Origin of the sequence: Bradyrhizobium sp. (assembly GCF_030697065.1) — a bacterium.
Classification (GTDB): Bacteria; Pseudomonadota; Alphaproteobacteria; order Rhizobiales; family Xanthobacteraceae; genus Bradyrhizobium.
In genome coordinates this window covers 1-49,503 of sequence record NZ_JAUYQU010000171.1, presented here as the reverse complement: position 1 = coordinate 49,503, position 49,503 = coordinate 1, and the positions used below count along the sequence as shown (strand labels likewise).

At 64.4% G+C, this 49,503-nt stretch carries 43 protein-coding genes and 2 pseudogenes; 34 read left to right on the top strand and 11 right to left on the bottom strand.

The window, feature by feature from the left end; genetic code table 11:
• Nucleotides 1-5 precede the first annotated feature (5 nt).
• The 9 genes and pseudogenes from Q8R73_RS13510 to yghU all read left to right on the top strand — a co-directional run bounded on the left by Q8R73_RS13510 (nt 6) and on the right by yghU (nt 8,580).
• Nucleotides 6-848, top strand: a complete 843-nt coding sequence (locus Q8R73_RS13510; protein ID WP_305720048.1) for a VOC family protein — start codon at nt 6-8, stop codon at nt 846-848.
• Nucleotides 849-1,035: 187 nt separating this feature from the next.
• Nucleotides 1,036-1,695, top strand: a complete 660-nt coding sequence (locus Q8R73_RS13505; protein ID WP_371126095.1) for a TetR family transcriptional regulator — start codon at nt 1,036-1,038, stop codon at nt 1,693-1,695.
• Nucleotides 1,696-1,973: 278 nt separating this feature from the next.
• Complete coding sequence (locus tag Q8R73_RS13500) at nt 1,974-2,282, top strand: hypothetical protein (RefSeq protein WP_371126093.1); 309 nt, start codon at nt 1,974-1,976, stop codon at nt 2,280-2,282.
• A 358-nt stretch (nt 2,283-2,640) separates the two neighbouring features.
• Nucleotides 2,641-2,772: pseudogene (locus tag Q8R73_RS13495) on the top strand (ABC transporter ATP-binding protein); the annotation flags it as partial.
• Nucleotides 2,773-2,786: 14 nt separating this feature from the next.
• On the top strand, nt 2,787-4,190 hold the full coding sequence (locus tag Q8R73_RS13490; RefSeq protein WP_305720044.1) for a hypothetical protein: 1,404 nt from the start codon (nt 2,787-2,789) through the stop codon (nt 4,188-4,190).
• On the top strand, nt 4,187-5,338 hold the full coding sequence (locus Q8R73_RS13485) for a Gfo/Idh/MocA family protein (RefSeq protein WP_305720043.1): 1,152 nt from the start codon (nt 4,187-4,189) through the stop codon (nt 5,336-5,338). The genes Q8R73_RS13490 and Q8R73_RS13485 overlap by 4 nt, the downstream gene beginning before the upstream one ends.
• Before the next feature lie 10 nt (nt 5,339-5,348).
• Nucleotides 5,349-6,542, top strand: a complete 1,194-nt coding sequence (locus Q8R73_RS13480) for a dihydrodipicolinate synthase family protein (RefSeq protein ID WP_305720042.1) — start codon at nt 5,349-5,351, stop codon at nt 6,540-6,542.
• Nucleotides 6,542-7,405, top strand: a complete 864-nt coding sequence (locus Q8R73_RS13475; RefSeq protein WP_305720041.1) for a sugar phosphate isomerase/epimerase — start codon at nt 6,542-6,544, stop codon at nt 7,403-7,405. The genes Q8R73_RS13480 and Q8R73_RS13475 overlap by 1 nt, the downstream gene beginning before the upstream one ends.
• A gap of 287 nt (nt 7,406-7,692) precedes the next feature.
• Nucleotides 7,693-8,580 carry a glutathione-dependent disulfide-bond oxidoreductase gene (gene yghU, locus Q8R73_RS13470; RefSeq protein WP_305720040.1) on the top strand — a complete coding sequence of 296 codons (888 nt, stop codon included), beginning with the start codon at nt 7,693-7,695 and terminating at the stop codon, nt 8,578-8,580.
• A 19-nt stretch (nt 8,581-8,599) separates the two neighbouring features.
• Here the strand turns inward: yghU and Q8R73_RS13465 are convergent, their stop codons facing one another.
• Nucleotides 8,600-9,658, bottom strand: a complete 1,059-nt coding sequence (locus tag Q8R73_RS13465) for a GlxA family transcriptional regulator (RefSeq protein ID WP_305720039.1) — start codon at nt 9,656-9,658, stop codon at nt 8,600-8,602.
• Between the two features lie 219 nt (nt 9,659-9,877).
• On the opposite strand from Q8R73_RS13465, the gene Q8R73_RS13460 reads away from it, so the two are divergent.
• The gene (locus Q8R73_RS13460) at nt 9,878-10,477 is read left to right on the top strand and encodes a class I SAM-dependent methyltransferase (RefSeq protein WP_305720038.1); all 600 of its coding nucleotides are present in this window, start codon (nt 9,878-9,880) and stop codon (nt 10,475-10,477) included.
• Between the two features lie 204 nt (nt 10,478-10,681).
• On the opposite strand, the gene Q8R73_RS13455 is transcribed toward Q8R73_RS13460, so the two are convergent.
• Together Q8R73_RS13455 and Q8R73_RS13450 are read right to left on the bottom strand one after the other, a co-directional pair.
• Complete coding sequence (locus Q8R73_RS13455; protein ID WP_305720037.1) at nt 10,682-11,455, bottom strand: hypothetical protein; 774 nt, start codon at nt 11,453-11,455, stop codon at nt 10,682-10,684.
• Between the two features lie 58 nt (nt 11,456-11,513).
• Entirely contained in the window at nt 11,514-12,734 is a 1,221-nt protein-coding gene (locus Q8R73_RS13450; protein ID WP_305720036.1) for a cytochrome P450, read from the bottom strand.
• Between the two features lie 194 nt (nt 12,735-12,928).
• Here Q8R73_RS13450 and Q8R73_RS13445 point away from each other — a divergent pair, with 194 nt between their 5' ends.
• The 4 genes from Q8R73_RS13445 to Q8R73_RS13430 all read left to right on the top strand — a co-directional run bounded on the left by Q8R73_RS13445 (nt 12,929) and on the right by Q8R73_RS13430 (nt 18,836).
• Complete coding sequence (locus tag Q8R73_RS13445; protein ID WP_305720047.1) at nt 12,929-13,609, top strand: TetR/AcrR family transcriptional regulator; 681 nt, start codon at nt 12,929-12,931, stop codon at nt 13,607-13,609.
• A gap of 1 nt (nt 13,610) precedes the next feature.
• Complete coding sequence (locus Q8R73_RS13440; protein WP_305720035.1) at nt 13,611-14,804, top strand: efflux RND transporter periplasmic adaptor subunit; 1,194 nt, start codon at nt 13,611-13,613, stop codon at nt 14,802-14,804.
• Nucleotides 14,805-14,861: 57 nt separating this feature from the next.
• Nucleotides 14,862-17,957, top strand: a complete 3,096-nt coding sequence (locus Q8R73_RS13435; RefSeq protein WP_305720034.1) for a MexW/MexI family multidrug efflux RND transporter permease subunit — start codon at nt 14,862-14,864, stop codon at nt 17,955-17,957.
• Between the two features lie 135 nt (nt 17,958-18,092).
• On the top strand, nt 18,093-18,836 hold the full coding sequence (locus Q8R73_RS13430; RefSeq protein ID WP_305720033.1) for a hypothetical protein: 744 nt from the start codon (nt 18,093-18,095) through the stop codon (nt 18,834-18,836).
• Nucleotides 18,837-18,915: 79 nt separating this feature from the next.
• Here Q8R73_RS13430 and Q8R73_RS13425 read toward each other — a convergent pair whose 3' ends face one another.
• The 6 genes from Q8R73_RS13425 to Q8R73_RS13400 form a co-directional block, all read right to left on the bottom strand.
• A complete protein-coding gene (locus Q8R73_RS13425; protein WP_305720032.1) occupies nt 18,916-20,721 on the bottom strand; it encodes a gamma-glutamyltransferase family protein in 1,806 nt (601 codons plus the stop codon).
• Nucleotides 20,722-20,817: 96 nt separating this feature from the next.
• Nucleotides 20,818-21,819 (bottom strand): ABC transporter ATP-binding protein, encoded by a 1,002-nt coding sequence (locus Q8R73_RS13420; protein ID WP_305720031.1) that lies wholly within the window; start codon nt 21,817-21,819, stop codon nt 20,818-20,820.
• Nucleotides 21,816-22,802: an ABC transporter ATP-binding protein gene (locus Q8R73_RS13415; protein ID WP_305720030.1), complete on the bottom strand. Its 987-nt coding sequence runs from the start codon at nt 22,800-22,802 to the stop codon at nt 21,816-21,818. The genes Q8R73_RS13420 and Q8R73_RS13415 overlap by 4 nt, the downstream gene beginning before the upstream one ends.
• A 31-nt stretch (nt 22,803-22,833) precedes the next feature.
• Nucleotides 22,834-23,805, bottom strand: a complete 972-nt coding sequence (locus Q8R73_RS13410) for an ABC transporter permease (protein WP_305720029.1) — start codon at nt 23,803-23,805, stop codon at nt 22,834-22,836.
• Between the two features lie 13 nt (nt 23,806-23,818).
• A complete protein-coding gene (locus Q8R73_RS13405; protein WP_305720028.1) occupies nt 23,819-24,799 on the bottom strand; it encodes an ABC transporter permease in 981 nt (326 codons plus the stop codon).
• Nucleotides 24,800-24,894: 95 nt separating this feature from the next.
• Nucleotides 24,895-26,490, bottom strand: coding sequence for an ABC transporter substrate-binding protein (locus Q8R73_RS13400; RefSeq protein ID WP_305720027.1), 1,596 nt, complete (start codon nt 26,488-26,490; stop codon nt 24,895-24,897).
• 191 nt (nt 26,491-26,681) lie between these two features.
• Between Q8R73_RS13400 and Q8R73_RS13395 the strand changes: the two genes are divergently transcribed.
• The 8 genes from Q8R73_RS13395 (at nt 26,682) to Q8R73_RS13360 (ending at nt 36,939) form a co-directional block, all read left to right on the top strand.
• The gene (locus Q8R73_RS13395) at nt 26,682-27,938 is read left to right on the top strand and encodes an FAD-binding oxidoreductase (RefSeq protein ID WP_305720026.1); all 1,257 of its coding nucleotides are present in this window, start codon (nt 26,682-26,684) and stop codon (nt 27,936-27,938) included.
• A 115-nt stretch (nt 27,939-28,053) separates the two neighbouring features.
• Entirely contained in the window at nt 28,054-28,308 is a 255-nt protein-coding gene (locus Q8R73_RS13390; RefSeq protein ID WP_305720025.1) for a DUF6489 family protein, read from the top strand.
• A gap of 7 nt (nt 28,309-28,315) precedes the next feature.
• Nucleotides 28,316-29,107: an alpha/beta hydrolase gene (locus Q8R73_RS13385; protein ID WP_371126094.1), complete on the top strand. Its 792-nt coding sequence runs from the start codon at nt 28,316-28,318 to the stop codon at nt 29,105-29,107.
• An 82-nt stretch (nt 29,108-29,189) separates the two neighbouring features.
• Nucleotides 29,190-30,737, top strand: a complete 1,548-nt coding sequence (locus tag Q8R73_RS13380; protein ID WP_305720023.1) for a wax ester/triacylglycerol synthase family O-acyltransferase — start codon at nt 29,190-29,192, stop codon at nt 30,735-30,737.
• A 38-nt stretch (nt 30,738-30,775) separates the two neighbouring features.
• Nucleotides 30,776-31,771, top strand: a complete 996-nt coding sequence (locus tag Q8R73_RS13375) for an alpha/beta fold hydrolase (protein ID WP_305720022.1) — start codon at nt 30,776-30,778, stop codon at nt 31,769-31,771.
• A gap of 175 nt (nt 31,772-31,946) precedes the next feature.
• A complete protein-coding gene (locus tag Q8R73_RS13370; protein WP_305720021.1) occupies nt 31,947-35,186 on the top strand; it encodes a bifunctional cytochrome P450/NADPH--P450 reductase in 3,240 nt (1,079 codons plus the stop codon).
• An 89-nt stretch (nt 35,187-35,275) separates the two neighbouring features.
• The gene (locus Q8R73_RS13365; protein WP_305720020.1) at nt 35,276-36,310 is read left to right on the top strand and encodes a bifunctional glycosyltransferase family 2/GtrA family protein; all 1,035 of its coding nucleotides are present in this window, start codon (nt 35,276-35,278) and stop codon (nt 36,308-36,310) included.
• Complete coding sequence (locus tag Q8R73_RS13360) at nt 36,307-36,939, top strand: bifunctional 2-polyprenyl-6-hydroxyphenol methylase/3-demethylubiquinol 3-O-methyltransferase UbiG (RefSeq protein ID WP_305720019.1); 633 nt, start codon at nt 36,307-36,309, stop codon at nt 36,937-36,939. Before Q8R73_RS13365 ends, Q8R73_RS13360 begins: the two co-directional genes overlap by 4 nt.
• Nucleotides 36,940-36,941: 2 nt before the next feature.
• On the opposite strand, the gene Q8R73_RS13355 is transcribed toward Q8R73_RS13360, so the two are convergent.
• A complete protein-coding gene (locus Q8R73_RS13355) occupies nt 36,942-38,699 on the bottom strand; it encodes a hypothetical protein (protein WP_305720018.1) in 1,758 nt (585 codons plus the stop codon).
• Between the two features lie 75 nt (nt 38,700-38,774).
• A complete protein-coding gene (locus Q8R73_RS13350; protein WP_305720017.1) occupies nt 38,775-39,695 on the bottom strand; it encodes an alpha/beta fold hydrolase in 921 nt (306 codons plus the stop codon).
• A gap of 188 nt (nt 39,696-39,883) precedes the next feature.
• Between Q8R73_RS13350 and Q8R73_RS13345 the strand changes: the two genes are divergently transcribed.
• From Q8R73_RS13345 to Q8R73_RS13290, 12 genes and pseudogenes are all read left to right on the top strand, one after another.
• Nucleotides 39,884-40,264, top strand: coding sequence for a hypothetical protein (locus Q8R73_RS13345; RefSeq protein WP_305720016.1), 381 nt, complete (start codon nt 39,884-39,886; stop codon nt 40,262-40,264).
• The gene (locus tag Q8R73_RS13340; protein ID WP_305720015.1) at nt 40,261-41,343 is read left to right on the top strand and encodes an alpha/beta fold hydrolase; all 1,083 of its coding nucleotides are present in this window, start codon (nt 40,261-40,263) and stop codon (nt 41,341-41,343) included. Before Q8R73_RS13345 ends, Q8R73_RS13340 begins: the two co-directional genes overlap by 4 nt.
• The gene (locus tag Q8R73_RS13335) at nt 41,340-41,936 is read left to right on the top strand and encodes a GNAT family N-acetyltransferase (RefSeq protein WP_305720014.1); all 597 of its coding nucleotides are present in this window, start codon (nt 41,340-41,342) and stop codon (nt 41,934-41,936) included. Before Q8R73_RS13340 ends, Q8R73_RS13335 begins: the two co-directional genes overlap by 4 nt.
• Nucleotides 41,937-42,115: 179 nt before the next feature.
• The gene (locus Q8R73_RS13330) at nt 42,116-42,592 is read left to right on the top strand and encodes a phasin family protein (RefSeq protein WP_305720013.1); all 477 of its coding nucleotides are present in this window, start codon (nt 42,116-42,118) and stop codon (nt 42,590-42,592) included.
• Nucleotides 42,593-42,804: 212 nt separating this feature from the next.
• Nucleotides 42,805-44,091, top strand: a complete 1,287-nt coding sequence (locus Q8R73_RS13325) for a DUF445 domain-containing protein (protein WP_305720012.1) — start codon at nt 42,805-42,807, stop codon at nt 44,089-44,091.
• 192 nt (nt 44,092-44,283) lie between these two features.
• The gene (locus Q8R73_RS13320; protein WP_305720011.1) at nt 44,284-45,057 is read left to right on the top strand and encodes a triacylglycerol lipase; all 774 of its coding nucleotides are present in this window, start codon (nt 44,284-44,286) and stop codon (nt 45,055-45,057) included.
• 183 nt (nt 45,058-45,240) lie between these two features.
• A complete protein-coding gene (paaX, locus tag Q8R73_RS13315) occupies nt 45,241-46,110 on the top strand; it encodes a phenylacetic acid degradation operon negative regulatory protein PaaX (protein ID WP_305720010.1) in 870 nt (289 codons plus the stop codon).
• Nucleotides 46,111-46,180: 70 nt separating this feature from the next.
• Nucleotides 46,181-47,173 (top strand): annotated as a pseudogene (paaA, locus tag Q8R73_RS13310) (1,2-phenylacetyl-CoA epoxidase subunit PaaA).
• Between the two features lie 15 nt (nt 47,174-47,188).
• Entirely contained in the window at nt 47,189-47,476 is a 288-nt protein-coding gene (gene paaB / locus Q8R73_RS13305; protein WP_305720009.1) for a 1,2-phenylacetyl-CoA epoxidase subunit PaaB, read from the top strand.
• A gap of 155 nt (nt 47,477-47,631) precedes the next feature.
• Nucleotides 47,632-48,408 carry a 1,2-phenylacetyl-CoA epoxidase subunit PaaC gene (gene paaC, locus Q8R73_RS13300; protein WP_305720008.1) on the top strand — a complete coding sequence of 259 codons (777 nt, stop codon included), beginning with the start codon at nt 47,632-47,634 and terminating at the stop codon, nt 48,406-48,408.
• A complete protein-coding gene (gene paaD, locus Q8R73_RS13295; protein WP_305720007.1) occupies nt 48,402-48,905 on the top strand; it encodes a 1,2-phenylacetyl-CoA epoxidase subunit PaaD in 504 nt (167 codons plus the stop codon). Before paaC ends, paaD begins: the two co-directional genes overlap by 7 nt.
• Nucleotides 48,906-49,044: 139 nt before the next feature.
• Nucleotides 49,045-49,503 (top strand): FAD-binding oxidoreductase (locus Q8R73_RS13290; RefSeq protein ID WP_305720006.1); only part of this gene is annotated, 459 nt, incomplete at its 3' end.

The following is a 49,503-nucleotide window of genomic DNA, read 5'->3' as shown; positions in this document are numbered from 1 at the left end:
TTCCCATGATCACGGGGCTCGACCACATCGTCGTGCTGGTGCGCGATCTCGGAGCCGCGGAAGCGGCCTATCAAATCCTGTTTGCGCGCACGCCGGCGTGGCGTAACAGCGGCGACGGTGCCGACCGCGTGCTGTTCACGCTCGACAACATGACGCTGGAGCTGATGGCGCCGTCCGGCGAGGGCGCCACCGCGGACCGGATTCGCAACGTCATCGCACAACAGGGCGAAGGGCTGGCCAGCCTGTGCTTCCGCAGCAATGATATCGACAGGATGCATCGCCGGCTGGAGCGGCTGTCGCTCAAACCCGAGCCGGTCGCGGAAGCCGACAGCCAGGATACCGAGACCGGCGCCACCCTGTCGTGGAAGCGGACCCGGGCTGCGACCGATGCCACCCGCGGCGTCCGGCTGTTCTTCCTCGAATTGCCCAGGGAGCGCCCGCTGTCGGTGCGCACCGAGGTCGCCTCGATCACCGCGATGGACCATGTCGTGGTCGCGACCGGGGATCCCGAACGGGCGGCCGCGCTATACGGCGCGCGGCTCGGGCTCGACATGCGGTTCGACCGTTCGCATCCGGACTGGGGCCGGCTGATGTTCTTTCGCTGCGGCGACCTCGTTGTCGAGATCGTACACCGGCCCGGCAAGGACCTCGATGCCGCGCGTGACCGGCTGTGGGGCCTGAGCTGGCGCGTCGCCGATGCCGAGGCGACGCGCGCCCGGCTCGCCGCCGCGGGCGTCGAGGTCTTCGAGGTGCGCACCGGCCGCAAGCCGGGAACGCGGGTGCTCACCGTGCGCAGCGGCACCTGCGGCATCCCCACGCTGCTGGTGGAGCGAACGGCGGCGGTGTGAACGTCACCGTCATGGCAAGGAGTCGCAGGGGACGAAGCGATTCAGCTTGCTGACTGTTGCGAGAAAGCTGGATTGCTTTGCTTCGCTCGCAATGACGGTTGTGCTACATCCGCAATCAACTCTCACCGAGACACCTGACTTGGCCAAGACAACGCAATCTCCGAAATGGCAGCGCGATCCCGCGGGTATGCGGCTTCGCATTCTCGAGGCCGCCAAGCAGGAATTTGCCGCCCATGGCCTGGCCGGCGCGCGGGTCGACCGCATCGCGGCCAATGCCGGCGCCAACAAGCGCATGCTGTATTACCACGTCGGCAAGAAGGACGATCTCTACCTCGCGGTGCTCGAAGGCGCCTATGAGCAGATCCGTGCCGAAGAGCGCGGGCTCGATCTCGAACATCTCGACCCGCCCGACGCGATCGAGCGGCTGATCGGCTTCACCTGGAATTATTTCATCCGCAATCCGGAATTCCTCGCGCTCCTGAACACCGAGAACCTCGCCAAGGCGCGGCACCTGAAGCGATCGACCAAGGTCAAATCGATGCACTCGCCATTCGTCGAGATGATCCGAACCGTGGTGAGGCGCGGCGTCGAAAGCGGCGACTTCAAGGTGGCGGTGGACCCGGTGCAGCTCTACATTTCGATCGCTGCGCTGGGCTTCTTCTATCTGTCGAACTCGGCGACGCTGAGCTTCATTTTCGGCCGCGACCTGCTCAAGCAGGAAGCCAAGGACGAACGGCTGGCGCATATGGTGGCGCTGGTGCTGGCGGCGCTGACCGGGAAATCGGCGGCCAGCTTCGGCAGGGGCAAGGCGCCGAAGCTCCGCGCGCCGGCCCGGCAGCCGGCGTGAATTCGGGCGGGCAGGACCCGGAACGAGACCGGTTCCGCGCCGTTAACATTACGCCTTAACCAAACGTTAATTATGTATTTGTGGGCGCGGGAGGTCCGGCCTAGCGTTCTCCGGGGGGCTGCCGGGGTGTGAACAGTCAGGTGAGTGTCATGGCGTATCGAATGTACCGGACCTTGATCGGGCCTCTCGGGCTCGCAGTGATGATGTTTGCGGCGAACGACGCCTTCGCCCGCTCAGCGCAAGCAACCCCTCGCGCAGGCGTGGCTTCGGCGCATTCGATGCCCCGTCCCCCTTTCGTCGGGCATCACCGGCGCAGCCATCCGGGGGCGTTCTGGCCGGCCGCCGGCGGCTACTATTACGGGCCGCCGTCCCATAGCGAGCCCTTGGCGGCTGATGTCAATCAATCGATCACCGGCGACATCCGCTACACCTACACCCAGGACGTGCCCTGGGATTGGCCGCACCGGTTTCCGCCGATGGTCGCGCCTTCCGACCGTCCCTATGTGCAGAGTTGTCCAGCGGAGACCGTCACCGTTCCCGGCCGCAACGGCAAGGAGCGGACCGTCAATATCATGCGCTGCTACTAGCGGCGCGCCGGCACGGCGATCGAACAGCTCAGCAACCCGTCATACCCCGCGCAAGGCGGGGTATCCAGCACGCCGGGGCCTCGCGTTCGCTGACGACTCCGGTGATACTGAATCCCCGCCTGCGCGGGATGACAGTTGAAGATTTAATCCTGCCATTCTCGACCCCGTCAGCAGTTGATCCGGTTCGACATATGGGCATGCGTGCCCCATCCTGAAGGAGACTGTGTTTCAGTGCCGGGCCTCGCCAATTGAACTCCAAAACCCCCTAGACAGTATTTATCCAACAAGTTAATTTATCCGACAAAGGGCGAGACGAACGGTCAGGGAGCGAAGCGTGGTGGAGCCGAAAGGCCCGGGAAGGCCGGGTTCGATCGCGGCGATCTGCAACTTGCCGCTGCCGCGCTCGCTCGACGCCATGGCCGATCCCGTCTTCACCGAGCCGGTGCAGCGCATCCGCAGGCATTTCTTCACCCAGAGCACGCTGGACTAAGGGGCAGGGACATCATGCCGCCACGTATCGCCGTGCGGGACATTTCATTCTTCGAGCGCCCGATCGCGTTTGCCAAGCCGTTCCGGTTCGGCAGCGCGGTCATTACTTCTTCCGTGCAGGTCTTCGTGCGCGCCGCGATCGAGATCGAAGGCCGGGGTACTGCGATCGGCGCCGGCGCCGAAATGATGGCCTCGAAATGGTTCGACAAGCGCGCGCATCTTTCGCCGCAACAGACCGTCGATGGATTGCGCCGCGCATTGGCGATCGCGCGCGAGCTTTATCTGTCGAGATCCGGGTTCGATACCGCATTCGGGCACCATGCCGCCGTCATCGCCGCGCAGGTCGAGGCCTGCGCGAAAGAGGATATCCCGCCGCTTGCTGCCGGTTTCGGGCCGGCCGAAATCGACAAGGCGATCCTGGATGCGTTGTTGCGCGGAACTGGCGCGAACTTCTTCGACGGCATGGCGCAAAATATCGCCGGGATCGATGCGCGGCTGTCGCCTGACATCGGCGACAACGACATCTCGCAATTTCTGCGCGGAAGCCAGCGGCTGGAGCGCGTCGCGGTCCGGCATACCGTCGGCATGGACGACCAGATCGAAGGCGGGGGCGGCGTCGCCGACCCGCATGAGAACGCCGGCGCCCGCTATTTCAAGCTCAAGCTCAACGGCGATCCCGAAGCCGATGCGGCGCGGCTGATCCGGATCGGCAATGAACTGGCGACGCTGCCGCATGACTACAGCGTCACGCTGGACGCCAACGAGCAGTATGCCGACCTGATGGCCCTTGGCGCGCTGGTCGAGCGGCTCGACACCGATGCCGCCTTGGGACCGATCGCGGCAAACCTGCTGTATATCGAGCAGCCGATGCCGCGCGACAGCTTCAGGCAATCGCCGCTCGGTCTACTGGCCCGGCGCGACATCATCATCGACGAAGCCGATGATTCCTATGACGCCTTCCCGGCGGCCCGCGCGCTCGGCTATCGCGGCATCTCCTCGAAATCCTGCAAGGGGATCTACAAGTCGATCGTCAATGCCACGCGTGCCGCCAAATGGAGCGCGGATGGCGAGCGTTTCTTCATCTCGGGCGAGGACCTGACCTGCCAGGCCGGCCTCGGCGTGCAGCAGGATCTGGCACTCGGCGCGCTGATCGGCGTCACCCATGCCGAGCGAAACGGCCATCATTACGTCGACGGGTTCGCCGATACCCCGGTGGCCGAGGCGGAAGCGTTTCTGTCGGCGCATCCCGACCTCTACAGGCGCGACGGCGAAAGGATACGGCTGTCGATCCATGACGGCGATCTGCTGACGGGATCGCTGACGGCACCGGGCTTTGCCTCGAAAGTCCACCCGGAGTGGAAGGCGCTGGCGCCGCTTCAACAAGCAAGAGCAAGAACCCTGCAGGAGCAATCCATATGACGACGCACCGCCTCGGCGTGATCATGAACGGTGTCACCGGCCGCATGGGGCTGAACCAGCACCTGATCCGCTCGATCGTCGCGATCCGGGATTCCGGCGGCGTGCGCCTGAGCAATGGCGATCGCATGATGCCGGATCCGATTCTGGTCGGCCGCGACGCCGGGAAAATCGAGGGACTGGCCAAACGCTTCAACGTGACGCGCTGGACCACGGACCTCGATGCCGCCCTGCGGGACGAGAGCGATACCATTTTCTTCGACGCCGCGACCACGCAGGCGCGGCCCTCGCTGCTGACCAGGGCGATCCATGCCGGCAAGCACGTCTATTGCGAGAAGCCGATCGCGACCAACCTCGACGAAGCCCTTGATGTGCTCAAGCTCGCCGCCGCCAGGGGCGTCAAGCATGGCACCGTGCAGGACAAGCTGTTCCTGCCGGGCCTGAAGAAGCTGGCCTTCCTGCGTGACTCCGGCTTCTTCGGCCGCATCCTCTCGGTGCGCGGCGAATTCGGCTACTGGGTGTTCGAGGGCGACTGGCAGGAGGCGCAGCGGCCGTCGTGGAATTATCGCAGCGAGGACGGCGGCGGCATCATTCTCGACATGGTCTGCCACTGGCGCTACGTGCTCGACAACCTGTTCGGCGAGGTCGAAAGCGTCAGTTGCCTCGGCACCACCGATATTCCCGACCGCTGGGACGAGAAGGGCCAGAAGTACAGGGCGACGGCGGACGATTCCGCCTACGCCACCTTCAAGCTCAAGGGCGGCGTCATCGCGCATATCAACATGTCCTGGGTGACGCGGGTCTACCGCGACGACCTCGTCACCTTCCAGGTCGACGGCGTCAACGGCTCGGCGGTGGCAGGGCTATCCGACTGCGTGATCCAGGCCCGCCAGGCCACGCCGCGACCGGTATGGAACCCGGACGAGAAGCGCACCCACGATTTTTATGCCGACTGGCAGAAGCTGCCGGACAACACCTCCTACGACAACGGGTTCAAGGAGCAGTGGGAAATGTTCATCCGTCATGTCTGTGAGGACGCGCCTTACAAGTTTACGCTGCTGGAAGGCGCCAAGGGCGTGCAACTCGCCGAATGCGCGCTGCAGAGCTGGCGCGAACGGCGCTGGGTCGATGTCGCGCCGATCAAGGTGTGAGGAGAGGATCATGAACAAGCCGGTTATGCCGCTCTCGTCGTATCAGTTGAAGCTGCCGAAAGCGGATCGCGGCATCGAAACCTATCGCCTCGCGGCGTCGCGCAGGTTTCCTGCGAAGCTTCAGGGCACGTTGAACCGCGTGGCGTTCTCCGCGGCGCATGTAGTTTCCGATCCGCTCGCCGACGTCGATCCGTGGCTTGTTTCGGCGGTCGATTGGGACCGCACCATTGCCTTCCGCGAGCATATCTGGGACCTCGGCCTCGGCGTCGCCGAAGCCATGGACACCGCGCAGCGTGGCATGGGGCTGGACTGGCCGACCTCGCTGGAATTGATCCAGCGCTCGGTGCGCGCAGCGAAGGCGAGGGGCGGCGCGCTGGTGTTTTCCGGCGCCGGCACCGATCACCTCGCGGTGGAAGATGCGAAGTCCATCGACGATGTCATCCGCGCCTATGAGGAGCAGATCGCGGCGATCGAAATGGCCGGCGGCCGGATCATCCTGATGGCGTCGCGGGCGCTGGCAAAGCTCGGCCGCAGCGCCGACGATTATGCGAGGGTTTATAACCGCGTGCTGTCGCAAGTCCGCCAGCCCGTGATCATCCACTGGCTCGGCGACATGTTCGATCCCGCGCTGGCAAATTACTGGGGCACGGACAACCTCGACACCGCGATGGATATCGCGGTCGGCATCATCAACGCCAACGCCAACAAGGTCGACGGCGTCAAGGTCTCGCTGCTCGACAAGCAGCGCGAAATCGACATGCGCCGCCGGCTCGACAACAATGTGAAGATGTATACCGGCGACGATTTCAATTACGCCGAACTGATCGCCGGCGACGACCAGGGCTTTTCCCACGCGCTGCTCGGCATCTTCGACGCCATCGCGCCGGCGGCGTCCTACGCGCTGTCGCGGCTTTCGGCCGGCGACGAGGCCGGCTTCCACGACGTGCTGGGGCCGACGGTGCCGCTGTCGCGCCACATCTTCAAGGCGCCGACCCGGTTCTACAAGACCGGCATCGTGTTCATGGCCTTTCTCAACGGCCATCAGGATCACTTCACGATGGTCGGCGGGCAGGAGAGCACGCGCTCGACGCTGCATCTGGCCGAGCTGTTTCGCCTGGCCGACCAGGCAGGATTGCTTTCCAACCCGGAAATGGCGACGCGGCGGATGAAAACGGTACTGGCGCTGCGCGGCATCGAGGCGTGATGCGGGATTTTTCGGCCGATCATCGCTGGCTGTCGCTCAACACGGCGACCGTCCGCAAGCAGGGCGATCTGCTCGACATCATCGACGCCTGCGCACGGCATGGCATCCGCGCCATCGATCCGTGGCGCGACCAGGTCGCGGCGGTCGGGCTCGATCGGGCGGCGCGGGCGGTGCGCGACGCCGGGCTCGATCTGACGGGCTATTGCCGCGGCGGCATGTTCACGGCTGATACCGCGCATCGCGCCGAGGCGCGCGACGATAACCGCCGCGCGGTCGACGAGGCCAAAGCGCTCGGCGCGCCCTGCATCGTGCTGGTGGCCGGCGGCCTGCCGCAATATTCGCGGCCCGGCAGCGCGGTGTCGAAGGACATTGCAGGCGCACGCAGCCAGGTCGACGACGCCATTGCGGAGATGATGGAATACGCCACACAGGCAAGAATGCCGCTGGCGATCGAGCCGCTGCATCCCGCCTATGCCGCCGACCGCGCCTGCGTCAACACGACGAAACAGGCGCTCGATATCTGCGACCGGCTCGATCCCGACCGCACCGGCGCGCTCGGCGTCGCGCTCGATGTCTATCACATCTGGTGGGATCCGGAATTGCTGCCGCAGATCGCGCGCGCCGGCAAGGACCGGCTGCTGGCGTTTCACGTCTGCGACTGGCTGGTGCCCACCCGGGACATCCTCAACGACCGCGGCATGATGGGCGACGGCGTGATCGACATCAAGTCGGTGCGGGCCGCGGTCGAGGCACAGGGGTTCGCCGGCTATTCCGAGATCGAGATCTTTTCCCACGACTGGTGGGAAAAGCCGATCGACGAGGTGTTGCGGACCTGCATCGAGCGGCATCGCTCGGTGGTGTAAGCTTTTTTTGCTCCCCTCCCTCCACGCGCCCTTGCGCGTGGCGGGGAGGGGTCGGGGGTGGGGGGCATCTCGGCGAATTCGCTGACAGTTGCATTCGACGATCGACCCCCCACCCCCGACCCCTCCCCACCGCTTCGCGGGAGGAGGGGAGAAAATAACCGCACGCTCTATCATTATTCTGCATTGGGGCATTGCCGTCGCAAGCCGCCCCCGGCCCTTGCGGTTCGTCGAAACCTTGTTGATATCAGTTGGGCCGACGAAATCGTCCCTTGCCTGGAGCCAAACCGATGACCGAGCCATCAGAATATACGCCGCCAAAAGTCTGGACCTGGAACAAGGAGAGCGGTGGAAAATTCGCCGGCATCAACCGTCCCATCGCAGGCGCAACCCACGACAAGGAATTGCCGGTCGGGCGCCATCCGCTGCAACTTTATTCCCTGGCGACGCCCAACGGCGTCAAGGCGACCGTCATGCTGGAGGAGTTGCTGGCGCTCGGCCACAAGGGCGCGGAGTACGATGCCTGGCTGATCAAGATCGACGGCAACCAGTTCGGCAGCGGTTTCGTGGCGGTCAACCCGAATTCCAAGATCCCCGCGCTGATGGACCGCAGCGGTCCGAAGCCGATCCGGGTGTTCGAGTCCGGCGCCATCCTGGTGCATCTGGCGGAAAAATTCGGGGCGTTGCTGCCGACCGAGGTCGCCGCTCGCGCGGAATGCCTGTCGTGGCTGTTCTGGCAGATGGGAGCCGCGCCCTATCTCGGCGGCGGGTTCGGGCATTTCTATGCCTACGCCCCGGGCAAGATCGAATACGCCATCGACCGCTTTGCCATGGAGGTGAAGCGTCAACTCGACGTGCTCGACCGGCGCCTTGCGGAGAGCGAATATCTCGCGGGCAAGGATTATACGATCGCCGATATCGCGGTCTGGCCCTGGTACGGCGGCCTGGTCAAGGGCGTGCTGTACGGCGCCGGCGAATTCCTCGATGTGCAGTCATACAGGAATGTGCAGCGCTGGGCCGACGCCATCGCCGCGCGTCCCGCCGTGCAACGCGGCCGCATGGTCAACCGCACCTGGGGCGAGCTCTCAAGCCAGTTGCACGAACGGCATGAGGCGAGCGATTTCGAGACGAAAACGCAGGACAAGGTCGAGGGTGCGGCGGCTGCGGCCGGGGCGTGATGGATGTGGGATTGGCCGATCAGGGTGTCGGCGGCACCCGGCCGTGCCCGGTGCGGTCGAATTCCGTGATCATCTTCGGCGGCTGCAATTTTCGCCGGTATTCCGCGGGACCAATGCCGGCCAGCCGCCGGAACAGCCGGCGGAACGACGACGCATCCTCATAGCCGACCTCGCGGCCGATGGCCTCGACGGCCGTGCTGGTGGTTTCCAGCAGTTGCTTGGCTTCCTCGATCCGCAAGGCCTGAATATAGGCCAGCGGCGAATAGCCGGTGGCGGTTCGAAAGCGCCGGTCGAAGCTCCGCTTCGCCAGGCCGGATTGCCGGACCAGATCGCCCACGACATCGGCCTTGTGATAGTTCTCCGCGATCCATTGCTGCGCGCGCTCGATCGCGGCGTCGCCGTGGTTGACGTTCTGGATCAGGCTCGCATAGGGCAACTGTCCGTCGCGGTGCCACTGATACAGGAACAGTTTCGACAGCCGGATGGCCTCGGCGGTGCCGGCGAACTTGGCCACCAGCAGCAGCGCCAGATCCTGCCATGACGATGCGCCACCGGAACAGACGATGCTGTGGCCATCGCCGGCCTGAACGATCAGTCGGTCGGCGTGCAGCGTCACGTCGGGATACTGGTCCTTGAACAGCGCGGCATAGCTCCAGTGCGTCGTCGCCGCTTCGCCTCCCAGAAGACCGGCTTCGGCGAGCACCAGCGACCCGCCGCAGGCCGAATAAAGTGCTGCGCCCTGGCCATGCATCGCCTTGATCCAGTCCAGCAACCTGCGATCCAGTCCACGCAGGGCGGCCGCCGACTGCACCATCACGTTCGGCACGAACACGACGTCGGTCCGGTTGACCTCGTTGATGCCATCCTGCGGAACGATGCTGACGCCGGTCACGAGCTGCATGGGCTGCTTCGAGGTCGACACGATGCGCGGGTTGAAGACCGGATCGTCTTCCTTGTCGCTGACAAAGCGGCCCGCTGCCCACAGCGTGTCGAATATGCCGTAGACGATCGACGGATCGCATTCGGGGAAGACCACCAGGCTCACATGCACTTGATCTCGCGTGGATGTATTTCGCATCGATTTGGCTCATTCGCCCCGGAAGCGGCCATTTTGCCACTCACGAAGGGCGGCGGCCAGCCCTATCAGGACGACCAAACGACGCATTGGGCGCGCGCGTTCGAGCCGGGGAACGGATTCGAAAGGTCAAGTTCGATGTGCCAAAGCAAGAGCTTCTACGATCGTCATATTTCGCCGAGGCTGGTCCATGCTGGCTGCAGCGTCGAGGAGTTCGCAGCGATGCGTAGGCGGATCGTGCCGCGCGCCCGGGGAATCGTGGTCGAGGTCGGTTTCGGCTCCGGCCTCAATTTGCCCTATTACGATCCGAGGCGTGTCGACCTCTTGATCGGCATCGAGCCCGATCAGGCGATGATCGACCTGGCACAGGAAGAGCTCGAAAAGATGGCCTTTCCGGCCGAATTGCGGCAAGGCGTCGGCGAGCAGTTGCCGCTGAGGGACGCCATGGCCGACACGGTCGTGGTGACCTACGCGTTTTGCACCATTCCCGAACCGGCCAGGGCACTCGGCGAGATCCGCCGGGTGCTCAAGCCGGGCGGCTCGCTGCTGTTTTGCGAACATGCCGGTGCCGACGGATGGCGGGGAAGCCTGCAGCGCGGTTTGAACGGCGCCTGGAGCGGATTGTTCGGCGGCTGCAACCTGACGCGCGATCCGGTTTCAGCCATCGAAGCCGCCGGCTTTACAACGGATGACGTGGTCATCGAGCGCTTCTCGCTGCCACGGGTGATGCTTGGCATGCATTATTCCGGCGCGGCACGGGTGCGGCGCGAAAACACCGATGACGTTGTGTCAGAGAAGCGGGAAGAGCAAGGCGCGGGTTAGGACCTGCGCTTTCCTGTCCCTTTCAACTTCAACCTTTCGTGCACGGCGTGCCGGCGGGAAGCGTGACGCCGCCGAGCTCGACCGGCTCGACGGTCATGCGGTTGCCGAGCAAGTTCGATCTCTCGAAACGCAGGATCTCCTCGACCGCGGTCTTGATGTGTGGAAAATGTTTCGGCGTTGTGAAGGTGGGCGAGCCAGACGTGGCTAATCCGCGAATTCCGCAATGCTCGCGGCCGCATCGAGCATCGGCTGTTGACTGACGGTAATGAGGCCAGGTCCCGGCCTGTCGATGTCCTGGATCAAGAAGATCACGATCGAGACTAGCGCGCCCATTGTATAAATCGGCAGCCGCGAGCGCTGTGCGTCCAGCCCGGCAGCATAGCCGGCAAAGGCGCTTGCGACGATTGCAAGGCCATACAGGGCTGTCAGGACCGTGTTCGGCACGCGGTTGAGAAAAACGGCGTGCCGCGCTTCATGTCTGTCGAACATCTCGTTCAGCGCCTGTATGAAGAGTCCCGTTGGAACCATTGCGTTGTTCTTCACAGCTACCGCCTTGGCCTGCTGCCAAAGAGCCTCCTGGATGGCCCTCGACCGGGAAATCGCGGCAGCGTTCTCTTTTGGAGGCAGCACCCGTCGTGTGATTTCCAGCCGAACCTGTACGTACTCGCGCAACAGCTTGATACATTCAGTGCTGTGTGGTGCGGGGAGCAGACGCGCACGTGACGCGGTGGTGCTGATCGCATTCGCTTCGTTCAGCACGGCGCCGCGCCGTTGCTCGAATCCTGATAAGGCCATCGCGAAGGTGAATCCGATCATCAGCGCCAGAAGCCCCAGTATCGAGCCTTCCAATGTCGAAATATTCTGCCGACTTCGCCTACTGTTGAGCAGGCCAAAACGACGACCGATCTCGCTGGCCGTGAGGATGCCGACGATGCTGGCGAAAAATATAAGCGATAGTGGATAGGCGGCGAAGTCCATCCCAGAAGTCCCCCGCGACGAACCTACTCTGAAAGGGTCATGTAGGCCAACCGCCGCGCTAGCCCACCGTGCACGGCACGCTCAGAAACCCGCGAAACCGGGCGCGGCCGCCGCGCACCGGGGCGCCGTTGAGCGCGTAATCCGGAAATCGCGCCAGGAACCGCGAGATCGCGATCGCGCCTTCGAGCCGGGCCAGCGCCATGCCGGCGCATTGATGCGCGCCGGTGGCGAAGGCGAGATGGCGGTTCGGGGTGCGGCCGATATCGAGGGTTTCCGGATCGGAAAATTGCTGCGGATCGCGGTTGGCGGCACCGATGCACAGCGTTACCGGGGTGCCGGCAGCAAGCGTGACGCCGCCGAGTTCGACTTGTTCGGTCGTCATGCGGTTGCCGAGTTGGTTCGAGCTTTCGAACCGCAGGATTTCCTCGACCGCTGACTTTATCAGGTCGGGATGTTCGATCAGCCGCTGCTTCTGCTCGCGGTTGCCCGACAGCGCCACCAATCCGTTACCGATCAGGTTGGTGGTGGTCTCATGGCCGGCGTTGAGCAGGAAGATGCAGTTGTGCAGCAGTTCCTTCTCCGTCAATCGCTCGCCATTGTCCTCGCCCTGAATGAGGCGGGTCAGCACGTCGCGCTCGGGGTTGCCCGGTCTGGCCCGGCGGCGCGCCACCAGGGTTTCCAGATAGCCGAGAAAATCCGTCACCGCCTGGTTGCCGCGGGCAAAAACCCCAGGGGAGATCACCGGCTCGAGCGCGCCCAGAATCGCCAGCGACCAGTCGCGCAGGGGACCGCGTTCCGCTTGCGGCACATCCAGGAGATTGCCGATCACCTCGATCGGGATCGCGGCGGCAAAGTCGTCGATCAGATCGACGCTGCCCTTGGCGGCGAGCGCGTCGATCAGCCGGTCCACCAGCGCGATCAGGTCGGGCTCCATGCCGGCGATGGCGCGCGGCGACAGCGCGCCCATGATCAGCCGGCGTACCCTGGTGTGCGCGGGCGGGTCGTTGAAGACGAGGCTGGTGGTGTGGTGCTCGTAAAGCGGCGTATCGCCGTATTTCGGGAAAAACTCCTTCCGCTTGTCGGAAGAGAAAAGCCTGGTGCTTTTGTAGGCGCTGACAAGATCGTCGTAGCGGGTCAGAAACCAGGAGCCGTTTTGCATGCGCTTGACGGGCTCATGCTCGCGCAGGGCGCGATAGGTCGGATAGGGGTCGGCATAAAATTCGCCCGTCAACTTCTCGATATCGAACCCCGCTGCCAGCGCCCGCGCATCCGCACCCATGCTGCCATCCCCCTTTGGTGAGACCGATATGCCGTTTTGGCTCTTTCGCAAAATCCGGCGGCCTCTATTGTTCCGCTTCCGGCGTGATGGGTTCCATCCAGCGGCAACCCTCCACTGGACCGCGTGCACCGCAGCATTACGCTTGACTTTTGCGGAGGTGAGTGCTTACTCACAAGATGAGTACTCCCTTGCGCATGACCAGCGACCTGAGGCGGCAGCTAATCCTCAGCGCCGCCAAGCGTTGCTTTGCCCGCCACGGCTTCGCCGGGACCACGACCAAAAGCGTGGCCGCGGCCGCCTCTATCTCGGAAGGACTCCTGTTCAAGCATTTTCCGTCCAAGGCGGCGCTGTACGCCGAGATCCTGGCGGAGGAGTGCGAGGCCGATCCCGACCTGCTGCATCTGCTCGGGCTGGAACCGTCGACCGCGACCCTGGTCGAACTGGTCCGCGGCATGGTCGAGCATTTCGTGCAGATGACGGACGATGAGCAGGAGGCGCAACGCCTCCGGCTCATGACCACCAGCCATCTCGACGACGGCGAATTCGTCCGGCTGCTTTACGGCAAGGTCAGCGAACTGATCGGGCCGGTGTTCATCACATCGCTCGAGCGGGCCGTCGAGGCGGGCGAGGCGTCGCGGATCGGAAGCGAGCCGCTCAACCTGTTCTGGTTCGCGCATCACACCGTGCTGATGGCGGCGCTGTCGCGGCTTCCGGCCGTGCCCTGTCTCACCTACGGCAATGCGGCCGATCTCGAACGGCAACTTTGCGAATTCATTCTCCGCGGAATTGGACTCAACGAAGCCGCAATTGCTTCTCATTTGGACCGCGAAAGGCCGCCGGCTCCGGGGCAATCGGTTACTGCAGAAAGCGCATGACATGAACATCGTGACTGAACCGAATATCGCCGGCAAGCCGATCGTCGAGAAGCCGCAGAAGCGTCCGGTGCGCATGGTGCGCTGGTTCATCATCGTCGGGCTGCTGCTGACGCTGCTGGTCGGCGGCCTCGTCTGGTTCAACTGGTTTCGCGGCAAGATGATCGCGCAGTTCTTCGCCACCATGAAGCCGCCGCCGATCAGCGTCACCGTCGCCGAGGCGAAATCCGAGGTGATTCCGAACCTGCTCAAGGCGGTCGGCGATCTCGCCGCCGTGCATCAGGTCAACGTCACTTCCGATGTCAATGGGCGCATTACCGAGATCATGTTCACCCCGGGCTCAACGGTGAAGGCCGGCGCGCCGCTGATCCAATTGTTCGACGGCCCCGAGCAGGCGGACCTCGCAAGCTTCAAGGCGCAGGCTACCGTGGCGCAACTGTCGCTGGAGCGCGCCAAGCAGCTTGCGTCGCGTCAGTTCGGCCCGCAGGCGACGGTGGATACCGCGCAGGCGGCCTATGACCAGGCCCAGGCCGGCATCGCCAGGACCGAGGCGATCATTTCACAGAAGCTGGTGCGCGCGCCGTTCGACGGTGATCTCGGCGTCCGCAGGGTCGAAGTCGGACAGTATCTCACCGCGGGCACGCAGATCGTGTCGCTGACCGATCTGTCGAACCTCTTTGCCAATTTCACGACGACGGAAAAGGACAGCGGGCTGCTCAAGGTCGGGCAGACCGTGCGGATCGTGGTCGATGCCTATCCCGGCAAGACCTTCGAGGGCAAGATCACCACCATCGAGCCGCAGATCAGCAGCGATACGCGCAATATCCGCGTTCAGGCCACCATCGCCAATCCCGATCGCATCCTGAAACCAGGCATGTTCGCGACCACGACGGTCGTGCTGCCGGACAAACCCGCCGTTGTCACCGTGCCGGAAACGGCGATCGATTACACGCTCTATGGCGATTCGGTCTATCTGATCACGGAAAAGAAGGCCGATGACGGCAAGGTTAGCCTGACGGCCGTCCGTACCTTCGTGCGCACCGGCGATCGTGTCGACGGGCGCGCCGTCATCGCCTCCGGCGTGAAGCCCGGCGATCGCGTGGTGGCGGTCGGGCAGCTCAAGCTGCAATCCGGTGCGGCGGTTGCCATCTCGCCAGACCCGCCGCCGCCGATCCCGGCCACGGCGCCGCGCAACTAGGCCATTCTGCGCGGGTCTGAGGGTCCGCAAACAAAATTCGACCACGGAGCGCCTGTAATGGCTTTTACCGATATCTTCATCAAGCGCCCCGTGCTGTCGCTGGTCGTCAGCCTGCTGATCCTGCTGATCGGCTTCAAGGCCGCGACATCGCTGCCGATCCGGCAATATCCCAAGCTGTCGAACACCGTGATCACGGTGACGACGGTCTATCCCGGCGCGTCGCCGCAATTGATGCAGGGCTTCATCACGACGCCGCTCGAGCAGGCGGTGTCGTCGGCCGAAGGCGTCGACTACGTCACCTCGTCCTCGACCCAGGGCCAGAGCCTGATTTCGGTTTACGTCAAGCTGAACTTCGACCCCAACCAGGCGCTGACCGAAGTGATGGCGAAGGTGAACTCGGTCAGGTATCTGATTCCGCGGGAGGCCAACGATCCGGTCATCGTCAAGACGACCGGGCAGACCACGGCGGTGATGTATCTCGGGTTCTCCAGCGATGAACTCTCGGGATCGGCGATATCGGACTACCTGACTCGCGTGGTGCAGCCGATCCTGTCCACCGTCGATGGCGTGGCATCGGCCGACATTCTCGGCGGACAGACCTTCGCGATGCGGATCTGGCTCGACCCCGCGCGGATGGCCGGACGCGGCGTTTCGCCGGAGGACATCGCGGTCGCGATCCGGGCGAACAATTTCCAGGCCGCCGCGGGCCAGGCCAAGAGCTATTTCATCGTCTCCAACGTAACGACCAACACCGACCTGCAGAATGTCGAGCAGTTCAAGCGCATGACCGTCAAGGCCAAGGACGGCGGCTTCGTGCGGCTGGAAGACGTCGCCACGGTCGAACTGTCGGCGCAAAGCACCGACGCCAGCGTCGCCTTCTCCGGCGAGCGCGCGATCTTCATCGGCGTGCAGGCGACGCCACAGGGCAATCCGCTCAACATCGTCACCGGCGTCCGCGCGCTGTTTCCGGAACTCGAGCGCAATCTGCCGCCGTCGCTCAAGATGAAGGTCGCCTACGACTCCACCAAGTTCATTCGCTCCTCGATCGACGAGGTGCAGATGACGCTGATCGAGGCCGTCGGCATCGTGGTCGTGGTGATCTTTTTGTTCCTGGCCTCGTTCCGCTCGGTGATCATTCCGGTCGTCACCATTCCGCTGTCGCTGATCGGCGTCTGCAGCCTGATGCTGGTGATGGGATTCAGCATCAATCTGCTGACGCTGCTGGCCATGGTGCTGGCGATCGGGCTCGTGGTCGACGACGCCATCGTGGTGGTGGAGAATATCCACCGCCATCTCGAGGAGGGCAAATCGCCGGTGCAGGCTTCGTTGCAGGGCGCGCGCGAGATCGTTGGCCCGGTGATTTCGATGACCATCACGCTGGCCGCGGTCTATGCGCCGATCGGTTTCCTCGGCGGCCTCACCGGTTCGCTGTTCCGCGAATTCGCCTTCACGCTGGCGGGAGCGGTGATCGTTTCCGGCGTGATCGCGCTGACGCTGTCGCCGATGATGTGCTCGGTGCTGCTCAAGCATGGGCAGAGCGGCTGGTTCGCGCAGAAAGTCGACAAGGTATTCGGAGCCAGCACGCGCTGGTACGGCAGGCAGCTCGACCGGTCGCTGGACTATCGTCCGATCACCGCGATGTTCGCGGTGACGATCCTCGGTCTGGTGGTGTTTCTCTATCAGAACACCCCGAAGGAGCTGGCGCCCGAGGAGGATCAGGGCATCGTGTTCGCGGTCGTCAAGGCGCCGAAATACGCCAATATCGATTACACCGATTTCTACAGCAGCAAGATGGACAAGGTGTTCGCGGCGTTTCCCGAGACCGACCTGCGCTTCGTGATCAACGGCACCGCCGGCCCCAGCAACGGCATCGCCGGCATGCTGCTGAAGCCGTGGGACGAACGCGAGCGTTCCTCGCTCAAGCTGAAGCCGCTGGTGCAGGCCGAGTTGAGCAAGATCGAAGGCGTCAACGCGTTCGCGTTCAACCTGCCGCCATTGCCCGGCGGTCCGGGCGGCTTGCCGATCCAGATGGTGATCAACTCCACCAACGGCTACCAGGCGATCTACGAGGAGATGGTGAAGCTGAAGGACGCCGCGCGCAAGAGCGGGCTGTTCATCGTCGCCGACAGCGATCTCGACTTCAACCAGCCGGTGGTGCGGGTGAAGATCGACCGCTCCAAGGCCAACGACCTCGGCATCACCATGGCCCAGGTGGGCACGACGCTGTCGACGCTGCTCGGCGGCAATTACACCAACCGCTTCAACCTCGAGGGGCGATCGTACCAGGTGATCCCGCAGGTGCCGCGCGGGCAGCGTCTGTCCCCGGAGTCGCTGGCGAATTTCTACGTGCCGACGTCCACGGGCCAGCAGGTGCCGCTGTCGACGGTGGTGTCGATCGAGACCGCGACCGATCCCAATGCGCTGACGCATTACAACCAGTTGAACGCCGCCACCTTCCAGGCGGTTCCGATGCCGGGCGTGACCGTCGGTCAGGCGGTGGACTTCCTCGAGGGGCAGGCCAAGAACCTGCCGGCCGGCTACAGCCACGACTATCTGGCGGACAGCCGGCAATATGTGCAGGAGGGCAACCAGCTCGCCATCGCCTTCGGCTTCGCGCTGATCATCATTTTCCTGGTGCTGGCGGCGCAGTTTGAAAGCCTGCGCGACCCCCTTGTGATCCTGATCAGCGTGCCGATGGCGATCTCGGGTGCGTTGGTGCCGTTGTTCTTCGGCCTCGCGACCATCAACATCTATACCCAGGTCGGGCTGCTGACCCTGATCGGACTGATCAGCAAGCACGGCATCCTGATGGTCGAGTTCGCCAACGAACTGCAGCTGAAGGAAGGGCTCGACAAGCGTTCGGCGATCGAGATGTCGGCACGGGTCCGGCTCCGTCCGATCCTGATGACCACGGCGGCGATGGTGACGGGCCTGCTGCCGCTGCTGACGGCATCGGGCGCCGGTGCGGCGAGCCGGTTCTCGATCGGTCTGGTCGTGGTGTCCGGCATGATGATCGGCACGCTGTTCACGCTGTTCGTTCTCCCCGCGGTCTATGTGGCGATCGCCACCGATCACCGCGCCAGCGCCGAATCCGATCGCACCCGGGAGATCGAGGAATTCGATCTCGGTTCGAAGGCGCTGAAGACGACCTGATCAGGCCCTATTCCCTGTGCGGCAGCGGACTGACGTCCGCTGTCGCTTTCGTTTTGCCCCGTGCTATCGTGCTTCAGCGCAGGGACGCCGGGAGCGTCCGCATGCAGCATGGAAAGCACCCAGGGGGCAACCGACATGACGCAAGAGTTTCCGGCCGGCAATTACAGCTTCATCCCGGCGGTGTTTCAGTATTCGAGCGGTGCTGCCGCCAGCCCCGGTTATGAGGTCGAGCGCGTGCGCTTCGACAAGATGCCGCCGCTGGCCGAAGGTTTTGCGCTGATCAAGCAATATATCGAGGATGCGGGACGGCCGCTGACATCGTTCTGCGCCTGCGAACTGCGCTCGCCGGCGGCGTTCACCGAGGACGGTTTCCTGAAGTTCAACCAGCACTACGTCAAGACGCTGGCGGAATGGGGCCTGTTCGACGGAACCACCAATCCGGTGGCGCGCAGCAATGTCTGTCCGGAGATCGATCCGCCCGCCGAGCCGTCGTTCTTTGCCTTCTCGTTCACGCGCCCGAGCGGCAACCCCGGCCCGAGTTTCGTCATCGCCGGCGGCGCCGAATCCCGTGGAGGACCGGGGACCTATCCCGAGCGCACCGTGCGCTACCGCGACGTCAGCCCGGACGGTTTGAAGGAAAAGGTCCGCTTCACCGTCGCCTCGATGGAGGCCCGTCTCGGCGCCTTCGGATTCGGCTGGAAGGAAACCACCGCGGCGCAGGCCTATACCGTGCACGATTTTCATCCGGTCATCGCCGATGAACTGGTCCGCCGCGGCGTGATGCGCTCCGGCCTGATCTGGCATTTTGCGAGGCCGCCGGTGATCGATCTCGAATACGAGATGGATTGCCGAAGGGTTCTGCGGGAGATGGTGATTTGAGCCGCAGCGCTTTTCTTCCCTCCCCCGCAAGCGCGGGAGAGGGGGCGCAGTGTGCGCGTTGCGGGATTATGCCTGACTTCTACCGTCCCGCCGCGTAACCCTGCATTCCCCTCGGATTGGCGGCGGCGCGGCGGCGGCGGCCGAGTTTCGAGGCGGCGGTGAGGCGGCCCTCCGACCAGGCGGGGCCGGTCTCGACGATATGGCCGCGACCCTGCAGGACATCGATGGTTGCCTTCGGCACGCGGTCTTCCACCACCAGCACGCCGGGCCGCGAGGTGCGCGGCCAGAACGAAATCGGGAAATGCTCGGAATGCCACGCCGGCGCGTCGATGGCTTCCTGCAGATTCATGCCGGCGTGGACGTGGCGCAGGAAGAATTGCGTGGTCCACTGGTCCTGCTGGTCGCCGCCGGGCGAACCCCAGGCCATATAGGGTTCGCCGTCGCGCAGGCACATGGTGGGCGAGAGCGTGGTGCGCGGGCGCTTGCCCGGCGCCAATGCGGCGGGGTGATTGTCCTCGAGCCAGAACATCTGGGCGCGGCTGCCGAGGCAGAAGCCGAGTTCGGAGATTACCGGCGACGACTGCAGCCAGCCGCCGGACGGCGTCGCCGAGATCATGTTGCCGGCCTGGTCGATGATGTCGAAATGCACGGTGTCGCCGCGCACCTCGCCGAAGCGGCCGACGGTCGGCTCGCCCGCGCCCATCGCGCCGACCGCCTCGCGCTGGCCTTCCTGGCGGCGCAGCTTTACCACCGAGCCGAAGCCTTCCACCGAGCCGGGCAGGAAATCGAGCGAGGCATTGTCTTTCGAGATCAGCTTGCGGCGCTCGTCATTGTAGGCGTCCGACAGCAGCGTCGCGATCGGGATCTCGCTGAAGTCGGGATCGCCGTAAAACTTCTCGCGGTCGGCAAAGGCCAGCTTGGCGGCCTCGATCTGCCGGTGAATGAACTCGGGACCGGCGGGATCGAGCCCGTCCAGTTCAAACCCCTTCAGCAGCGCGAGCTGCTGCAGCATCACGGGGCCCTGGCTCCAGACCCCGGGCTTGCAGACGGTGTAGCGGCCATAATCGTAGGTCAGCGGCGCCTCGACCGAGGGCTGCCAGCGCGCCATGTCGTCGCCACGCAGCACGCCCCTATGCGGCGAGCCGCTGACGTCCATGATGTCCTGGGTGCGGCAGAACCTGTCGATGGCCTCGGCGACGAAACCTTTCGACCATGCCCGCCGCGCCGCTTCGATCTGCGCGACGCGGTCGCTGCCGGCGCTTTCGGCTTCCTTCAGGATGCGGGCGTAGGTTTCCGACAGCGTCCTGTTGGTAAACAGCGTGCCGGGTCTCGGCACCTCGTTGTTGGGCAGGTAGACCGCGGCGGAAGTCTTCCAGTGCGTGCGGAACATGTTCTCGACGGTCTGGATGGTCGCGGCGGCGCGCTCCACCAGCGGGTAGCCGTCGCGGGCGTATCCGATCGCGGGCTCCAGCACGTCGCGCAGCCGCAGCGTGCCGTAGTCGCGCAGCAGCAGCATCCAGGATTCGAAGGTGCCGGGCACGCAGGCGGCCAGCAGCCCGGTGCCGGGCACCATGTCGAGGCCTTCGCTGCGGTAATGCGCGATGGTGGCGCCTGACGGGGCAGGGCCCTGTCCGCAGATCACCTCGGTGCGCGCGCGGCTGACGTCGTGGACGATGATCGGCACGTCGCCGCCCGGGCCGTTCAGATGCGGCTCCACCACCTGCAGCGTGAAGGCGGTGGCGACGCCGGCGTCGAAGGCGTTACCGCCCTTCTCCAGAATGCCCATCCCCACCGCGGTGGCGATCCAGTGGGTGGAGGTCACGACCCCGAAAGTGCCTTCGATTTCCGGTCGGGTGGTGAAGGGATCGGGATTGATGTTGCTCATGGGAATCCAGATTTACGGAGATCGCGGGGTGCTGCGCACTTGACCACAGCAGGGACGGCCTGCCAACCAAGCCGGCGCGCATTGCTGCTCCCATGATCAGGCTGGCGCGGCGGCGCCGGCCGGATCGTTGACGGCGTGGCAGGCAACCCCGTCGATCAGCGCGGGGGCCTGCCTGCGGCAGAGGTCGAACACCAGCGGACAGCGTGGGTTGAAGGCGCAGCCGGGCGGCGGATCGATCGGATTGGGAATTTCGCCCTGCACCGGAATCCGCTGGCGGCCGGACATTGCGAGATCGGGAACCGCGCCCAGCAACATTTTGGTGTAGGGCATTCGCGGGTTGCTGAAGAGTTCGCGGCCCTCGGCGATTTCGACGATGCGGCCGAGATACATCACGCCGATGCGGCTCGCCATGTGCCGGACCACAGCGAGATTGTGGCTGATGAAGAGATAGGTGAGACCGAACTTGTCCTGCAGGTCGCGCATCAGATTGAGGATCTGCGCCTGCACCGAGACATCGAGCGCCGAGGTCGGCTCGTCGCAGACGATGAACTCGGCTTCCGACGCCAGCGCGCGGGCGATGGCGATGCGCTGCCGCTGCCCGCCGGAGAATTCGTGCGGGTACTTCCAGCCGTCGTCAGCATGCAGCCCGACCAGCGACAGGAGTTCGCCGACCCGCGCCTGGATATTGCGCTCGCCTTCGATCAGGTCGAAGGCGCGGATCGGCTCAGAGACGATGGCGTCGACCCGGAAGCGCGGATTGAGGCTGGCATAGGGATCCTGGAAGATCATCTGGATGCGGCGGCGCAGCTGCTGGCGTGCCTGCATTTGCCTGGCGGCGCTCATCGACACGCCGTCGATGATGACTTCGCCCGAACTCGGCGGCAGCAGACCGACCACCATGCGGGCGACGGTGGTCTTGCCGGAGCCGGATTCGCCGACCAGCGCAAAGGTCTCGCCCTTGCGGATGTCGAAGGTGACGCCGTCCACCGCCTTGAGGAATTCCAGATGGCCGCCCTCGAGCACCCGGTTGAGCCAGGGTTTCGAGACGTCGAACTCACGACGCAGGTTCCTGACGTCGATGAAGGGGGCTGTGGTCATGCCGCGGTTTCCGTCGCGGCGGTGTCGTAGAGGTGGCAGGCCACGGCCTGGGTGCCGTGCCGGATCGGTTCCGGCCGCTCGATCCGGCAGCGGTCGAACACGAAGGCGCAGCGCGGATTGAACGGGCAACCCGGCGGGATCGCCGACAGCCGCGGCATCGAGCCCGGGATCTGGACCAGCCGGTCGGTGTCGCTGGCGAGCGTCGGGATCGCGCCCATCAGGCCTTTGGCATAGGGATGCAGGGGGTTCTGCACCACGTCCCGCACCGGGCCGATCTCGGCGATGCGGCCGGAATACATCACCGCGACACGGTCGGAGGTCTCCGCGATCACGCCCATGTCGTGGGTGACCAGCATCACCGCTGTGCCGTGATCGCGCCCGAGACGCTTGATCAGCGAGATGATCTGGGCCTGCACCGAAACGTCGAGCGCCGTGGTCGGCTCGTCGGCGATGATCAGTTCCGGCTCGGCGCAGATCGCCAGCGCGATCACGACGCGTTGGCGCATGCCGCCGGAGAATTCATGCGGATAGGCGTCGATGCGTTTCTCCGGAGCGGGAATGCCGACCTCGGCCAGCAGGTCGATGGCGCGCTTGCGTGCTGCCGTTTCCGACAGGTTGAGATGGGTCCTGATGGTCTCGACCAGCTGGTCGCCGATCCGGTACAGCGGGTTGAGGCTGGTCAGCGGGTCCTGAAAGATCATGCCGATGCGCTTGCCCCGGATACGGCGCAATTCCTCCGGCGGCAGATTGTCGATCCGCATGCCCGACAGGTAGATCTCGCCGCCGGCAATGCGGCCGGGCCGGTCGATCAGGCCGATCACCGCGAGGCCGGTGACGGATTTCCCGGCGCCGGATTCGCCGACCACGCCCAGCACTTCGCCCTTGGCGATGTCGAACGACACCCCGTCGATGGCGCGCAGGGTGTCGCGGCGGGTGACGAACTCCACCTTCAGATTGCGCACGGAGAGAACCGGCTCGGTCATGCGATCACGGGCATGGGGATGGCAGCGTACCTCATCGGAGTTTCGGGTTGAGCGCGTCGCGCAACCAGTCGCCGAGCAGGTTGATCGCCAGGATCAGCGACGCCAACGCGAGGCCCGGAAACGCCACGATCCACCACTCGCCCGCGAACAGGTAATTGTTGCCGATTCGGATCAGGGTGCCGAGCGAGGGCATGGTGTCGGGCATGCCGGCGCCCAGGAACGACAGCGTCGCCTCGGTGATGACGGCGAGCGCGAGGTTGATGGTGGCGATCACCAGGATCGGTCCCATCGCGTTGGGCAGCACGTGACGCAGCATGATCACGGGGGCGGGCAGGCCGATCAGCTGCGCCGCCGCCACGTAATCCTTGTTCTTCTCCACCATGACCGAGCCGCGCACGGTGCGGGCATACTGCACCCAGAAGCTCAAGCCGATCGCGAACACCAGCACGCCCAGCGTGCTGGTGGCATCGAGGCTGTTGCCGAATACCGACTTGACCACGCCGTTGATCAGGAGCGCGATCAGGATCGCTGGGAAAGTCAGCTGCACATCGGCGATCCGCATGATCAGGCCGTCGACGGCGCCGCCGACATAGCCCGCGATCAGTCCGAGGACGATGCCGAGCGTGCCGGAGAACAGCACGCCGAGCACGCCGACCGTTAGCGAGATCCGCAAGCCGTAGAGGATGGCGGAAAACACGTCGCGGCCCTGCTCGTCGGTGCCGAGCAGGAAGGGGCTTTGTCCCTCCGCGGTCCACAGCGGCGAGATCCGCGAATTCATCAGTTGAAGCTGCGCCGGATCGAACGGATTCTGCACGGCCAATAGCGGCGCCAGGATCGCCAGCAGAAAGAACAGCAGGGTCACGGCGGCCGCGACCATCGTCATCCGCGATCGCCGGAACGAATAGAACACGTCGCTGTCGAGGGCGCGCCTGAGCCAGCCGCTGCCGGCATGCGGGCGCGGCATGCTCGGTTCGACGGGTTGCGGCACGACGGCGTCGCTCATCATGGATTCCGGTTCAGGTCGGGCGGCGGAGGGTGGAGCGCAGCCGCGGATCGACCACCGTATAGAGAATATCGACCACGAGATTGATGGTGACGAAGATCAGGGACACCATCAGCAGGTAGGCGGCCATGATCGGAATATCGACGTTCTGCACGGCTTGTACGAACAACAGTCCCATGCCCGGCCACTGGAAGACGGTTTCGGTAATGATTGCAAATGCAATAACCGAGCCAAACTGCAGGCCGGCGACGGTGATCACGGGCACCAGCGTGTTCCGCAGCGCGTGGCCGAAATGGATCGCCCGCGTCGTCAGTCCGCGCGCCCGTGCGAAGCGGATGTAGTCGGTGCGCAGCACCTCGAGCATCTCGGCCCGCACCAGCCGCATGATCAGCGTCATCTGGAACAGGCCGAGCGTGACCGAAGGCATGATCAGGGCCTTGAGGCCGGAAATCGTCAGCAGGCCGGTGGTCCACCAGCCCAGCCGCACCACCTCGCCGCGGCCGAACGACGGCAGCCAGCCCAGCACCACCGCGAACAGGTAGATCAGCAGAATGCCGATCAGGAATGTCGGCAGCGAAATCCCGATCAGCGATACCGCCTGGAATACCTTGGCCAGAAATGTGTCGCGTTTCAGCGCCGAATAGACCCCCATCAGGATGCCGAACACCATCGCGAAAACGGTGGCGCAGGCGGCGAGTTCCAGCGTGGCCGGCATCCGCTCCATCAGCAGATTGGAGACCGGCTGGCGAAACTGATAGGAAACCCCGAATTTGAACTGCGCGGCGTTGGCGAAATAGCGGATGAATTGCAGCGGCACCGGATCGTCGAGCCCGAGCGACTTGCGCACGGCCTCGCGCTCGGCGGCCGGCGTATCCAGCGAAACGATCTGGTTGACCGGATCGCCCGCGAAACGAAACATCGAGAACGAGATGATCCCGACCGCGATCATGACGCCAATCGCCTGGATGACCCGGCGAAGAGTGAAAGCGAGCATGTGATCCTTTCACCTGGCGTGTGGCGGACGGGCGTCGGCCCGAAATGGAAGGTCCCGGGAGCGGGAAGCCACCGGGACCATTACCTCGTAACCGTCTAGTCCTGTTTGGTCGCCCAATACAGCAGAACCTGATTGTCGGCACGCTGGGTCAGTTTCACCTTCTTCGATACTCCCCATGCCAGCGCCTGCTGATGCAAGGGGATATAGCCGAAATCCTTGGCGGCGATCTCGAACGCTTCCTTGATCATCAGATCGCGCTTGGCGGTATCCGTCTCCAGCAGCACCTTGTCGGTGATGGCGTCCATCTGCTTGTTGCAGTAGCCGCCGAGATTGGCCTCGCCGCGGTTGGATTTGGGATCGTCACGGCATCCCATGATGTCGTGCAGCACGTTGTGCGCGTCCGAGGTGCCGGGCGTCCAGCCCAAAAGATAGAACGACGTCTGGTAGCCGCCGGGCTTCAGCACCTTGGCGAAATACTGCGCCTTGGGCTGCGCCAGCAGGTTCACCTTGACGCCGATGCGCGCCAGCATGCCGACCACCGCCTGGCAGATCGCGGCGTCGTTGACATAGCGGTCGTTCGGGCAATCCATCGTGACTTCGAAGCCGTCGGGATAGCCGGCCTCGGTCAGCAGCTTCTTGGCGCCCTCGGGATCGAATTTCGGGCGGGTAAAGTCCTTGGAGAGCGGGAACAACTGCGGCGCGATCATCAGCGCCGACGGCGTCGAGAGGCCGCGCATCACGCGGGTCTTGATCAGTTCGACATCCACCGCCTTGAAGAACGCCTCGCGCACCTTGATGTCCTTGAACGGATTCTTGCCCTTGATGTTCGAATACAGCAGTTCGTCGCGGACCTGGTCCATGCCGAGGAAGATGGTGCGCAGCTCGGGGCCTTTCAGCACCTGGGCATTCGGGCTGGAGTCGAGGCGCGCGATATCCTGGGTCGGAACCGGCTCGATGACGTCGACTTCGCCCGACAGCAAGGCCGCCACGCGCGTGGCGTCGGAGCCGATCGGCGTGAAAACGATCTCCTTCAGATTATGCTCGGGCTTGCGCCACCAGTTCGGATTCGCCTTGAACACGGTCTTGACGCCGGGCTGGTGGCTCTCGACGGTGAAGGCGCCGGTGCCATTGGCGTTGAGCGAGGCAAAGCTCGGCGAGGTCGCGGCGGCCGGCGTCGGGGCTGCCGCATTGTTCGCCTCGGCCCACTCCTTGTCCATGATGTACCAGGTATCCCATTGCGAATTCAGAATGGGATTTGGCGAGGTCAGGATGAAATCCACGGTGTGGTCGTCGACCTTGACGACCTTCGCATCCTTGGCAATGCGGGTCTGCAGGTTGGAGCCGGCGGCCCTGACGCGGTCGGCCGAGAACACCACGTCGTCGGCGGTGAAGGGGTTGCCGTTCTGGAACTTGACGTTCTTGCGCAGGTGAAAGCGCCAGCGTGTCGGCTCCGGCGTCTCCCAGCGTTCGGCAAGGCCGGGAATGATCTTCAGGTCCTTGTCGCGCGCGATCAGCCCTTCGTAGACCTGCCCGATATGGGCGTGGGTGGTGCTTTCGTTGAGGGTATAGGGGTCGAGCGATTTGAGGTCGCCCTGGTTGGCATAACGCAGGGTCTGGGCCGATGCCGGGGCCATCGCCAACGCGACGATCGACAAGGTGGTCGCTGCGAACAAGGTATGACGTACCGACATGTGCCAGGATTCTCCGCTGTGGCGCGCTGTTCACTGCTGCATGCATCGCAGCCATGGTTGATCCATTGTCGCCAGAGTTTGGCCGCCGCGCAAGCGCGATTTCCCCTGATCAGACCGGTTTGCGCGCCACTACCTCAATCGCCAGCTTCACGCTAAGCGGGACAGGAAGTACATCCAACGGGAGTGCCGTGATGGCGGAATTCAAGGCCGACGTTCTCGTGCTGGGTGCGGGCATGGTCGGCGTCGGCGCTGCCCTGCACCTGCAGCAGCGGGGGCGCGACGTCATTCTGGTCGACAGGCACGAACTGGCCGGGGAGGAAACCAGCTTCGGCAATGCGGGGATGATCGAATGCGCGTCGGTGTTCCCCTACATGTTTCCGCGGGATTTCGGCCAGATCCTCCGCCACGCCCTGAACCGGGCGCCGCAGGTGCGCTACAGCTTCGCCGATCTGCCGAGTTTGCTGCCATGGCTGGTGCGATACTATCTCGCCTCCGCGCCGGACCGGGCGCTTGCCGGCGCGCTGGCGGTGATGCCGCTGATACGCCGCAGCCTGGTCGAGCACGAGATACTGATGGCTGAAGCCGGGGCGCAGGAACTGTTGCGGCGGTGCGGCTGGATCAAGATGTACCGCGATCAGGCAACGCTCGCCAACGCGCTGCGCGATTTCGAGCGGGCGAGACAGTATGGCGTCGAAGGCGATATCCTCGACAGCAAGGCGATCATCGAGCGCGAGCCCCACCTCAGCGGCGAATTCGCCGGCGCGATCCATTTTACCGAACCCGGCTTCGTGCTCGATCCGGGCGGGCTGGCCAAAGCCTATGCTGCGCTGTTCCACCGCAAGGGGGGACGCTTCATGGTCGCGGATGCGCAGACCCTGGAGCAGGAGCCCGGCGGGCGATGGCAGGTCGCGACACCGGCCGGGAAGGTGACTGCACGGGAGGCCGTCGTGGCGCTCGGGCCGTGGTCGGATCTGGTATTCGGCCGCCTCGGCTACGGGATCCCGCTCAACTTCAAGCGCGGTTACCATATCCATCTTTCGGCGCGCGGCAATGCCGTGCTGCATCGTCCCGTGCTCGACGCCGACAACGGCTATGTACTGGCGCCGATGAACCGGGGCATTCGGCTCGCTACCGGCGTCGAGTTTTCCCGCCGCGATGCGCCGCCCACCCCGATCCAGTTGCAGCGGGCGCTGCCGCGGGCGCACCAGTTGTTTCCGCTGGGAGAAGCGATCGACGCCAAGCCCTGGAAGGGCGCGCGGCCGTGCCTGCCCGACATGCTGCCGGTGATCGGGCGGGCGCCGCGCCATGCCGGGCTTTGGTTCGATTTCGGCCACCACCACCACGGCCTGACGCTCGGCCCCGCGACCGGCCGCCTGCTGGCGGAGATGATGACCGGCGAGACGCCGTTCGCCGATCCCGCGCCCTTTGCCGTCGAGCGTTTCGGTTGACCATACCGGCCGAATGAGGCCATCGGACTTCGTCCGGTCCGGTCAGCCCGCTTGCGTCGCGCCGCCTGTCGCGGCGATACTGTGCCAAGCTGTCGAACAGCGGTCAGGAGCCGACATGAAGGTTAACGTCGAAATAGATTGCACGCCGCTCGAAGCCCGGCAGTTCTTCGGGCTTCCGGATGTGCAGCCGATGCAAACGGCGGTCATGGACAAGCTTCAGCAGCAGATGCTGGCCAATATCGAAAAGGTTTCGCCGGAAGCGCTGATGCAGAGCTGGTTCACCTTCGATCCGAAAATCGCCGAGCGGTTCGGCGACATGTTCGTGACCATGGCGGGTCTCGGCGGATCGCGCCCCGCCGACAAGAAGTAACGTGGCGATCGAGCGCGGCGATGCGCCGCCACCGGACCGGCTTCGTCCGCCCGGTCTCGGCCTGCTGCTGGCCGAAGCGAGAGGGATATTCGAGTTCAACTGCAGCCTGCTGCTGTCGCCGCTGCTGATGCGCGCGCCGAGGGGCGACGGCCATCCGGTGCTGATGCTGCCGGGCTTCCTCGCCAGCGACCTGTCGATGGCGCCGATGCGCCGATATCTCCGGGAGCTCGGCTACGACAGCTACGCGTGGAAAATGGGCCGCAACACCGGCGGCGTGGCGCGGCTTCGCCTCGCGCTGCGCGACCGCCTGGCCGAAATTCATGCCGCCACCGGCCGCAAGGTCAGTATCGTCGGGTGGAGTCTGGGCGGTGTCTATGCGCGCGATCTGGCGCTGCAGGCGCCTGACATGGTGCGCTGTGTCGTGACATTGGGAAGTCCGTTCGCCGGCGACGTCAAGGCCACCAACGCCACGCGACTCTATGAGTTGCTGTCGGGCGAAGGTGCCGACGACAATCCGGAGCTTCGCGCCGCGATCGCCGGCGATCTGCCGGTGCCGGCCACGTCGATCTATTCGCGCACCGACGGCATCGTGAACTGGCGCACCTGCCTGCTGCGTCCCTCCGATACCGCCGAGAACATCGAGGTTCACTTCGCCAGCCATGTCGGGCTGGGCGTCAACCCGGCCGCCCTGTGGGCGGTCGCCGATCGCCTGGCCCAGCCCGAGGGCGAATTCAGGCAATTTGACCGGTCGGGGCCGTTTGCCATTGCATATGCGCCTCCGGAGAATGCACAATCCTGACCAATGTCCCGGCAACAGGGGCGGTCTGAAAGACCAGGAAGCGCCGGCAAAGGCGCCGCGCGATCCGCGGGAGGGAACGGACATGAGTGACGCCAAGAAACTGTCGTCGATGGACGCGTCGTTTCTCTATCTGGAAACGCCTGAAATGCCGATGCATGTCGGGAGCATGGCAATCTTCCGCCTGCCCGACGACTACAAGGGCGACTTCTTCGAGGACTTCAAGGCGATGATCGCCTCGCGGCTGCACGTCGCGCCGATCCTGAAGGCCCGCCTGGAGAAAGCGCCGCTCGATATCGATCATCCCTCCTGGGTCGAGGACGACCAGTTCGATATCGACCGCCATATCTTCCGCGGCAGCCTGCCGGCGCCTCACGACCGCGCCACGCTGGAGCGCCTGGTCGGCTGGATGCATGCCAAGCTGCTCAACCGCGCCCGTCCGCTCTGGGAGTTCTACGTCTTCGAAGGCATGAAGGACAACGAGATCGGGCTTTATTCCAAGATGCATCACGCCTGCATCGACGGCGGCGCCGGAGCGGCGCTGACCAGCATGATCTACGACGTGACGCCGATCCCGAGGACGATCGAGCCGCCGACCGCGCGGGCCAAAGCCGGCCAGGAGCCGCGCGACATCGCCGCCAACCTGATCGATTCCTACCAGGCGCTGTGGCGCCAGCCGTTCGACGGCTCCGCCGCGCCGAAGAGCATCGACCTGCCGCGCTCGGGCAAGAGCGATCTCGGCTCGATCCTGTTCGACAACGCCATGTTCCAGATCGAGAGCGCGGTGAAATTTGCCAGCGGCATTCCCACCATGCTGAAAAGCGTCTCCGACGTTGTCGGCAAGATTTCCGATCCGAAGGCGCGCGACAGCATCGCCAGCATGGTGTCGCCGTCGACCATCCTGAACAAGGCGATCTCGTCGGAGCGCAGCTTTGCCGGCGTTTCGATCTCGCTGAGCCGGGCCAAGGCGCTGGCCAAACAATCCGGCGGCAAGCTCAACGACGTGGTGCTGGCGCTGTCATCGGGCGTGGTGCGGCGGTATCTGTTGCAGCAGGGCGCGCTGCCGACCAAATCGATGACGGCCGCGGTGCCGATCTCGCTGCGTGAGGAGGGCAACACCGACGCCAACAACCAGGTGTTCGGCATGATCTGCTCGATCGCCACCAATATCGAGGATCCCAAGGCGCGGCTGGAGGCGATCATCGCGCAATCCACCAAGTCGAAGGAGATGTCGCATCCGCTGCGCGCCCTGATGCCGCAGGTCTCCAACGTCTCGATGCTCGGCGCGCCGATCCTGGTGCAGATCATGGCGCTTCTGTACAGCCGCTCCAACCTGTCGGACGTGCTGCCGCCGGCTGCGAACATCACGGTGTCCAACGTGCCGGGGCCGCGCCAGACGCTCTACGCGGCCGGCGCGGAATTGCTGCACATCTTCCCGGTGTCGATCTCGACCCACGGGCTGGCGCTCAACATCACCGTGCAGAGCTACCGCGACCAGCTGGATTTCGGGTTCATCGCCGGCGCCAACATCATTCCCCATGTCCAGATTCTGTGCGACATGCTGCCGGTCGAATTCGCCGCGCTCGAAGCCGCCTTTGCGCCACCGGCCGACCTCAAGAGCGCGGCGAGCTGAAGCCGGGCAACGGTGACGATCAGAGTGAGACACCAGTGATGATGGAAATGCCGCCCCTGCAGTTCGCCCAGACCAACGGCATTCGCATGGGGTATTACGAAGCCGGCCCGAAGACCGACGCGCCGCCGCTCGTGCTTTGCCACGGCTGGCCGGAGATGGCGTTTTCCTGGCGCCACCAGATCAAGGCGCTGAGCGCGGCCGGCATCCGGGTGATCGCGCCCGATCAGCGCGGCTATGGCGCCACCGACCGGCCCGAGCCGGTCGAGGCCTACGACATGGAGCACCTCACCGGCGATCTGGTCGGCCTGCTCGACCACCTCGAGATCGACAAGGCGATCTTTGTCGGCCACGACTGGGGCGGCTTCATCGTCTGGCAGATGCCGCTGCGTCATATCGACCGCGTCGCCGGCGTGGTCGGCGTCAATACGCCACATTACGATCGCCTGCCGATCGATCCGATCGAGCTGTTCCGTCAACGGTTCGGCGACAGCATGTATATCGTGCAGTTTCAGGATCCCGCGCGCGAGCCGGACCGGATCTTCGGCAGCCGGGTCGAGCAGACGTTCGACGCCTTCATGCGCAAGCCGCTGCCGCGCAAGGACGACGCGCCGGCTGCTCCCGCGACCGCGGGCGTCGGCGCATCGGCAAAGACCAATCTGGCTTTTCCCCAGATGATCGCCGCCTATGACGCCAAGTTCGACCCGCGCACGCCGATCCTGTCCAGCGAGGAAAAACAGGTGTTCGTCGATGCGTTCACCAGGACCGGATTCACCGGCGGCATCAACTGGTACCGCAATTTCTCCCGCAACTGGCAGCGCTCCGAGGGACTGGACCATACCGTCCGCGTGCCGGCGCTGATGATCATGGCCGAGAACGACGCGGTACTGCCGCCATCGGCCGCCGACGGCATGGAGAAGATCGTGCCCGACCTCGAGAAATACCTGGTTCGCGACAGCGGCCACTGGACACAGCAGGAAAAGCCGGACGAGGTCAGCGCCAAGCTGATCGAATGGCGCAGGAAGCGGTTCGGGTAGAGACCTCGACGGGGCGTGAGTCGTCATTGCGACCTCGATTCGTCATTCCGGGGCGATGCGAAGCATCGAACCCGGAATCCCGAGATTCCGGGTCTGGTCCTGCGGACCAGCCCGGAATGACGAACCGATAGTTGACAGTGTTGAACAGAGACCGAAGGCAGGGGAAACCATCACGATGGCGTCGATCAACAAACTGGATCCGATTCCGCATCCGCCGAAGAAGCCGGTGGTCGGCAACATGCTGTCGCTGGACGCCAATGCGCCGGTGCAGCATCTGGTGCGGATGACCAGGGAGCTCGGGCCGATCTTCTGGCTCGACATGATGGGCGCGCCGCTGGTGATCGTCGCCGGCCACGATCTGATCGACGAACTCAGCGACGAGAAGCGCTTCGACAAGGCGGTGCGCGGCTCGCTGCGCCGGGTCCGCGCCGTCGGCGGCGACGGCCTGTTCACGGCGGATACCACCGAGCCGAACTGGAGCAAGGCGCACAACATCCTGCTGACGCCGTTCGGCAACCGCGCCATGCAGTCCTATCATCCGAGCATGGTCGACATCGCCGAACAGCTGGTGAAGAAGTGGGAGCGGCTGAACGGCGACGAGGAGATCGACGTCGTGCACGACATGACGGCGCTGACGCTCGACACCATCGGCCTGTGCGGCTTCGACTACCGGTTCAATTCGTTCTACCGGCGCGACTACCATCCCTTCGTGGAATCGCTGGTGCGGTCGCTCGAGACCATTATGATGACCCGCGGCATTCCGCTGGAGAGCCTGTGGCTGCAGAAGCGCCGCCGCGATCTCGCCGCCGACGTCGCCTTCATGAACAGGATGGTCGACGAGATCGTCGCTGAACGCCGCAAGAACGCCGAGGCCGCCGAGGGCAAGAAGGACATGCTCGGCGCCATGATGACCGGCGTCGACCGTGTCACCGGCGAACAGCTCGACGACGTCAACATCCGCTACCAGATCAACACCTTCCTGATCGCCGGCCACGAGACCACCAGCGGGCTGTTGTCCTGCACGATCTATGCGCTGCTGAAGCATCCCGAGGTGCTCAAGAAGGCCTATGAGGAAGTCGACCGGGTGCTCGGCCCCGATACCGACGCGCGGCCGACCTATCAGCAGGTCACGCAACTCACCTACATCACGCAGATACTCAAGGAAGCGCTGCGGCTGTGGCCGCCGGCGCCGGCCTACGGCATTTCGCCGCTGCAGGACGAAACCATCGGCGGCAAGTACCACTTGAGGAAGAACACTTTCATCACGGTGCTGGTGATGGCGCTGCATCGCGACCCCAGCGTCTGGGGTCCCAATCCCGACGCCTTCGATCCCGAGAATTTCAGCCGCGAGGCCGAGGCGGCGCGCCCCGTCAATGCCTGGAAGCCGTTCGGCAACGGCCAGCGTGCCTGCATCGGCCGCGGCTTTGCCATGCATGAGGCGGCGCTGGCGATCGGCATGATCCTGCAGCGCTTCAAGCTGCTCGACGTTCATCGTTACCAGATGGTGCTGAAGGAAACGCTGACCATCAAGCCCGACGGCTTCAAGATCAAGGTGCGCCCGCGCACCGACACCGAGCGCGGCGCCTTTGCCGGCCGCGCCGCGACCACGGCGGCGGCGTCGGCCGGTGCCGCTGCCCCGCCTGCGCGCACCCGCCCCGCACATAACACCCCGCTGTTGGTGCTGTACGGATCGAACCTCGGCACCGCCGAGGAACTGGCGACCCGGGTGGCCGATCTCGCCGAGGTCAACGGGTTTGCCACCAAGCTCGCGCCGCTCGATGATTTCGTCGGCAAGCTGCCGGAAGAGGGCGGTGTGCTGATCTTCTGCGCGTCCTACAACGGCGCCGCGCCCGACAACGCCACCCGGTTCGTCAAATGGCTCGGCGGCGACCTGCCGAAGGATGCGTTTTCGAAGGTGCGGTATGCCGTGTTCGGCTGCGGCAACAGCGATTGGGCCGCGACCTATCAGTCGGTGCCGCGCCTGATCGACGAGCAACTGGCGGCGCATGGTGCGCGCGGCGTGTATGCGCGCGGCGAGGGCGATGCCCGCAGCGACCTCGACGGCCAGTTCGAAAGCTGGCTGGCCAGGGCGGCCCCGCAGGCGATGAAGGAATTCGGAGTCGATTCGAGCTTCAGCCGCAGCGCCGACGACGAGCCGCTGTACCGGATCGAGCCGGTGGCCCCGACCGCCGTCAATGCGGCGGTTGCACTCGGCGGCGTCGCGCCGATGAAGGTGCTCGTCAACACCGAGCTGCAGAACAAGACCGGCGCCACCGCCTCGGACCGGTCGACCCGACATATCGAAGTCGAATTGCCCCCCGGCATGACTTACCGGGTTGGCGATCATCTCAGCGTGGTGCCGCGCAACGACCCGTCGCTGGTCGATGCCGTCGCGCGCCGCTTCGGCTTTCTGCCGGGCGACCAGATCCGGCTGCAGGTCGCCGAGGGCCGCCGCGCGCAATTGCCGGTCGGCGACATCGTCTCGGTCGGTCGGCTGCTCTCCGAATTCGTCGAACTGCAGCAGGTCGCGACCCGCAAGCAGATCCAGATCATGTCGGAGCACACGCGCTGCCCGGTGACGCGGCCGAAGCTGCTGGCCTATGTCGGCGACGATGCCGCCGCCGACGAACGCTACCGCACCGACATCCTGACCCGGCGCAAATCGGTATTCGACCTGCTGGAAGAGCATCCGGCCTGCGAACTGCCGTTCCACGCCTATCTCGAGATGCTGTCGCTGCTGGCGCCGCGCTATTATTCGATCTCGTCGTCGCCGTCGGTCGATGCCAGCCGCTGCAGCGTCACCGTCGCCGTGGTGGAGGGACCCGCGGGTTCAGGACGCGGCGTCTACAAGGGCATCTGTTCGAACTACCTCGCCAGCCGCCGCGCGGGCGATACCATCCAGGCCACGGTGCGCGAGACCAAGGCCGGCTTCCGGCTGCCCGACGATGCGTCGGTGCCCATCATCATGATCGGGCCAGGAACCGGTCTGGCGCCGTTTCGCGGCTTCCTGCAGGAGCGGGAGGCCCGCAAGGCCAGAGGCGCCAGCCTCGGCCCGGCCATGCTGTTCTTCGGCTGCCGCCATCCCGATCAGGATTTTCTCTACGCCGACGAACTGAAGGCCTGCGCGGCCGCCGGCATCGGCGAATTGCACACCGCATTCTCGCGCGCGGAGGGTCCGAAGACCTATGTGCAGCACCTGGTGGCGGCGCAGAAGGAGCGGGTTTGGAGCCTGATCGAACAGGGCGCGATCGTCTATGTCTGCGGCGACGGCAGCAGGATGGAACCGGACGTCAAGGCGGCGCTGGTGGCGATCCATCGCGAACGCACCGGCGCCGATGCGGCGGCGGGATTGCGCTGGATCGACGAAATGGGCACCGGCAACCGCTATGTGCTGGATGTCTGGGCGGGGGGATAGGGCGGGTTTTCAGCGGGTCGTCGCCGCGAAGGTGTGACGGGACGACGAAGCCACTTTACCCCGCGAGATCGCGTCGGTAGAAGTCCGCCATGTCGGCGATCCTCTTCCTGTTCCCATCCTACCAGCCGTCGGTGCTGTTTTGCGAGCTGCTGGAACAGCTTCGGAAAATGGACCCATCTCCGTTCGTCGTGGTCGATGACGGCAGCGGCCCGGCCTACCGTGAACTGTTTCAGCGCGCCGCCCGAATATCCGACACCGTCGTCCTGACGAACGCCGTCAATCTCGGCAAGGGCGCCGCGCTCAAGCATGGCATGAACCATGTGCTGGTGAATCATCCGGATTGCGCTGGGGTGGTAACGGCGGATGCCGACGGCCAGCATGCGGTAGAGGACATCATCAGGGTTGCGAACGAGCTTCGAGAGCGGCCGACCGAAGTGATCTTTGGATCGCGGGATTTCAAGCGCGATGTTCCGTTTCGCAGCAGGATCGGCAACGTCGTTTCGCGCTACATCTATCGCTTTCTGATCGGTATCAAGCTGTCCGACACCCAAACCGGCCTGCGCGGCATTCCGCGCCGGCTGATGGAATCAAATCTCGCTATCCGGTCGAACCGCTACGAATTCGAGACCGAACAGATCATCGCCGCCAAATCCGCCGGCCTCAAATTCAGGGAGATACCGATCCGGACGGTCTACATCGACGACAACAGCGGATCGCATTTCAACCCGGTGCTCGATTCGTTTCGAATCTACTTCGTGCTGCTGCGTTACGCATTATCGAGCATCGCGACGGCGCTGACGGATTTCTTCGTGTTCTACATCCTGACGACCAACGGCATGGCGCTGCTCGGCGCCAATATGTCCGCGCGCGCGGTTGCGCTGTGGATACAATTCCTGCTGTTGAGAAAATATGTCTTCAAGAGCGAGGCGGGAGTCTCGATCTTCGTCGCCTATGTCGCTTACGTGTTTTTCTCCGGATACATATCCTCGGTATTGCAGGGGCAGTTTACCGGACACCTCTTGAATTCGCCCCTCCTGGCCAAGGCGCTGGTGGAATCCTTCATCTGGATCTTCAATTTCATGTTCCTGCGGGACTTCATTTTCCGGAAATGGAACGAAGCTTGAAACCGGCGCAAACCGATTGGGACAGTTATTACGCAAGGCCCTATCGCACGGCCTCGCTGACCCGCAGGCATACCGCTTCCATCCTGGTGGAATTGCTGCGGAAGAATGGCGGAGCGCAGGCGTCGATTCTCGAATTCGGCGGCGCCAACAGCTGTTTCATCGATCAGATTCTGGCCGAGGTCGCCCCCGCGCGATACGACGTGATCGACAGCAACCGGTTGGGGCTCGATCTGCTGCGGTCGCGCTATGCCAGCGACGGCCGTGTCTCGGTCGGCCTGGGTGACGTGTTGTCGGCATCGAAGCCCGACCGGCTGTACGATATCGTGTTCAGCGTCGGATTGATCGAGCATTTCGATCCCGCCGGGACCGCAAGGGCCGTTGCCGCTCATTTCGATTATTTGCGGCCGGGCGGGACGGCCATCATCACCTTTCCGACGCCGACGTGGCTTTATCGCGCCGTGCGGGGCCTGGCCGAGGCGACAAACAACTGGATCTTTCACGACGAACGGCCGCTCCGGCTGCCGGAGTTCGAGCGGGCGGTCGCCGGCCTGGGCGAGATCAGATCGGCGCGGATTTTGTGGCCGCTGATCCTTACGCAATACTGCGTCGAGGTGCGGAAATTGCGATGACGTCAGTTTGACGTCGCCAGCACCGTGCCATTGCTGTCGATCACCGTGGTAAAGCTTCCCGCGGTGATGAAATTCAGCACCGAGGCATGGGTGCGGCTGGGGACATACAGGATCGCGGTGCAGCCCTTCGGCTCCCGGAGCGCTGCGAGGGTGGGATCGCCGATCGGTTCGCCGAAGGTGGAGTATTGCAGCTGGTCCTTGAACGGCAGGAACGCCGAGATGGTGTAGAGATAGGCGTTGCCGGTCAGTACCGTGCAGCCCCTGCGGAGCAGGTCGCCCACCTTCTCGTTGATTTCGCGACCGGAGCCTTCGCGAATCTGTTCGTCGGCGAACCGTTGCTTGATCGTCTGGTCGCTCACCGCCAGTGGCAGGCTCAACCCGATCGCCGCCGCGGCGAGCCCGGCGGCGATGGCGGCGTCCGACACGGTCCATCGTCGCCCTTCGGCAATCTCTCCGCGCCTTGTCCAGGCGCGGGCCGCGGCATACACCGGAATGAAGGCGCAGATCGCCAGCGGGCCGAGCACGTTGCGCAGGTCGTAGCTGGCGGTATTGGCCCACACCGAAATGCTGATGAACAATGGCAGCGCGAGCCAGCGAACCCGTGGCAGGAACGGGCTCATCAACAGGCCGGCGACCGCCAGGATCCGGAACGGCAGCGTGAAGTTCCGGTTGAACAGCGAAAGCGCGCGCGCGAGTCTGTCGGACAGGTCGGAAACCGGATAATTCGGCATCGAGCGAACGGCGAGGTTGGCATAGACCAGCGCGTAAGCTGCCATATAGGCGAGGAACAACCCGACTGCTGCCGCGAGAAACCGGTTACGGTCGCGGGCGCCGAGATTTCGGGCGGCATCGATGCAGATGGCCGTCAGCACCGCGATCGCGATCAGTCCGAATAGCGGCTTCGTCGTCGCAGCCATGGTCAGCAGACACAGAGAGAGCAGCGCAGCGACGATCTTGTCCCTGTCGAACCGGCCATCCGGCGCATTGGCGATGAACAGGGCCGCGCCGCATAATGCCGATATGGCGGCCCCCCAGTCCGGGTAGCCCTCCTGCAACGACGCCCGCAGCCAGCCATCCTGTATTTCAGCCACGAACCAGGCGAACACCAGCACCAGAGCCGCCGGCTTCCACCATTCGCCACGGCCCAGCACCATGGCGGTCAGAACGATCGGAAAGATCAGCAGTCCGATATGGAGGTAGTAGGCAAAATACTGTTCCGTGGAGCCCGTGAAGATGTAGGTGACCGACCAAAGGGTCGGTATCAGCTGCGGATAGCCATAGGAGCCCGTTGGAAACAGGCCTTGCGACCAGAGCAGCGCCCACCTGTTCCAGCTGATTGATACGTCGCCTTCGCCGAAGACGTGGGGGACACCGTGTTTCCAGATGTTGATATAGACGAGCACGAGTGCAGCCAGGGTGAGCAGGCCGCATCGAATATCCCGCAGGGTGACGATTCCCGCCCCGGCGGATTGATCGCCTTGCGGCGCGAGCCGATCCCTCAAGGCGAGGGCGAGCAGCGCGGCGACCGTAGCCGCCGCCGCCGCGCGATAGCTGACGAGGGGGTCCAGATGCAGCAGCGCGATCAGCACCACAAAGAGGTGATTGAAGGTCAGGCTGCCGAGCAGCACCGCCAGCCAGCGCTGTGGAACGTTGGGAATATCGAAGGCGCGGACAAGCACCAGTCCCGGCAGGAAAAGTACGAAAAGGATCGCCAGCAACCCATTTACGTAGATGGGCGCGAAGCCCAGAAATCCTGTCATGCCGGGAGCAATTCCTCAATGCGCAGCTGAATGGGGGCTTTCGTTCGGCGACCGCCGGGACGAAAACAACACGATCTACGCCGCCTTCGCCACCGCGCCATGGGCATGCTTGTCGATCGCGTCGATGATCTGCGGCCACATCGGGATCGGTATCGCGTGGCCCATGCCCTCGATCATCAGGAGCTTCGCGCCGGGGATCGAGGCCGCGGTGTCCTTGCCGCCCTCGGGACGCACCAGGGGATCGACGGTGCCGTGAATCACCAGCGTCGGCGCCTTGACGGCGTGCAGCCTCTGCTTGCGGCTGCCCGAGGCCAGGATGGCGCGGAGCTGGCGGCCGACGCCGTTGGGATTGAGGCCGCGCTCGAAGGTACGTTCGGCGCGTTCGAGGTCCTTGGCTTCGTCGAGCGGAAAGCTGCCGACCCGCAGCACCTTCCAGGTCTGCGCGAAACGCTTGAGATATTCTTCCTTCGTGGTCGGCGGCGGCGCCATCAGCATCGCCGAAGCCTCGCGGGTCGGCGGCGGCACCCGCGGATTGCCCGTCGTCGACATGATCGAGGTGAGCGAGCGCACCCGCTGCGGAAACGAGATCGCGATTTCCTGGGCGATCATGCCGCCCATCGAGGCGCCGACGATGTGCGCCGACTTGATGCCGAGGGCGTCCATCAGCCCGGTGGTGTCCTCGGCCATGTCGCGGAGCTTGTAGGGCGCTGCAACCGGAATTTTCAGGAATCGGAGCTTGAGCAGTTCGAGCAGGGTGAGCCGCTTGCCGCCGCTCAGCCTGCCGGACTTGCCGATGTCGCGGTTGTCGAAGCGGATGACGCGAAATCCGCGGGCCGCGAGCTCGCGGCAGAATTCGTCGTCCCACAGGATCATCTGGGCTCCGAGCCCCATGATCAGCAGCATCGGTTCCGCGGCGGCGTCGCCGAAGATCTCGTAACAAATATCGATGCCGTTGGCCCGCGCGATCTGCGGCGGCTGATGGGCTGGCGAATTCACGATGAGCTCCCTGAAATGGCAAGCGAACAGGGCACTCTATCGCACGGTTTCCCGCCTTGCAGAAGGCTCCGGAGCGGCAGCCAGGCTGACAAATCGCGCCCGTTATGTTGACCGTTCCGCCGCAACAGTGTGGTATGGCCGAAAAGGCGGGGCAACGAAGCCCCCGGTGATCACGCTGGAGGGCGCCGATGGCAGACAAGAGCAACGACCCGGTCGCGATGTGGCAGAACATGATCGGCGAGATGGAGAAGGGGTTCAACTCCTTCGCCAACCAGGCGATGGCGTCGCCGGAATTTTCCAGGGTCGTCAATCAGGTCGGCGGGGCCTCCGCGGGGGCGCAGAAGCAGCTCGGCGACCTCATGGAGAAGTACCTCGTCGGCATGAACCTGCCGAGCCGGGCGCAGATGGTCCAGATGGCCGAGCGGCTGCAGTCGATCGAAGGCCAGCTCAACGAGATCAAGGCGATGCTGAACGCCATGAACAGCCATGCCGCCGCCGCGGGCGGAACTCCCGGCGCGCCCAGGCCGCCGCGCACCAAACGTCCGCCGTCGGCCGGAGAGCCAAAATGAACGCGCCCGCCGGCCTCGATCTGGCATCGATCCCGGACCGGATCCAGTCCGAGGTGCAGCGCGCGATCCAGCGCAGCATCAAGGGCGTCGAATACATCGCCTCGTCCGGCCCCTCGCTGGGGTCGACGCCGAAGGACATCCTGGCGGTCCGCGGCACCATGAACCTCTATCACTACCGCCCGGTCGCCGACGAGATCTACCGCGTGCCGATCCTGATCGTGATGGCGACCACCAACCGCGGCTACATTCTCGACATGGTGCCGGGCCAGAGCTTCATCGAGTTTCTGCTGAAGCGCGGCTACGACGTCTACATGCTGGACTGGACCGCGCCGAAGCCGGAAGAAAAAAGCCTGCGAATGGAGGACTACGTCCTCGACTTCATCCCGGACTGCATCCGCCGCGTGCAGCAGGATTCCGGCGAGACCGACGTCACCGTGATCGGCTACTGCTTCGGCGGCGTGCTGTCGCTGCTCTACGGCTCGATCTTCAACGACGGGCCGATGAAGAACCTGATCTGCTTCACCACGCCGATCGATTTCCGCGAGATGAAGCTGTTCTCGAATTTCTCCGACCGCCGCTATTTCGACGTCGACCGGCTGGTCGACAGCATCGGCAATGTGCCGCCGGAAATGATCCTGTCCTCGTTCGAGATGCTGCGGCCGGCCTCGCGCGCCGCCAGCCAGGTGCAATTGTGGGAAAACATCTGGAACGACGAATACGTCAAAGCCTACCGGATGATGGATCGCTGGGGCACCGATACCCTGCCGCTGGCCGGCGAGTATTTCCGCGCCATCACCAAGGACCTGATGTGGGACAACAAGCTGTTCAACGACACCATGTCGGTCGGCGGGCGCAAGGCGGAGATCTCGAAGATCACGGTGCCGATCCTGCACGCGGTGGCCGAGCACGATCACATCGTGCCGTATGACGCGGCCAGGCATCTGATCGCCAAGGTCGGCTCGACCGACAAGGAAGAAGTGATTCTGAAGGGCGGCCATGTCAGCGTCGTCGCCGGCGCCAACGCCGTCAAGCGGCTGTGGCCGAAACTCGATTCATGGTTATGCGAGAGATCGATATGAGCGACGAGACCCGAACCTATCCGCGCCGCGTGCAGACCGAAGCCGGCGAGATCGAATTCCGCCTGATGGCGGCGGCCGACGAGGCCGCGGTGCTCGACTTCGCGCAAAAACTGCCGGTGCATGATCTGTTGTTCCTGCCGCGCAACATCAGCGAGCCCAAGGTGCTCTCGGCCTGGATCAAGGAAATCGAACGCGGCGCCATCACCAGCCTGCTGGCGGTGCAGGCGGGCAGGGTGGTCGGCTGCGGCACCCTGGTGCGCGATCCCTGGTCGTGGTCGCCGCATGTAGGCGAAATCCGCAACGTGGTCTCATCGGATGTGCGGGGCCAGGGGGTCGGCCGGGCGCTGTCGCAGGAGACCTTCGCATTGGCCTTGGGCGCGGGTCTGGAGAAGCTGATGGTGCAGATGACCGTCGATCAATCCGGCGCCATCGCGATCTTCGAGGGACTCGGCTTCAAGGCCGAGGCGCTGCTGCGTGACCATGTGAAGGACAAGGACGGCCGCAACCACGATATCGTGGTACTCGGGCACAATGTGGCGCAGGTCCGGGCCCAGCTGGAAGCCTATGGGCTGCCGGGCGCTGTCCAGCACTGAGGCAGCCTGGCGCCGGTTCCGCGGGCATATCGCCCAAATCGCAGGCTGATCACGAATTTGTGATATCGCACTGCACCATTCGATATTGCGACGCACCATTAACTATGTCATACAGAGATCGCCCCGGGCCAACCGGACGGGGTGAGCCCATAGCTCAAATCTGAGGATGGAGAGACCCCATGACCACCGAAACCAATTCCGTGCTGAACACCGTCAAGGATGCCTTCGCGCCCGTCACCGAGGCTTTCACCAAGCTCCAGAACATGGAAGTTCCGGAAGCCGCCCGTGAGTTCGTGAAGAAGCAGGCCGAGACCGCCAAGGTTCGCGCCGCCGACATCCATGCCGGTTCCGAGAAGGTGACCGCCGCGATCGAGACCGCCGTTGCCGGTTCGGTCTCCGAGGCCGCCAAGATCAGCCGCAACATCCAGGACGCGCTCTATCAGGACGCCGAAGCGTTCTTCGCCGGCATCGGCCAGCTGGCTTCCGCCAAGTCGTTCAACGAAGCGGTCCAGATCCAGTCCGACATGGTCCGCGCGCGCGGCGAAGTGTTCGTGTCGCGGGCGAAGGCCTCGAGCGAATATCTCGGCAAGCTCGTCGCCGATGGCGCCAGGACCGCCCAGGACAACTTCTCCAAGGTCTACACCAAGACCGCCTGATCGCGTTGCGATCAGCGACAGTTTGGAGGCCCGCTCAGGCGGGCCTTCTTTTTTGCCGGTTACGTCAATAGATCATCATTGCATCCTCCGTCATTGCGAGGAGCGTAAGCGACGAAGCAATCCATCCCGCAGCCTGGCGCTGCCGTGGATTGCTTCGCTTCGCTTGCGATGACGGATGCTGCTATTGTCGGGTCGACACCGCGAAAGCCGCCATGGCATCCACCCCCGCCTTCTCCTTCGCATCCCCCGGCGACGCCGCCCGCGCGGCCGAGTTGCGTCGCGTCAAGGCGTTGGCGACGCTGGTGCTGGTCGGCACGCTGGCGCTGTTCGTGGCGGCGAAGGCGCTGCTGCATGTGCATCCCGTCTTCGGCTTCGTCGCGGCGTTCGCGGAGGCCGCCACCATCGGCGGCATTGCCGACTGGTATGCCGTGGTGGCGCTGTTCAAGCGGCCGCTCGGCCTGCCGATTCCGCATACCGCGATCATCCAGAGCAACCAGCACCGCATCGCCGACAAGCTCGGCGAGTTCATCGAGGTGCATTTTCTCGAAGCCGCTCCCGTCGAGGCGAAACTGCGCCAGATCGATTTCGGCTCCTTCGTCGCCGACTGGCTGCGCGACCGCAAGCGCAGCGACGATCTCTCCCGCTTCGCGTTGCGGCTGCTGCCGGAGGCGTTGTCGGCGACGGAAACGTCCGGCCTGATGACGTTCATCACCCGCCGGATCACCACCCAGCTGCAGGAAGTCGATCTGGCGCCGCTTGCCGCCGGCACGCTGCGCGGTTTCGTCCAGGAGGGGCGGCATCAGGGCCTGCTCGACGACATCCTGCGCGCGGTGCATCAGTCGCTGACGCAAGCCGAAACCATGGCGGTGATCCGCGAAAAGATCCGCGGCGAATTGCCGACGCTGTTGAAACTCTACCGTGCCGACAGGTTTCTGGTGAACCGGATCGTCGCGTCCGCGACCACGTTCTTCGAGGAAGTGAAGAACGATCCGCAGCATCCGTTTCGCGACGAGTTCAATCGCATGCTGCTGTCGTTCGTCGACCGGCTCGGCAGCGACCGGGTCTTCGCCGATCGCCTCGATGGATTGAAGCGCGACCTGCTGGCGCGTCCCGAACTTTCCGACCTCGCGCGCAACATCTGGTCGAACACGCGGTCCTTTCTCGAGCGTAGCGCCTCGGGCGAGACCCAGGTGCTGCAGCAGCATCTGGCCGGCATGTTTGTGAAGGCGGGCGAGGCACTGGCCGCCGATCCGGAACTGCGCGCCGAAATCAACCAGGGCATCGTCGCCGTGCTCAGGAGTTTCATCGCCGATCAGAAGAGCGGCGTGTCGAGCTTCATCTCCGACCAGGTCAAGAGCTGGGATATGGGCCAGCTGATTGCGCTGATCGAAATCAACATCGGCAAGGACCTGCAATACATCCGCTTCAACGGCGCGCTGATCGGCGGGCTCGCCGGATTGACGCTGCACACCGTGGAATTACTGCTGCGGATGCTGTGACCAAATGATCACTCGGTTCCGTTTTGGCTGTGGCGCCTATTGTCGCGAGGCCGATCAACCGCTTCAATGACGGAATCATCACAACCTGTTCAAGCGATGCTGCATTGCGGAACGATTTTGCCGAGCTTGCGTCTTCCCAGGGTCATTGGCCGGCTGCCAGAGTGTAAGGGGCCGGCTGCGAGAGGAGCTACCATGTCCGCGACTACCCAGGCGCTGCGCGCGCCGTCCAAAACCCTGATGTTCATGGAGGGGCGCGCCCTTCACGAGTTCGGCGCCTTTCTCGGCGCGCTGCCGCTGCTCAGCCTCGCGCCCCGCGGTGACGGGCATCCGGTGCTGGTGCTGCCCGGGCTGATGGCTTCGGACACCTCGACGCGACCGCTGCGCAGCTTCCTGAGCAATCGGGGCTATGCCGCCAGCGGCTGGCGCCAGAGCCGCAATCTCGGCCTGCGTGACGGCGTGCAGCATGCGATGGTCGATCTGGTGCGCGAACTCAGCGACACCCATGGCCGCAAGATCAGCCTGGTCGGCTGGAGCCTTGGCGGCCTCTACGCGCGTCAGCTGTCCAAAATGATGCCGGACCGCGTGCGCTCGGTGATCACGCTCGGCAGCCCGTTCGCGGGCAGCCCGAAGGCCACCAACGCCTGGCGGGTCTATGAATTGGCCAGCGGTCGCAGCGCCGACGAGGAGGAGGATCACTCCTTCGGCGGCAGCCTTGCCGAAACGCCCCCGGTCCCGACCACCGCGATCTTCAGCCGCACCGACGGCATCTGCGCGTGGCAGGGCTGCATGGAAAAGGCCTCGGCGACATCGGAAAGCATCGAGGTCGAAGGCAGCCATTGCGGCATGGGACACAACCCCGCCGTGGTCTACGCCGTGGCCGACCGCCTGGCACAGGCGGAAGGCACATGGAAACCGTTCGAGCGCAGCGGCTGGCGCAGCATGGTCTATCCCGATCCGCACCGGTAAGGGCGAAGACAACTCATCCTTCGAGACGCATCGCCGTTGGCGATGCTCCTCAGGATGACGACCGGACCTGATTGCCCACTGTCGATACCTCATGGTGAGGAGCGCGCCTTCGCGCGTCTCGAACCATGAGAGCTGCCTCGCCGACGTTGTCGCGACTCTCGAAAACGCGCTAAGCCTTGGGGCATGCCGCAGCCGCTTGCCCGCATCGTCGAACAGCTCAAGCGCGAAACCTCGCGCACCGGCTCCATCGCCATCACGGTGTTCGGCGACGCCATCGTGCCGCGCGGCGGCTCGGTCTGGCTCGGCACGCTGCTCGAATTTTTTGCGGCGATCGACATCGACAGCGGCGTGGTGCGTACCGCAATGTCGCGGCTCGCCGCCGACGGCTGGCTCGAACGCGACAAGGTCGGCCGCAACAGCTTTTACCGGCTGGCGGGGAAGGGGCGGCAGACCTTCGATGCCGCGACAAGGCACATCTACGATCCGCAAGCCCCGGAATGGACCGGGCGCTTCGAGCTATTGTTGATCGCCAATAGCGGGGACCGCGACGCCGCCCGCGAGGCGCTGAAGAATGCCGGCTTCGGCAGTCCGCTGCCGGGCGTGTGGGTGGCGCCGTCGGGCGTGCCGATCCCGCGGGAAGCCGCATCCGCCATCCGGCTGGAAGTTTCCGCCGAGGACGACAGTGGTCGGCGCCTGCTCAGCGAAAGCTGGCCGCTCGATCGCACCGCCGATGCCTATCTGAAGTTCATGAAAACGTTCGAGCCGCTGCGGGGCTGGGCCGGCCGCCGCGAACGGATGTCGGATATCGACGCCTTCACCGCGCGCATCCTGCTGATCCATCATTACCGGCGGGTGGTGCTGCGCGACCCCTTGCTGCCGACCGACCTGCTGCCGGCGGACTGGCCGGGGCGGGCCGCCCGGCAACTCTGCGGCGAAATCTATCGCGGGGTGCTTCCCGCGTCGGAACAATGGCTTGACCGCCATGGAAGCAACCCCTCCGGGCCGCTGCCGGCGGCCGGCGCGGAACTGGCGCGCCGGTTCGCGGCTATGTAAATGTGTTACAAGAATGTATTGAGTTTGCCATGTTTTGATATATGTTAGAGCCGTTCCAGGGAGAACGGCCATGTACACGCAGGCGCTCAACACGTCGGATGCGGATGACCGCCATGTCGAGGATGCCACGCGCGCCGCGGCATTTCAGGCGCGGATTGATGCCGAAGAGCGCATCGAGCCCAATGACTGGATGCCCGCGGCCTATCGCAAGACGCTGACAAGGCAGATCTCGCAGCACGCCCATTCCGAGATCGTCGGCATGCTCCCCGAAGGCAACTGGATCACCCGCGCGCCGTCGCTGCGCCGCAAGGCCGCGCTGCTCGCCAAGGTTCAGGACGAATGCGGCCACGGGCTCTATCTCTATGCCGCCGCCGAGACGCTCGGCGCCTCGCGCGAGGAACTGGTCGATCTGATGCTGGCGGGCAAGGCGAAATATTCCTCGATCTTCAACGACCCGACCCTGACCTGGGCCGACATCGGCGTGATCGGCTGGCTGGTCGACGGTGCCGCGAACATGAACCAGATACCGCTGTGCCGCTGCTCCTACGGCCCCTAAGCGCGCGCGATGATCCGGGTCTGCAAGGAGGAATCCTTTCACCAGCGCCAGGGCTACGAGATCATGCTGACGCTGGCGCGCGGCACCGAAGAGCAGAAGGCGATGGCGCAGGACGCGCTGAACCGCTGGTGGTGGCCGGTGCTGATGATGTTCGGGCCGCCCGACCAGGCCAGCCAGCACAGCGACACCTCCACCAGATGGAAGATCAAGCGTTTTTCCAACGACGAACTGCGCCAGAAATTCGTCGATGCCACCGTGCCGCAGGCGCAGTTTCTCGGCCTGACCATCCCCGATCCCGGCATGAAGCAGAACGCGGAAGGGCACTGGGAATACAGCGCGATCGACTGGGACGAATTCAGGCAGGTGCTGGCGGGCAACGGCCCCTGCAACCGCGACCGGATGGCGGCGCGCCGCAAGGCGCATGACGAAGGCGCCTGGGTGCGCGAGGCCGCACAGGCCTATGCCGAAAAGCGCAAGCATCGCCAACTTGCGCAAGCCGCCGAATAAGTCAGGGAGACCATCATGGCCACGCCGAATACGCCGCTCTGGGAAGTCTTCATCCGCAGCCGCAACGGGCTCGCGCACAAGCATGTCGGCTCGCTGCATGCTTCCGACGCGACCATGGCGTTGCAGGCCGCGCGCGACCTCTACACCCGTCGCGGCGAGGGGCTGTCGGTCTGGGTGGTGCCGTCAAGCGCGATCACCGCGTCCGACCCTGCAGACAAGGGCATGATGTTCGAGCCGGCGGAATCCAAGATCTACCGGCACCCGACGTTTTACGAAGTGCCGGAAGAAGTCGGGCATATGTGAAATCGCTGCGCAGTGTTCTGAGTCGCGTCCGCAACTGTCGAAACCGTCATTGCGAGCGCAGCGAAGCAATCCATCCCTCAAGAGAATGAAAGAATGGATTGCTTCGTCGCTTCGCTCCTCGCAATGACGTCGATAGTGCACACAGGTTCCTGAACATGGCAGTCGCATCCATCTCCGTCTCCGAAACGCCGCTGGTGCTCTATACGCTGCGCCGGGCCGACGACGCGCTGATACTGGGGCACCGCTTGTCGGAATGGTGCGGCCACGCGCCGATGCTGGAAGAGGACATGGCGCTCGCCAATATGGGGCTCGACCTGCTCGGCCAGGCGCGCGAGCTTTATTCCCATGCGGCCAGGGTCGAAGGCAAAGGCAACGACGAGGACAAGTTCGCCTATCTGCGCGACGTCAGGCAGTATCGCAATCTCTTGCTGCTGGAACAGCCGAACGGCGATTTTGCCCACACCATGGTACGGCAGTTTTTCTACGCGGCCTTCGCCGATCCGTACTGGCGCGCGATGATGAAATCCGCCGATGCGACGCTGGCGGCGATCGCCGCGAAATCCGAAAAGGAAAGCGCCTATCATTTGCGGCATTCGTCGGAATGGATGGTCCGGCTCGGCGACGGCACGGAAGAAAGCCACGCCCGCGCGCAGGCCGCGGTCGATCATCTCTGGGCCTTTACCGGCGAAATGTTCGCTGTCGACGCCGGCGAGCGGGCCTTGATCGACGCCGGCATATCGGTCGATCCCGCCGGCCTGCGTCCGCAATGGCTGAAAACCGTGACCGATGTCGTCGATGAAGCGACACTGGCTCTGCCCAAAAGCGAATGGATGCAACAGGGCGGCCGCGATGGCCGGCACAGCGAGCATCTCGGGCATTTGCTCAGCGAATTGCAGTCGATGCAGCGCACGTTCCCGGGGGCCGCATGGTGAGCGCCCTATTCACCGATGCCGAGCTGCGGCAACACGCCTGGAACACCGCGGCATCGGTGGTCGATCCGGAGATCCCGGTACTGACCATCGCCGATCTCGGCGTGCTCCGCGAGGTCGCGATCCGGGATGGCCAGGTCGAGGTCGCGATCACGCCGACCTATTCCGGCTGCCCCGCGATGAACATGATTTCGCTGGAGATCGAGCTGGCGCTACAGCGCGAGGGTTTTCGCAACTCGAAGGTGCGCACCGTGCTGTCGCCGGCCTGGACCACCGACTGGATGAGCGAAGACGGCCGCCGCAAGCTACGGGAATACGGCATCGCGCCGCCGCAGCCAGCCGGCTCCCGCCGCGCGCTGTTCGGCGTACAGCAGGTGACGTGCCCGCAATGCGGCTCCGGCGATACCGAAGTGCTGTCGGAATTCGGCTCGACCTCCTGCAAGGCGCTGTGGCGCTGCAGGAACTGCCGCGAACCGTTCGACTATTTCAAATGTCACTAGTTTCGTCACCCTGAGGCGCCGTAGCGCAGCGAAGGCCTCGAAGGGTGGAGGCAAACTCGGACCGTTCGTGTTTCCCTCCTTCGAGGCTCGCCGCAAATGGCGGCTCGCACCTCAGGATGACGACCGTGAAAAGGTATTCATGTCCCACGCTCCCCGCTTTCATCGCCTCGCCGTCAGCGACCTGCGCCGCGAATCCGTTGACGCGGTGTCGATGACGTTCGCGATCCCGCCAGACCTGATCGCCGACTACCATTTCGTTCCCGGCCAGTACCTGACCCTGCGCACCACCATGGACGGCGAGGAAGTTCGCCGCTCCTATTCGATCTGCTCCGGGCCCGACGACGGCGAACTGCGCATCGCGGTCAAGAAGGTCGATGGCGGCGCGTTCTCGAGCTGGGCCGCCGACGAATTGAAGGCCGGCGACCAACTCGACGTCATGACCCCGACCGGTCGCTTCGGCGTCGTTGCAGCATCTGAAGGGGCGCGGACCTATGTCGGCTTTGCCGCCGGCTCCGGCATCACGCCGATTCTCTCGATCGTGAAGGGAGTGCTGGCGCGCGAGCCGGACAGCCGATTCTTTCTGTTTTACGGTAATCGT

What these genes read in the sequence shown, in the direction of transcription:
- Q8R73_RS13510 (WP_305720048.1), top strand. Translation starts at nt 6, where the DNA reads ATGATCACGGGGCTCGACCACATCGTCGTGCTGGTGCGCGATCTCGGA.
- Q8R73_RS13505 (WP_371126095.1), top strand. Translation starts at nt 1,036, where the DNA reads ATGCGGCTTCGCATTCTCGAGGCCGCCAAGCAGGAATTTGCCGCCCAT.
- Q8R73_RS13500 (WP_371126093.1), top strand. Translation starts at nt 1,974, where the DNA reads ATGCCCCGTCCCCCTTTCGTCGGGCATCACCGGCGCAGCCATCCGGGG.
- Q8R73_RS13490 (WP_305720044.1), top strand. Translation starts at nt 2,787, where the DNA reads ATGCCGCCACGTATCGCCGTGCGGGACATTTCATTCTTCGAGCGCCCG.
- Q8R73_RS13485 (WP_305720043.1), top strand. Translation starts at nt 4,187, where the DNA reads ATGACGACGCACCGCCTCGGCGTGATCATGAACGGTGTCACCGGCCGC.
- Q8R73_RS13480 (WP_305720042.1), top strand. Translation starts at nt 5,349, where the DNA reads ATGAACAAGCCGGTTATGCCGCTCTCGTCGTATCAGTTGAAGCTGCCG.
- Q8R73_RS13475 (WP_305720041.1), top strand. Translation starts at nt 6,542, where the DNA reads ATGCGGGATTTTTCGGCCGATCATCGCTGGCTGTCGCTCAACACGGCG.
- yghU (WP_305720040.1), top strand. Translation starts at nt 7,693, where the DNA reads ATGACCGAGCCATCAGAATATACGCCGCCAAAAGTCTGGACCTGGAAC.
- Q8R73_RS13465 (WP_305720039.1), bottom strand. Translation starts at nt 9,658, where the DNA reads ATGCGAAATACATCCACGCGAGATCAAGTGCATGTGAGCCTGGTGGTC.
- Q8R73_RS13460 (WP_305720038.1), top strand. Translation starts at nt 9,878, where the DNA reads ATGCGTAGGCGGATCGTGCCGCGCGCCCGGGGAATCGTGGTCGAGGTC.
- Q8R73_RS13455 (WP_305720037.1), bottom strand. Translation starts at nt 11,455, where the DNA reads ATGGACTTCGCCGCCTATCCACTATCGCTTATATTTTTCGCCAGCATC.
- Q8R73_RS13450 (WP_305720036.1), bottom strand. Translation starts at nt 12,734, where the DNA reads ATGGGTGCGGATGCGCGGGCGCTGGCAGCGGGGTTCGATATCGAGAAG.
- Q8R73_RS13445 (WP_305720047.1), top strand. Translation starts at nt 12,929, where the DNA reads ATGACCAGCGACCTGAGGCGGCAGCTAATCCTCAGCGCCGCCAAGCGT.
- Q8R73_RS13440 (WP_305720035.1), top strand. Translation starts at nt 13,611, where the DNA reads ATGAACATCGTGACTGAACCGAATATCGCCGGCAAGCCGATCGTCGAG.
- Q8R73_RS13435 (WP_305720034.1), top strand. Translation starts at nt 14,862, where the DNA reads ATGGCTTTTACCGATATCTTCATCAAGCGCCCCGTGCTGTCGCTGGTC.
- Q8R73_RS13430 (WP_305720033.1), top strand. Translation starts at nt 18,093, where the DNA reads ATGACGCAAGAGTTTCCGGCCGGCAATTACAGCTTCATCCCGGCGGTG.
- Q8R73_RS13425 (WP_305720032.1), bottom strand. Translation starts at nt 20,721, where the DNA reads ATGAGCAACATCAATCCCGATCCCTTCACCACCCGACCGGAAATCGAA.
- Q8R73_RS13420 (WP_305720031.1), bottom strand. Translation starts at nt 21,819, where the DNA reads ATGACCACAGCCCCCTTCATCGACGTCAGGAACCTGCGTCGTGAGTTC.
- Q8R73_RS13415 (WP_305720030.1), bottom strand. Translation starts at nt 22,802, where the DNA reads ATGACCGAGCCGGTTCTCTCCGTGCGCAATCTGAAGGTGGAGTTCGTC.
- Q8R73_RS13410 (WP_305720029.1), bottom strand. Translation starts at nt 23,805, where the DNA reads ATGAGCGACGCCGTCGTGCCGCAACCCGTCGAACCGAGCATGCCGCGC.
- Q8R73_RS13405 (WP_305720028.1), bottom strand. Translation starts at nt 24,799, where the DNA reads ATGCTCGCTTTCACTCTTCGCCGGGTCATCCAGGCGATTGGCGTCATG.
- Q8R73_RS13400 (WP_305720027.1), bottom strand. Translation starts at nt 26,490, where the DNA reads ATGTCGGTACGTCATACCTTGTTCGCAGCGACCACCTTGTCGATCGTC.
- Q8R73_RS13395 (WP_305720026.1), top strand. Translation starts at nt 26,682, where the DNA reads ATGGCGGAATTCAAGGCCGACGTTCTCGTGCTGGGTGCGGGCATGGTC.
- Q8R73_RS13390 (WP_305720025.1), top strand. Translation starts at nt 28,054, where the DNA reads ATGAAGGTTAACGTCGAAATAGATTGCACGCCGCTCGAAGCCCGGCAG.
- Q8R73_RS13380 (WP_305720023.1), top strand. Translation starts at nt 29,190, where the DNA reads ATGAGTGACGCCAAGAAACTGTCGTCGATGGACGCGTCGTTTCTCTAT.
- Q8R73_RS13375 (WP_305720022.1), top strand. Translation starts at nt 30,776, where the DNA reads ATGATGGAAATGCCGCCCCTGCAGTTCGCCCAGACCAACGGCATTCGC.
- Q8R73_RS13370 (WP_305720021.1), top strand. Translation starts at nt 31,947, where the DNA reads ATGGCGTCGATCAACAAACTGGATCCGATTCCGCATCCGCCGAAGAAG.
- Q8R73_RS13365 (WP_305720020.1), top strand. Translation starts at nt 35,276, where the DNA reads ATGTCGGCGATCCTCTTCCTGTTCCCATCCTACCAGCCGTCGGTGCTG.
- Q8R73_RS13355 (WP_305720018.1), bottom strand. Translation starts at nt 38,699, where the DNA reads ATGACAGGATTTCTGGGCTTCGCGCCCATCTACGTAAATGGGTTGCTG.
- Q8R73_RS13345 (WP_305720016.1), top strand. Translation starts at nt 39,884, where the DNA reads ATGGCAGACAAGAGCAACGACCCGGTCGCGATGTGGCAGAACATGATC.
- Q8R73_RS13340 (WP_305720015.1), top strand. Translation starts at nt 40,261, where the DNA reads ATGAACGCGCCCGCCGGCCTCGATCTGGCATCGATCCCGGACCGGATC.
- Q8R73_RS13335 (WP_305720014.1), top strand. Translation starts at nt 41,340, where the DNA reads ATGAGCGACGAGACCCGAACCTATCCGCGCCGCGTGCAGACCGAAGCC.
- Q8R73_RS13330 (WP_305720013.1), top strand. Translation starts at nt 42,116, where the DNA reads ATGACCACCGAAACCAATTCCGTGCTGAACACCGTCAAGGATGCCTTC.
- Q8R73_RS13325 (WP_305720012.1), top strand. Translation starts at nt 42,805, where the DNA reads ATGGCATCCACCCCCGCCTTCTCCTTCGCATCCCCCGGCGACGCCGCC.
- Q8R73_RS13320 (WP_305720011.1), top strand. Translation starts at nt 44,284, where the DNA reads ATGTCCGCGACTACCCAGGCGCTGCGCGCGCCGTCCAAAACCCTGATG.
- paaX (WP_305720010.1), top strand. Translation starts at nt 45,241, where the DNA reads ATGCCGCAGCCGCTTGCCCGCATCGTCGAACAGCTCAAGCGCGAAACC.
- paaB (WP_305720009.1), top strand. Translation starts at nt 47,189, where the DNA reads ATGGCCACGCCGAATACGCCGCTCTGGGAAGTCTTCATCCGCAGCCGC.
- paaC (WP_305720008.1), top strand. Translation starts at nt 47,632, where the DNA reads ATGGCAGTCGCATCCATCTCCGTCTCCGAAACGCCGCTGGTGCTCTAT.
- paaD (WP_305720007.1), top strand. Translation starts at nt 48,402, where the DNA reads ATGGTGAGCGCCCTATTCACCGATGCCGAGCTGCGGCAACACGCCTGG.